Origin of the sequence: Cupriavidus consociatus (assembly GCF_017814975.1) — a bacterium.
GTDB lineage: Bacteria > Pseudomonadota > Gammaproteobacteria > Burkholderiales > Burkholderiaceae > Cupriavidus > Cupriavidus consociatus.
In genome coordinates this window covers 172,610-229,729 of sequence record NZ_JAGIQA010000001.1, presented here as the reverse complement: position 1 = coordinate 229,729, position 57,120 = coordinate 172,610, and the positions used below count along the sequence as shown (strand labels likewise).

The following is a 57,120-nucleotide window of genomic DNA, read 5'->3' as shown; positions in this document are numbered from 1 at the left end:
TCGAGCGCGCCCTGCGCCAGGCCGATCGCCCGTGCGGCGGTATGCGCGCGCGCGCCCTCGAGCCCTTTGGCCATCAGCAGGAAGGCCTTGCCTTCCGGACCCATCAGGTTGCGTTTCGGCACGCGCACGCCGTCGAGCGCCAGCTCGAAGGTCTTCCAGCCGAAATACCCGATCTTGGGGATCGGAGTGCCGGTCATGCCCGGCGGGAAGCCGCCCCGCTGCTTCTCGATCATGAAGCACGAAATGCCTTCCCAGCGCTTGTCGGGCGATGGCGGCGCCGAGGTGCGCGCGAACACGATCAGGTAGTCGGCGCCGTCGGCAAAGGTGCACCAGTACTTGTTGCCGGTCAGCACCCATTCATCGCCATCCAGCACCGCGCGACACGAGATCGACGCCAGGTCGGAGCCGGTATCCGGCTCGGACAGCGCGCTGGCATTGAGGAAGTCGCCGCGCACCACGCGCGGCAGGTATTCGCGCCGCATGTCCTCGGGCATCGATTTCATGATCCAGCCGCCCTGCGCACGGGCGACGATCGACGCCACCGACATCCAGCCGCGCGACAGCTGCTCGCAGATCAGGCAATACTCGAAGATGCCAAGACCCAGGCCGCCGTACTCCTCCGGGATGGTGATGCCGAAGTAGCCCATCTCGGCCATCTTGTCGCGCAGCGACATCGGGATCTCCGCATCCGGGCCATCCAGTGCGTTGGCAACCGGCAGCACCTCTTTCATCGTGAACTCGCGCGCCGCATCGCGGATCATGCAACGCGCTTCCGTCATGTAACCCAGACCGTCTCCTGACATGCTTATCCCCTCATCCTGACCAGATTGGTACGCTTGAACTCGATGACCGCATCGCCCTGCTGATTGGTGCCGTGCGTGTGCCACGTGACGATGCCGTAGCCAGGCCGGTTGCTGGCCGGCCTGCGCGACACCACCACGGAGCTGGCATAGAGCGTCTCGCCGGGGTAGACCGGGCGCAGATAGGCCAGCTCGTCGACCCCGAGAAAGGGACCTCCGCCCTCGGACAGGTCTTCCACCGACAGGCCGAACACGGTGTTGAACACCAGCAGCGGATTGAGCGGCACGCCCGGGTGGCCGTTGGCCTGTGCCACTGCCTCGTTGGTGTACTGCGGGTTGTAGTGCAGCGTCAGCACCGAGAACATGGTGTTGTCCGACGCGGTGATGGTGCGGCCCCAGTGGTGTTCGAAGCGGCGGCCCGGCTCGAAATCCTCGTAGCGGTTGCCGCGGTTGCGCAGCCGGGCCTCGGCTTTCAGGCGGGCGACGACCGGATCGGCGGGGATCTCGGGGACGCGCCCGACGGCGGGACTGGTGGATGTCATTGCATTGCCTCAAACAAAGGTTCGACGGAAGGAAGCTGGTCCAGCGTGTCGACCACCGACACCAGCTTTGCGAACTTGGCCGCGCCGACGCGCGGCACGACGATGGCCTGCGCCTTGTCGACCAGGCGCCGCCACTGCATGGCAAGGTCCGCCGCCGGCACCGCGACATTGGCCTGCGCGCGCAGCGTGCGGCCGTCGCGCGTCAGGATCTCGACCGTGGCGGCATTGCGGTCCGGTCCGGGCACGACCTGCAGGGCGATCCGCTGCCGCGCCCTGACATAGCGCGGCGCGAGCGCGGTCTCGGGCGAATACAGGGCGAGCGACGCGGTTGGCGCGCCGTCCATCGCCAGCGCCGCAAGATGCTGGATCGCGAACTTGATCTCCAGGCCGGTCTGCGGATTGGCGATATCGCACACGCCGCGATGCGGACCGGACACGAAGATGGTCATCGACTCGAGCGCGTCCAGGTCGATACGGTGCTCCCGGCAAGCCTGGCGCACGGCTTCGATGGTGGAATGCGTGAGGTAGCAGGACGCATGAAACTTGAACAGGGTGCGCTCGATCGCCATGCTTGGGCGGCGCTCGAAGGTGTCCGGGAACGCCGGCGCGCCGGGCGCCTGGGTGCGGCCAAAGCCCTGCTCGCATTCGATGGCGCCGGCGTTGGCCGTGAACCCGCGCGCCGCCAGACGGGCCGCCATCACGCCATTCATGGCGGCCTTGCCTGCGTGCAGCGGCTTGGCCATGGTGCCGAACATGCACTTGAGCCCGGCTGCCTGCGTCGCGGCGAGGCCGAGCGCGTGGGCCGTGCCGGCCGGGTCGAGTCCGCCCAGCCTCGCACAGGCAGCGGCGGCGCCCAACGTGCCGGTGGTGCCGGTCGGGTGCAGACCGAGGCGATACTGCTCGGCGCCAACCACTTCGCCGACCTGGCTCTCGACTTCATGCCCCAGTATCAGCGCGCGCAGCAGGTCCTTGCCGCTGGCGCCGGCGGCCTGGGCCACCGCCAGTGCGGCCGGCGCCACGGGCACGGTCGGATGGCCGTGCATCGCCGAGGCAACGTCGTCGAAGTCGAGGGCGTGGCCCGCAGCGCCATTGATCAGCGCGGCCTGCGCCGGATCGGCGCGCAGCGGGCTGCCCACCAGCGCGCACGGCAGATCGCGTGAGCCGGCGTATTCGGCGACGAGCATTTCGACCAGCGGCTCACGGGCGGCGGCGATGGTCACCGCGATCCAGTCGAGCATGGCATGCCGCGCCCAGGCGAAGGCCGGCGCGCCGAGTTCGGCATCGTCGACCGTGCTGATCCAGCCGGCCAGCGCCTGGGTGAAGCCGGTGCTGGCCGCCGTGTTGTCGATGGTGTGGTCAGTTTCCACTCGGAACATCGCCGCGTTGACCGGCGCCGTGTTGTTGTCGATGGACCGAGTATTGGCGAACGCCGACGGGCCCGGCATCACATATGTGATGAATGCCGGCCCGCGGCATCGATCACATATGTGATGGATGCGCGAGCGTGCGGGATCGAAACTCTTATCTGCGGCCATACGCGGCGCACGGTGCCGCGCCATGGCCGCCGCCCCTCAACGCTTCACGTCCACGTCGCCACCGGCGACGCTACCTCTCATGACCATGAACCTGACCGCGCCGCGCCGCTCCGTGCTGTATGTTCCCGCCACCAATACCCGTGCCATCGAGAAGGCCCGCAACCTGCCCTGCGACGTCATCGTGTTCGACCTGGAGGACGCCGTGGCGCCGGCCATGAAAGGCCAGGCCAGGGACAACCTGGCCAGCGCCTTTGCCGCGCAGCCGTTTGCAGCGCATGAGACTGTGATCCGGGTCAATGCCCTGAGAACCGCCGAATTCGATGCCGACCTGCGCGCTGCCGCCGCCTGCGGGGCCGATGCGATCCTGCTGCCAAAAGTCGACACCGGTGCGGACCTGGAAGGCTTTGCCGAGGCGATCGGCGCCATCGTCAATGGCCCCACACATGGCCCCGCACCCAGGCTGTGGGCCATGATCGAAACGGCTTCCGCGATCCACCACATTGACGGCATCCTGCATGCCGGCCAGCACCGGCAGGTGCAACTCGACTGCCTGGTCGTGGGCACCAACGATCTTGCCAGGGAGACCGGCGTGTATCCGGGCGAAAACCGTGCGTATCTGCTTCCCTGGCTGATGTCGGTGATACTGGCCGCCAGGCGCTATGGCATTGACGTGCTCGACGGCGTCTGGAATGACTTCGGCGACCGCGCCGGCTTCGACAACGAAGTGCTGCAGTCGTGCAGGATGGGCTTTGACGGCAAGACGCTGATCCACCCGTCGCAGGTCGATCCGGCCAACGCGGCGTTCACGCCATCGGCTGCCGCCACCGCCGAGGCACAGGCAATCGTCGCAGCCTTCGCGCGCCCCGAGCATGCCGACGCGGGCGTGATCAATATGGACGGGCGCATGGTGGAGCGCCTGCATCTGGCGCAGGCCACGCGCCTGCTGGCGCGGCTCGATGCCATCCGCGCGCGCAGGGAACGGCCCGGCTGCTGACTTCGCGCCGCTGCGGCAGCGCTCAGCACGCTCAGCAGTCCTGCGCTACCGCCAGCACGGCGGCCAGCAGCTTCTTGCGGCGTGCGTGCAAGCGCGCAACCGGGCCGCCGGTGCCGATACCGAGCCACTGGCCGCGTATGGGCGTCGCCACCAGCGTGGCGATCACACCTGCCCCCGGCGAAGCCAGGCTGGCCGACTCGTAGTAGCCTTGTCGGCGCGCCTGCTCCACCGCGCGCATGACCTCGTCAGTGCGTACCGGCGGCTCGCCCGGGGCCACCTCGGCGTTGTAGCGCCGCAGCAGCCGCCCGATCTGTTCGTCCTGCATCCGGCTCATCAGCATGATGCCGATCGCGGTGCGATGCATCGGCCGGATCGTGCCCGACGATACCGACAAGCGCAAGGCGTGGCTGGATTCGATCACGGACAGGTATTGCAGCATATTGCCGCTCTGGCGCCCCAGCAGCACCGTCTCGCCGGTCTCGCTCGAAAGCCGCCGCATGGCATCGTGCACCGACGCGCCGGCGCCCTGCTTTCGCGTGGTCCAGCCGCACAGGAAGGCGACCCGCACTGACGGGCAATAGGTTCGCATCTGCGCGTCGAATTCCATGTAGCCGCGCGCCACCATGGTCCGCAGCAGCATCGAGACGCTGGACTGCGGGATGCCCAGGCGCTCGGCGATCTCGCCGACACGCAGCGGCCGGCGCACCCGCTCGAACAATTCCAGCAGATCGAACACCCGATTCGCCGATTTGACCATTCCGCTGTCCATAGCAGTCCCTCCTCGCGCCGCGCCTCTCGTAGCGCTGTCTTTTCCATGCTTCGGCCTGGCCGGCCCCGCCCGAGTGGGCTGTCAGCCCAGCCTCGGCATCGTCATAGCGAAGTCCTGCAACCACTCGCCCGATCCAGATTATCCGCATGCCTTGAGGGGCGCGGGGGTTACATGTAAGCACATGGGGACGAAGGCTGCGGATTTTGCGCCAGCATTCCGAGCAAGCACGCAAAAAAGCCCACCATAGGGTGGGCTTCGGTGCCAAGACGCATCTTCCAAAACCGGAAGATCATCTTTCAAATTCGACTGCAAGTTAATAACTGATAACCTGCAAACCGTTGAAATACTTGGGGTGGCTGATGGGACTCGAACCCACGACGACAGGAATCACAATCCTGGACTCTACCAACTGAGCTACAGCCACCGTAGAGGTCATCAGCGAAGCGCTGATCGACGAAAACCAAGATTATACAAACACTTTTCCGAGATGGCTAGTATCCCGCACAAATTTTTTTCGGGACTTGCTTCACGCCTTGCGCGGCTGCCACTTGGCCTCCAGCAATACTGCCTGCTTGATGGCAGCAATGGTCTCCGCCTCGGTATCGAAGTGCCCCAGCAACCGGCGCGACTTGCCGTTGAGGACGGCTTCCTGCAGGGCCCTGCCCGCGGCCGCCGAGGTGCCATGGTGCCAGCAGTAGCGCGCCGTCCATTTGCCATCCTGCAGTTGTTCGGCGACCCAGACCAGCCTGAGGCCCTCAAACACTTCGCCGAATGACTCTTCGTTGTTTGCGTTCGCTTTGTCCACGCTTGCTGCCGTCGGTTCGCATGTGGCGATGCGAAGAATCGTAGCACGCAGTCAACGTTGCCAGACATATGCGCGGAACGGGGCCGCGGCGGCCTTTGTGGTAAGTCACCAATCTGCAGGCGATATGGCGTGCACAGGGCGTGCACAGTCCCCACCTCTGCAGGGTTCTTGCCCGACGTGCGCGCAGCGATACTCTGCCCCGAGGGACATTGACCCCCCTCGATCTTCCCGTCAGGCGGCCCGCTCCAACGGGCTGCCTGCCTCTTTTCCTTCCCCGCGGTTCAGCTTGGCAATGAAAGGATGCCGGAACCTGGCGCACTGGCAGTGGCCCAACCACTTTCAGGAAGCGTTGCGAGGAAAAAGATGAGAACGGTGCTTGGACGTCTGGCGGGAGTCTTGTTGCTGCTGGGAATGGTCCCGGCCCTGGCGGGCTGCGCCGGCGGCGGAGCCGATGGACGGGAGTCAGGAATCACTGCCTACGGAACCCTGGACGTGGGCATCAGCCATACTTCGCGATAGATCCAGCGCGGTTGGGCATGATCGATGGAACTCTTTTCGATCCGATCCGGTCGAATGGGCTCGACTGGCGCGATCGCAGAAGGCCGCAAGAGGCCAAAAAAAGAGTCCGCAGCGCGGACTCTTAACTTTAGCGATCTCAAATGCCCTGAAGGCCGTTGTAATGTAACTGTCATCCGGGAATTACACCATTCGGGTAAACGAAGAGCGCGGGACGCGCCGACGAAAAAAAGCCCGCCGAAGCGGGCTGAATAATCAGTTGAAGAAAGCCCTGTATTCGAGGGCAGGCACAGTGTAGAAAAGTGCCCTGCCTCGGCGAATTAGGGGAATCCCTTTGCAGGCGCCAGTTTCCGGGCGATGGGGCGTGGCAAGTGTCGCGCGCGCTACCCTCGGGATTCCATGCACAAATTTGCGATTCGGTGTTAGAGCAACGGTTCGATCGCCCCTGACGGGGGTAATGCTCGATCGTTCAGTGCGAATCGCGCTATGCCGCCAGCGGCTCTGATGCGATGGGACGCAGATGTGTACGCGCCTCTGCAAACAGTGCATCCACATCGGCGCGAGTGCGCGCGGCATGCATGCGTTTCGCATCGGACAGTACGCGGCGCCAGCCTCTTCCTCCCGCAACGCCGCGGTACAGCCCCAGCATATGCCGCGTGGCTGCACCCATATACCCGCCGCGTTCAACCATGTCGCCGATATAACCCTGCATCGATAGTTCTACATCCAGCCGCGATCGAACCAGTGCCTCGGCGTCGCCATAGAAGCGTACATCCATTTCCGCCAGCACATAGGGCTGATGATATGCCTCGCGGCCAATCATCACGCCGTCGACGTGCTCCAGATGCCGCGCCATCTCGTCATAGGTAACGATGCCGCCATTGATCAGGATCTCCAGCTGCGGAAATTCCTGTTTCAGCTGGTATGCCACTTCATAGCGCAGCGGCGGAATCTCGCGGTTTTCCTTGGGGCTCAGGCCTTTGAGGATGGCATTGCGCGCATGAACGATAAATGTGCCGCAGCCCGCCTCCGCGACCGTGCCGACAAAATCCCGCACGAAATCGTAGTGCTCGATGGTATCGATGCCGATACGATGCTTCACCGTCACCGGGATGCTGACCGCATCGCGCATCGCCTTCACGCAATCGGCAACCAGTTCGGGCTCCGCCATCAGGCAGGCTCCGAAAGCGCCGCGCTGCACGCGCTCGGACGGGCAGCCGCAATTCAGGTTGATCTCCTTGTAGCCCCATTGCTCGCCCAACCTCGCCGCCGCGGCCAGGTCTGCCGGCTCGCTGCCGCCCAGCTGCAGCGCGACCGGCTGCTCGGCCGCATCGAAATCCAGGTGCCGCGGCACGTCGCCATGCAGCAGCGCACCGGTGGTCACCATCTCGGTGTACAGCCACGTATGGCGGCTGAGCTGGCGATGGAAGGTGCGGCAATGGCGGTCAGTCCAGTCCATCATCGGCGCCACGGATACGCGGCGCGGGCTTGCCGCGGCAGGTTTACCTTGAAAATGGGTCATTTCGGAACGGATCGGCGCGGCCAATCCTCATGCTACTCGCAGATATCGACGGTGCCCGGTGGGGGCAGTTCCCATGCGCCTGAGGCGGCGCTCAATGCAGCCAAAGCAGTATCGCGGCTTTGCGGGAGGCGCATGAGTTTACCACCCCGGCGGATCTTTTGCCCGGGACGCTGCCTACGGCCAGACAGCAACGAAGGTCGTAGCTGTCCATGGCCAAAATCTCGATGATTGTGACCATGAACGATCAGTCATGCCCGGGCGGCGGGCGCGCCGCGCTTCATCGTGCGGCTGCAGTCTTGTCGATCCACGTGGCAAACGTGGCCAGGAACTTGTCGAGGAAGCCCCGCGTGGATTCGCTGGCAATGCCGCCCTGCTCGTCGAACAGTTTGTCGACGCCGCTGATATAGGCCTCGGGCTGCTGCAGCAGCGGAACATTGAGGAACACCATCGACTGCCGCAGGTGATGGTTGGCGCCGAACCCGCCGACCGCGCCCGGCGAGGCACTGATGATGGCGCCGGGCTTGCCGTCCCAGACGCTGCTGCCATAGGGGCGCGAGCCTACGTCGATGGCGTTCTTCAGCGGTGCGGGGACCGAGCGGTTGTATTCGGGCGTGACGAACAGCACCGCATCGGCGCGGCGCACGCGGTCCCGGAATGCGGCCCAGGGCTGGGGCGGCTTGTCGTCCAGGTCCTGGTTGTAGAGCTGCAGTTCGCCGATCTCGACGATCTCCAGCTTGAGTTGCGCCGGCGCCCGCGCGACCAGCGCCTTGGCCAGCTTGCGGTTATACGACTCCTTGCGCAGGCTTCCCACCAGTACAACGACATCACGAGGATCACTCATCACGGCTCCCTTGTCTGTGTGGACACTTGAAGCGGACGGTGCGGCGCCATGGCTCGCATGGCTGCCCGCGCCGGTCCAGCCAACACTCTACCCGAGTCGCGACTGGTGCGCCGTCAAGCGAGTTGCGCGCAAAGGCCGCCCCGCGGTGTGAACGAGCTGATCAGGCGGCCTTGCCCAGCGCCGCGAGCGGATGGTCTTCCGTACGCCAGGGGCTGTCGAAGAACGACTGGATCGTCTCGCGACCGACTTCATCCAGCCGGGCATGCTGCCAGCGCGGCTTGTGGTCCTTGTCGATCGCCAGGGCGCGGATGCCCTCGACGCCGTCGCCCTTGCGGAACACGTAGTACATCATGTCGAGCTCCATGCGCAGCTCATCGTCGAGCGACATGCCGCGCGCGCGGCGGATCTGCTCCAGCGACACGCACAGCATCAGCGGCGAGCGGCTGCGCAGCATGGCAGCGGTCTGCGCGGCCCAGTCGCCCGGCGCATCGCTGACGGCCGCCAGGATATCCTGCGCGGTATTGCCTGCGAACAGCGCGTCGATCTGTGCGGACAGGCCCGCGAGCGTGCTTTGCGCAGGCGCACAATCAGCACGGTGCGGCGCGGTGAAGCCTTCGATATGCGCAAGGACGGCATCGCCGCTGGCAAACTGCCGCGCGCGCAGCGAATCCACCAGCTCGGCCAGCCGGTTGCCCGGCAGGTACGCATCGGCCAGGCCTGCGTACAGCGCATCGGCCGCGCTGATCGCGGTGCCGGTCAGCCCCAGGTATTCGCCGATATGGTCCGGCGTGCGTGCCAGGAACCAGCCTCCGCCGACATCGGGGAACAGCCCGATATTGGTTTCGGGCATGGCCATTTTGGTGCGCTCGGTGACCAGGCGCAGCCGGGCCCCTTGCGAAATGCCCATGCCGCCGCCCATCACCACGCCGTCCATCAGCGCGATATAGGGCTTCGCGTAGCGGTGGATCAGGAAATTGAGTGCGTATTCCTCGACGAAGAACTGGTCGAGCAGCGGATCGCCTTCATGCGCCGCCTTGTGGAAGTAGCGGATATCGCCACCGGCGCAGAATGCCTTGCCTCCGGCACCGTAGACCACCACGGCCACCACTTCAGGCGCCGAAGCCCACGCCTGCAGCGCCTGGGTGATGGCGCGGATCATGTCAAGCGACAGCGCGTTGAGCGCCTGCGGACGATTCAGCGTCAGGTATCCGATGCCACCGTGGACTTCGGTCGTGACGAATTCAGTCATGTCTTACTCCTCCAATGCAACTGGCGATTTTACGCCAGTCGCACCGGCAGGCGTACCCAAGGGCAGCTTGCGGCGCATGCAAGGGGCATGCGCATGCGCCGCAAGCGGCCGCGTTCAGGTCAGCCTGAACGTCGCTACCAGCGCGGTCAGTCGCTGCGCCTGGTCTTCCAGCGATGCGGCCGCAGCAGCGGCCTGCTCGACCAGCGCCGCGTTTTGCTGGGTCATGCTGTCCATCTGCGACACCGCCACGTTGATTTGCTCGATGCCGTGCGACTGTTCGTCCGACGCCGCGCTGATATCGCCGATGATGCTGCTCACGCGCCGCACGGCGTCGACGATGTCCTGCATGGCGCGGCCTGCATCGTCGACCAGTCCCGTCCCTTCGCGCACGTTCGCCACCGAAGCGCCGATCAGCGTCCGGATTTCCTTCGATGCACCGGCGCAGCGCTGCGCCAGATCGCGGACGTCGCCCGCCACCACCGCGAAGCCGCGGCCATGCTCGCCGGCGCGCGCCGCTTCGACGGCGGCATTGAGCGCCAGGATATTGGTCTGGAAAGCGATCTTCTCGATCACGTCGATGATGTCCACGATCTTGCTCGAACTGCCATCGATCGAACGCATGGTATCGACCACGCGCGACACCGCCTCGCTGCCCCGCTCTGCCAGCGAGCTGGCGTCCGTGGCAAGCGTGCGCGCCTCGCGCGCGCTGTCGGCATTCTGGCGCACGGTGCTGGTCAGCTCTTCCATGCTGGATGCGGTTTCCTCCAGCGCTGCGGCCTGTTGCTCGGTGCGTTGCGACAGGTCGGCATTGCCGCTGGCGATCTGCTTGCTGGCCGAGGCAATGGCATCGGCACCACCGCGCACTTCGCCCACCATCGCCACCAGGCTGTGTTGCATGCGGCCCAGCATGCCCAGCATGCGCGCGGTTTCGTTGCGCGCCGACTCGTCGGCCTGCACGCCCCCGCTGGCCGCTGCCTGCACACTCAGGTCCCCGCCGGCGATCCTGTCGAAGCGCGTGATGGCAACATCGAGTGGCTGCACGATCGAACCGCGCAGGCGCCACGCCACCACGGTGCTGAACGCCAGGCCGAGTACCAGTGCAATGACCGACATCGTGAACAGGTTGCGATAGCGATGCTGCGACGCCTCGTAGACCGCCTTCGCGCTGACCAGCTGCAGCTGGTTGAGTTCGGCGTTGACTGCGGTGAAGGCGATGTCGAGCCGCGGGATTTCCTCGAGCACGTATTTCATCACCGCATCGCGATCGACCGCGTGCAACGCGGCGATCATGGGGGCCACGCCTTGCTTGAACAGCGCGTCGCGCCTGGCGGTGACATCAGCGACCACCCTCTCTTCTTCAGCGGAGCGCGGCAGCACAAGGTAGGCCTTCCATGCTTTCTCGGAATCGCGCGCAAAGCCTGCGGCGGTCGCGGCGCGGGCCTTGGCGTCGGTGGGGTCGGTGGCGAAGGTGGCCTGGTCGAGCAGCACCCGCACCAGCAGCTGGTTCGAGCGCGCTTCGGCAAGATGCACCGCTGCCGACAGTTGCTGCGAATAGATCTGGCGCGTGGCATCGTTGCTGCGCGACATGCCGAGCCAACCGACAGCACCGACAATCAGAACCAACACGTTGGTGACGATCGTCAGGAACCACAATCTGGCGCCGATGGTAGTGTTCTTGAACATTGAAGCTCCGGGGGTAGAAAGGCAAAAAAGCGGATCGAAGGAGGCTGCGAAATGAGGGAAACGCGGCATGCCGCCGCCCTGCTCATCTACGGCGCACACAATGCTTCCTTAACCCGGATTAGTTACCTTCCAATGCGCGACACAACTGCACGTGAGTGCAGGAATGCGGGGATGTGCGCCATGCGGCCCACCGACGTCATCGCCTATTTTGGAGGAACTCCTCGTAGCAATTCCGCATGGGATGTGCACACTTGCGGGATGACCACCGAATCGCTCGATCCCGAACTCGTGCTGCTGGCGTTTGCGCCGGTCTTCCTGCTGACCATTGCCGGCGAGGCCTGGTACTGGGCGCACCGCGACCGGTCGGTGTACAGCCTGCGCGATACCCTCTCCAATGCGGCGCTCGCGCTGATGCACCAGGCTTCGGACGCGTTCTTCCTCTGGCTGATGATCCGGACGGTTTACAGCTGGTGTTACCAGCATGGATTGCGTGCGGTCCCGGAGACGGGGTGGTCGTTCGCGCTGTTGCTGCTGTCGCAGGACTTCCTGTACTACTGGTTCCACCGCGCCAGCCATCGCGTGCGCTGGCTATGGGCGTCGCACGTGACGCATCACTCGTCGGAAGGCATGAATTTCTCGACGGCGTTCCGGCAGAGCCTGACGTATCCGCTGTCCGGGATGTGGCTGTTCTGGATTCCGCTGGCGTATATCGGCTTCACGCCGGACTGGGTGATCCTGGCCGTGGGGCTGAATCTGGCATTCCAGTTCTTCGTCCATACGCGGCTGGGACGGCGCTGGCCGTGGATCGAATCGGTGTTCAATACGCCTTCGGTCCATCGCGTGCACCACGCCAGGAACCCGCAATATATCGACCGCAACTACGCCGGCGTGCTGACAGTGTGGGACAGGCTCTTCGGCACCTTCGTCTGCGAGCGGGAGGCGCCGGTGTATGGCATTACGCGCCAGGTGCGCACGCACAACCCGCTGACGCTGACCTTCCACGAATGGCGCGACATGTTCGTGGATGCGTGGCGCGACCGGGATCTGCGCTACCTGTGGAAGCCGCCGGAATGGCGCAGCCCGCGTGCGTCTGCCACTGAGGGGCTTCCGCGAACGTAGGAACTTGCATATGAAGACGCGGCCGCAATAAAAAAACCGCGCTCGAAAGCGCGGTTTTTTTGACACCGTGAAGGCTTATGCGCCTTCGCGGGCCGCACGCTTGCGCTCGTGCTCCTTCAGGTGGCGCTTGCGCAGGCGGATGCTCTTCGGCGTGAGCTCGACCAGTTCGTCGTCGGCGATGAATTCCACCGCGTATTCGAGCGACATCTGGATCGGCGGCACCAGGCGCACCGCTTCGTCGGTACCCGAGGCGCGCACGTTGGTCAGCTGCTTGCCCTTGATCGGGTTGACCACCAGGTCGTTGTCGCGGCTGTGGATGCCGATGATCATGCCTTCGTACAGCGCATCGCCCGGCTTGACGAACATGCGGCCGCGGTCCTGCAGCTTCCACAGCGCGTAGGCCACCGCATCGCCGTCGTCCTGCGAGATCAGCACGCCGTTGTGGCGCTCGCCCAGGCCGCCTTCGCGCACCGGCGCGTAGTCGTCGAAGATATGGCTGATCAGGCCGGTGCCGCGCGTCAGCGTCAGGAACTCGCCCTGGAAGCCGATCAGGCCGCGGGCCGGGATGCGGTATTCCAGGCGGGTACGGCCCTTGCCGTCCGACGCCATGTCGAGCAGCTCGCCCTTGCGGCGGCCCAGCTCTTCCATCACGCCGCCCTGGTGGCTGTCTTCGACGTCCACGGTCAGCAGTTCGTACGGCTCGTGCTTGACGCCGTCGATTTCCTTGAACACCACGCGCGGACGCGACACGGCCAGCTCATAGCCTTCGCGGCGCATGTTTTCCAGCAGAATGGTCAGGTGCAGCTCACCGCGGCCCGACACTTCGAAGATAGTATCGTCGCCGGTATCGGCCACGCGCAGCGCCACGTTCGACTTCAGTTCGCGGTCCAGGCGCTCGCGCAGCTGGCGGCTGGTCACGAACTTGCCTTCACGGCCGGCCAGCGGCGAGGTGTTGACGCAGAAGTTCATGGTCAGCGTCGGCTCGTCCACCTTCAGCATCGGCAGCGCGTCCTGGGCATCCGGCGCGCACACGGTGCAGCCGATCCCCAGTTCTTCGATGCCGTTGATCAGCACGATGTCGCCGGCTTCGGCCTCTGGCACGATCTCGCGCTCCAGGCCCTGGAACTTCAGCACCTGGTTGATGCGGCCCTTGATCGGGTTGCCTTCCGGGCCGAACTTGACCACCACGTCCTGCAGCGGACGGGCGCGGCCACGCGAGATGCGGCCCACGCCGATCTTGCCGACGTAGCTGGAGTAGTCCAGCGAGATGATCTGCAGCTGCAGGGGACCGTCCCGATCGTCGTCACGCACCGGCACTTTGTCCAGCACGGTCTCGAACAGCGGCTTCATGTCGCCGTCGCGAACGTCTTCGGTCAGGCCGGCAAAGCCGTTCAGGCCCGAGGCGTAGATCACCGGGAAGTCGAGCTGCTCATCGGTGGCGCCCAGCTTGTCGAACAGGTCGAAGGTCTGGTTGATGACCCAGTCCGGACGCGCGCCCGGGCGGTCGATCTTGTTGACCACCACGATCGGCTTCAGGCCCAGCGCCAGCGCCTTGCGCGTGACGAAGCGGGTCTGGGGCATCGGGCCCTCGACCGCATCGACCAGCAGCAGCACGCCGTCGACCATCGACAGCACGCGCTCCACTTCACCGCCGAAGTCGGCGTGGCCCGGAGTGTCGACGATATTGATATGGGTGCCGTTGTATTCGACGGCACAGTTCTTCGCGAGAATCGTGATCCCGCGTTCCTTTTCCAGGTCGTTCGAGTCCATCACCCGCTCGGCGACTTGCTGGTTGTCGCGGAAGGTGCCTGCCTGGCGCAGGAGCTGGTCGACCAGGGTGGTCTTGCCATGATCGACGTGGGCGATGATGGCGATGTTTCGGATGGCGCGGGTCATTGCTGCGTCTCGCTAAGAGCGGCCCTCGCAAGGAGGGTCGGAGAATCTGAGGTAACCCAACATTCTAGCATGTTGCGGCGCAAGATGCGTTGACCTCAACCGTCACCTCCCTAGCAAATATTATTTCTAAAATCGAAATAACGAATTTCCGTTCTTGCGCATCCTTAAACACAGACATATATTTGCCTCAGCAAAGATTGCAAAGACAAAGATGTCAAAGGACCTGATCCCCGGGCTGTCGGAAACAGATGCCGCGCTGTTCGATCCCGCCAAGTACCAGATGTGCGACAGCGTCGGCTACCTGCTGCAACGGGCGAAAAACACGCTGGCACATAGCGTCGAACAAGAGGTCAGTAGCCTGGACATCACGCATGCGCAGGCCAGCTGCCTGATCATGATTGCCACCGGTCGTGCCGCCACCGTCACAGACCTGGGGCGCGAATTGAACACCGACATGGGCTCGGTCACGCGCCTGCTGAGCCGCATGGAAAAGCGCGGCCTAATCGAACGCCAGCGCCGCGACGATGACCGCCGCGTGGTCGACCTGTTGCTCACCGAACAGGGCCAGGCCCTGGCAGATTGCCTGCCGACCATTTTCTGCAAAGTACTTTCGCAGCACTTCATGGGATTTTCCGCGGACGAGCTCCAGTTGCTGAAGAGCATGCTGCGCCGGGTCATCGATAACTACAGCGGGTAGCGGCGCGCCGGCCGGAATCCGGCAAGGCAGATCGTCCGGCACGCCGGACACACCGTACCACCCGTCACAAAGCATGGCTCCGGACACGGAGCAAGACCATGAAACAAGCCCTCTATTCACAAGCCCCCCTGTCGGCGCGCCCGCGCAAGCTGGCACGCCGCGCGGGCACGCTGGCACTGACCGCCGTGGCCGCGGCAGTGCTGGCCGGCTGCGCCGCGCTCGGCAACTCGCACAGCACGCAGACCATGGCCGACCCGGCCGCGATGGCCACCTCGCAAACCCTGCCCGGCGAACAGGGGCAGTGGCCCACGCAGGACTGGGTAGACCAGTTCAGGGACCCACAGCTGAGCGCGCTGGTCGACGAGGCCGTCAAGGACAATCCCAGCCTGCAGGCGGCCTTTGCCCGCGTGGAAGCGTCGCGCGCCATGGCCGAGGCCACGCGCAGCGCGCTCTACCCGCACCTGGAGTTCGAAGGCAGCCTGATCCGCCAGCGCTTCTCCGAGAAGGACCTGTTCGAAGGCACGCCACTGGCCGGCTCGTGGCAGAACCAGTCGCGGCTGCAGGTTGGCCTGTCCTATGACTTCGACTTCTGGGGCAAGAACCGCGACGCGCTCGAAGCCGCGCTGTCGGATGACCGCGCCGCCGAAGCGGAAAGCCAGGCCTCACGCCTGATCCTGGCGACGTCGATCGCGCGCAACTACGCCCGCCTGGCCGCGCTGTATGCCCAGCGCGACGTCGCCGAGCGCGCCATCGCGCAGCGCCGCGACCTGACCGAACTGTCGCGCCAGCGGCTGGCCGCCGGCCTCGACACGCAGGTCGAGACCACGCAGGCACGCGGCACCGTGGCCGCATCGCAGACCGACCTGCAGCGCGTCGACGAAGAAATCGCGCTGGCCCGCAACCAGCTGGCCGCGCTGCTGGGCAAGGGCCCGGACCGCGGCCTGCAGATCCAGCCGCCGGTGCTGCTGGCGCAGCCCACGCCCACTCTTCCCGACGACCTGACCATCGGCCTGCTTGGCCGCCGCCCCGACCTGGTGGCGGCGCGCTGGCGCGTCGAAGCGGCATCCAAGGACATCAGCGTCGCCAAGAAGGAATTCCTGCCCGACGTCAGCCTGACAGCATTTGCCGGCCTGGCAGCGCTGGATCCGTCCAACCTGCTGATGGGCGTCAGCCGCACCTTCGGCATCGGCCCCACCGTGCGCCTGCCGATCTTCGAGGGCGGCAGGCTGCGCGCCAACCTGAAGGGCAAGTACGCCGGCTACGACATCGCCGTGGCCAACTACAACCAGGCGCTGGTCGACGCGCTGCGCGAAACCGCCGACACCATGACCAGCATCCGCAGCGTCGACAGGCAGATCGAGAGCCAGCGCGAAGCACTGGACCTGGCCGAGCACGCCTACGCGCTGGCGACCACTCGCTACAAGGCGGGCCTGGGCACGCAACTGACCGTGCTGAACGCGGAAAGCAACGTGCTGCAGCAGCGCCGGCTCGCTACCGACCTGCAGGCACGCCGGCTCGACTTGCAGATGGGCCTGATGAAGGCGCTCGGCGGCGGCTATCAGGAACCTGCCGAAGGCGAAGAGAGCCACGCCGGCCACAGCCAGGCCGGCGCAGCGCAGCACCAGGACAAGACCCAGGCGGGCGCCCGCGGCTGATCCGCGCACCCAGTGATTGCAGACAAGATTCACCAGAGAACATCATGAGCAACAACCAGCAAGCGGCCGGCACCAGCAATCCCCAGCAAGCCCCTGCCCCCAACGGCAACGGCCAGCGCAAGCGCATGCTGCTGTCGCTGACCGCGGCGATCGTCGTCGCCGGAATCGGCTACGGCGTGTACTGGGGCATGTACGCCCGCCATTTCGAAAGCACCGACGATGCCTACGTCGCCGGCAACGTGGTGCAGGTGACTCCGCTGGTGGCCGGCACCGTCGTGTCGATCGCCGCCGACGACACCCAGCTGGTCACGGCCGGCCAGCCGCTGATCCAGCTGGACCGTGCCGATACCCAGGTGTCGATGGAACAGGCCGAGGCGCAGCTGGCGCAGGCCGTGCGCGAGGTGCGCACGCTCTACGTCAACAACGGCTCGCTCGCCGCCAACGTGGCGCTGCGCGAAGCCGATGTCGCCAAGGCGCGCGAAGACCTGCGCCGCCGCCAGGCCATCGCCGGCTCGGGCGCGGTCTCCAATGAAGAAATCTCGCACGCGCAGGCGGCGGTCAAGGCCGCCGAATCGGCGCTGCTGGCAGCGCGCGAGCAGCTGGCCTCGAACAAGGTGCTGACCGACCAGACCACCGTGGAAAAGCACCCGAACGTGCAGCGCGCCGCCGCCAACCTACGCTCGGCCTACCTGTCGTTCGCGCGCTCGACCATGCCGGCGCCGGTGACCGGCTATGTGGCCAAGCGCTCGGTGCAGGTGGGCCAGCGCGTGGCCGCCGGCGCGCCGCTGATGGCAGTGGTGCCGCTGGACCAGGTCTGGGTCGACGCCAATTTCAAGGAAGTGCAGATCACCCATATGCGCATCGGCCAGCCGGTAACGCTGGAGGCTGACGTGTATGGCTCCAAGGTGGAGTACAAGGGCAAGGTCGCGGGCTTCTCGGCCGGCACCGGCTCGGCTTTCTCGCTGCTGCCGGCGCAGAACGCCACCGGCAACTGGATCAAGGTGGTGCAGCGCCTGCCGGTGCGTATCGCGCTGGATCCGCAGCAGCTCAAGGACCACCCGCTGCGCGTGGGCCTGTCGATGACCGTGAAGGTCGACGTGCGCCGCGAGGAAGGCGCCGCCATGGCCAACGCCGCGCCGGCCAGGCCGATGCAGACCGATGTCTATGACAAGGTGGCGCAGGACGCCGACCAGCTGATCGCGCAGATCATCACCGCCAACAATGGCGGCCGTGCCGCCGGCCTGCCTGCCGCCGCCGGGGCCGAAGGCGCCAAGGGGACCAACGGAGGCAACGGGGCTATCGGGCCCGACACCGCCAACGCGACCGGCGGTGCCAACATCAAGCCTGCCCGCACCTGACCATGGCCAACTCCATCACCGCCGCGCAGTCCGGCGCCGGCACGCCGGCGCGGCCTGCCGCGCCGCTGGCGCCGCAGCAGCCGCAGCCGCTGACCGGCGGCAAGCTGGTGATCGGCACCATCGCGCTGTCGCTGGCCACGTTCATGAACGTGCTCGACTCGTCGATCGCCAACGTGTCGATCCCCGCGATCTCGGGCGACCTCGGCGTGGCGCCGAACCAGGGCACCTGGGTCATTACCTCGTTCGCGGTGGCCAATGCGATCTCGGTGCCGCTGACCGGCTGGCTGACCACGCGCTTCGGCGCGGTGCGGCTGTTCATCACGTCGATCCTGCTGTTCGTGCTGGCGTCGTGGCTGTGCGGCGTCGCGCCCAACCTGGAAACGCTGCTGGCCGCGCGGGTCCTGCAAGGGGCGGTGGCGGGGCCGATGATCCCGCTGTCGCAGTCGCTGCTGCTGTCGAGCTATCCGCCCGCCAGGAGCACCATGGCGCTGGCGCTGTGGGGCATGACCACGCTGGTGGCGCCCATCATGGGCCCCCTGCTGGGCGGCTGGATCTCCGACAACATGACATGGCCATGGATCTTCTACATCAACGTGCCGGTGGGGTTCATCACCGCCTACGCCACCTGGGCCATCTACAAGGACCGCGAGACGCCGACCAAGGTGCTGCCGATCGACCGCATCGGCCTGGCGCTGCTGGTGATCTGGGTGGGGTCGATGCAGCTGATGCTCGACAAGGGCAAGGAGCTGGACTGGTTCCACTCCACCGAGATCGTGGTGCTGACGCTGGTCGCCATTGTCGGCTTCCTTTTCTTCCTGGCGTGGGAGAGCTATGAGAAGCATCCGATCGTCGACATCAGCCTGTTCAAGGGCCGCAACTTCAGTTCGGGGGTAGTCGCCATCTCGGTGGCATACGGACTGTTCTTCGGCAACCTGGTGATCCTGCCGCTATGGCTGCAGACCATCGTCGGCTATACCGCGACGGATGCCGGCATCGTGATGGCGCCGGTCGGGATCTTCGCGATCCTGCTGTCGCCAGTGATCGGGCGCAACCTGCCGAGGATGGATGCGCGCTGGGTGGCAACGGCCGCATTCATCACCTTCGGCATCGTCAGCCTGATGCGTTCGGGCTTCACTACGCAAGTCGATACCTGGACGCTGATGGTGCCGACGCTGATCCAGGGCGCGGCGATGGCGATGTTCTTTATCCCGCTGACCTCGATCATCCTGTCGGGACAGCCGGCCGAGAAAATTCCGGCGGCGTCGGGCTTGTCGAACTTCGTGCGCATCACCTTCGGCGGCATCGGCGCGTCGATCTCGACCACGGTGTGGGAGAACCGCTCTGCCCTGCACCATGCGCAGCTGGTCGAGCGGGTGAATCCATACAACCCGGCCTACCAGGACCAGCTCAGCCACCTGATGCAGATGGGCATGAGCCAGGCGCAGGCGGTGGGGGTGATCGAGCGCAACATCACCCAGCAGGCAGCCATGCTGGGCGCCAACGATATCTTCTGGATTTCGGGAATGCTGTTCTTCGTGCTGATCGCCTTTGTCTGGCTGACGCGGCCAGCCAGGGGCGGCGGCGGTTCGGCGGACGCCATGGCGGCGCACTGAGACATAGGCCTGCTGCTGGGGACAAAGGGACGCTTGCGAGCGTCCCTTTTTTTGCCTTCTCTCCGGGCCCCCTTGTATTCCGGTCCCGGCCGTCCTATGATTTCCGAACCGATTTACGGAACTATGGTTCCTAAAAACGGAACCAACCGAAGATCAAAGAGACGGAGCGACGTTGTGAGCATTCTCGAGGGCGTGGAAAGCGTGCTGGCTATGTTCGAACAAGGCCGGCACGAGGTCACGTTCAATGACGTCATTGATGAACTCGGCCTGGCCAAGAGCTCGGCTTCGCGGCTGCTGGCGCAGATGGTGCGGTACCGGCTGCTGGAACTGCAGCCATCGACGCGGCGCTACCGCCCCGGGACGCTTCTGATCCGCGCCGCCCAGGTGGCGACGCAGGCGCATCCGTTCGACGAGCAATGCCGGGCCATCCTGGCCTCGATGTCGGACTCCACCGGCTTCACCGCCTACCTGTCGATGCTCGACGGCACCGACACCGTGGTCCTGCAGCGCCTGAACGGCAGCAACCCGGTGCAAGTGCTGTCGCCGCCGGGCGCGCGGCGGCCGGCATTCACCACTGCGATGGGCCGCGTGCTGCTCTCGCGCCTGCCGCAAGCCGAATTCAACGCACGCTATGGCACCTCCGGCGCGCGCAAATTGCCCGAGGCGCCGGCTGGCTGCCCCGCTACCGTGGCCGAACTGGCCGAGCGCGTGGCAAGCGCCAGCCGCGAGCGCAGCGCGATCGCCGTGAATGAAGGCATGCCGGGCATCGGCGCGGTGGCCACCACACTGGCCGACCCGCTTTCCGGCGATGTGCGCGGCCTGTGCCTGTCGTTCACCGCGATGCAGGTCAGCCAGGCCCAGGCCCACGCGCTGCGGGAAACGCTGGTGCAGGCCGTGGCGCCGGTCGGACAGCGCATCGGCGATCCGCTCTGGCTCCATCCCAACGACAGCGCCGCCCTATAGCCATCCCCGCAGCTCAAACCATGGAACTCCTGTTACTCAGCAACTCCACCAGCGACGCGGGCTACCTCGTCCATGCCCACGACGCGCTCCGCGAACTGGCCGGCGGTCGCGCCCGCGCCTGCTTCCTCCCGTTCGCCGGCGTCACGCGCGACTGGGATACGTATGAAGCGCTGGTGCGCGACGCACTGACCCCGGCCGGCATCGAAGCGCACTCGCCGCACCGGCTCTCCGATGCCGACTGCGTGCGGGCGCTGGAAGCGGCCGAACTGATCGTCATCGGCGGCGGCAATACCTTCCGCCTGCTGCAATGCCTGCGCGAGCGCGGACTGCTGAACGTCATCGCGCGCCAGGTGGCTGCGGGTGCCGCGCGCTATATCGGCTGGAGCGCGGGCACCAACGTCGCCTGCCCGACCATCCGCACCACCAACGACATGCCGGTCGCCGACCCCGGCGGCCTCGATGCGCTCGCGCTGGTGTCCTTCCAGATCAACCCGCACTACTTCAACCTGGTGGTGCCGGGCTTCCGCGGCGAAACCCGTGACCAGCGCCTGGCCGAGTTCACGGTGCTGCAGCCGCGTATGCCGGTGCTGGGCCTGCCCGAAGGCAACTGGGTGCGCGTATCGGGCGATCGCATGGAAATGGGCGGCGCGCATGGCGCACGCTGGTTCCTTGGCCAGGAGATCGAGGACGTCGCCCCCGGCGCATTATCCGTGCCGGCCTGCGCCACTGCCATCTGACCCGTCGCAATCCAGGAAAGCAAGCAAGGAACCCAAGCAAGATGTCCATCAAGCAGGTGATTGAATCGATCGAGCTGCTGTCCGCAGCCCATGTCGACGGCGCAGCCGTTGCCACCTTGCTGCGCGCGCGCGGCATCAGCGACGTCACGGTGACGCGCGTGGAAGAAAACGGCCTCTACACCGACTTCCTCGCCTGCACCCTGCCCGGCCGCAACCCCGATGCGCCCGCGCTGGGCGTGGTCGGCCGCCTCGGCGGCGTGGGCGCGCGCCCCGCCGTGACCGGCCTGGTGTCCGATGCCGACGGCGCCATCGTCGCCGTTGCCACCGCGCTGAAGCTGGCCGACATGGCCGCCGGCGGCGACGTGCTGGCCGGCCCCGTCCGCATCCACACCCACATCTGCCCGCATGCCGCCACGCGGCCGCACCAGCCGGTGCCGATGATGAAGTCGCCCTTCGCCATGCGCACGATGATGTCGCACGAGGTCCATCCGCACATGGCGGCGATCCTGTCGGTCGACACCACGCGCGGCAACCGCTTCGTCAACCGGCGCGGCGTCGCGCTGACGCCGGTGGCCAAGGAAGGCTGGCTGCTGCGGCTGCCCGAACGCATGCTGGACCTGATCGGGTGGGTCAGCGGCGAGCTGCCGGTGGTGCTGCCGCTGACCACGCAGGACATCACGCCTTACGAGAACGGCCTGTGGCACGTCAATTCGATCATGCAGCCCGCCATCGTCACCGATGCGCCCGTGGTCGGCGTGGCGCTGACCGCGCAGACCACGGTGCCGGGCTGTGCGACCGGCGTGACCAACGCCCATGACCTGGATGTGGCCACGCGCTTCTGCATCGAGGTCGCGAAGCTGTTCGGCCAGGGCCAGTGCGCCTTCTACGACGTGGACGAGTGGGCCGAACTGCAGCGGCGCTACGGCTCGCTGGCGCACCTGCAAACCGTCGGGGTGGCGGCATGACTGCCACGGCCGAACGGCTGCCGCGCGTGGCGTTCGTCACCATCGGCCAGGCGCCGCGGACCGACGTGGTGCCGCAGATGCTGGCCGACCTGGGCCTGCCGGTGGCGGCGGAAGAATTCGGCATCCTCGATGGCCTCGACGCGAACGCAATCGCCGCGCTCGCCCCGGCCGGCGACGAATACCGCTTCGCCAGCCGCCTGCGGGACGGCTCGCAGGCGGTGATGGGCAAGCCGGTGGCCGAGGCCATGCTGGCGCGGCTGATGGCATCGCTGGACGATGGCCGCTTCGACGCACTGGTGCCGCTATGCACAGGCACCGCGCTGCCGGCGATGCGCACGCTGGTGATCGAGCCGCAGCAGGTGGTGGATCACCTGACCGTCGCGCTCGCACGGGGATGCAAGCGGCTCGGCATCGTGCTGCCCCTGGAAGGCCAGGTCGGCAGTTTTCATCTGATCGAGCCGGTGACGTGCGAACTGCGCGTTACGCATGCCTCGCCTTATACCGACACCAACACCGGCACCGGCCGCTTCGCGCAGGCCGGCGAGACGCTGCGCGGCTGCGACCTGGTGGTGATGCATTGCATGGGCTACACCGAGGCGATGCGCGCCGAAGTCGCGCGCCATGCCGGAGCGCCGGTGCTGCTCTCGAACCGGATGGTGGCCACGCTGCTCGGCCAGGTGCTGCATGGCCGCAACCGGCACGGCCTGTGATGCTGCTTACGGGTAAGGGCAAGCCCGCTGACAGATTGCCTGTGACACTGCTGGAGTGGAAGTAACGATGGAAAAGGTGGCGAAGTGGATGGGGCCGCTGCTGCGCGGCATGGTGTGCATGAGCCTGGGCGCGGTAGCGGCCACGGGCGCGCATGCGCAGGAGTGGAAGCCGTCGAAGCCGGTGCGGTTGCTGGTCGGCTTCGCGCCGGGTGGGTCCGCCGACCTGCTGGCGCGGCTGGTGCAGGGACCGCTGTCCGAAAGCCTCGGCGTGCCGGTGGTGGTGGAAAACGTGCCGGGCGCGGGCGGCAATATCGCCGCCGACAAGCTGGCCAAGGCGCCGGCCGACGGCTATACCATCGGCATGGGCGCGGCCGGTGCGATGGCGGTGACGCATGTGCTCAACCCGAAGGGCACGCCGTACAAGGCGGATGACTTTACGCCGATCGCCATGCTGGCGACGCAGCCCAACGTCGTCATCATCAACCCGGCTCTGCCAATCAAATCGATGGCAGATTTCTCCGCGTACGTGAAAAAGACGCCACAGGTCACCTATGGCACCGCGGGTGTCGGCACGTCCAACCACCTGATCGCCGAGACCATGCTGCATCGCTTAGGCGTCGATATGGTCCACGCGCCGTACAAGGGCGCCACGCCGGTGATTACCGACCTGATGGGCGGCCATATCGCCATGACCGTCGACAACATCACCACGGCGGCACAGCTGGCCAAGTCCGGCAAGGTCCGCGCCATCGCCGTCACCGGCAGCAAGCGCTCGCCGCTGTTGCCCGACGTGCCGACGCTGGCCGAGAGCGGCCTGAAGGATTTCAACATGCCGACCTGGCAAGGGATCTTCGGCCCGAAAGACCTGCCCAAGCCGATCGTCGCCCGCTACAACCAGGCACTGGTGAAGGCGCTGGCGAATCCGGAAGTGAAGAAGAAGATGGCGGAATTCGGCTCCGAGCCGGTCGGCGACACGCCGGAGCATTTCGCCGGATTCCTGGCACAGGACCGCAAGATGTGGGCCGATGTGACCAAGGCGGCGAAAATCACGCTCGACTGATCCGCGACCGGCAAGGAGCGGCGCCTACAGCTTGACCAGCCGCTCCGGCCGCAAAGCGCCCTCGCGCATGCGAGCGACGCCGAGCAGGCGCACCGGCGCGCCGGCATAGACGCGCGCCAGCACGCCTTCCGCGATATCGGTGCCATCGGGGAGGTCGCGGCGCGCAATGCGCTGTCCCTGCAGGAATCGCGAAGCGGCAGCTTCGTCCAGAGTCACGGGTGGGCTTTTCTGCAGCAAGGCGTCGACCGGGGCCAGCATGCCTGGCCGCGCGGCATCGTCCTGTTGCTCGATCTGCTCGAGCGTCACCGCACCGTCCAGCGTCAGGTCGCCCACGGCGATGCGGCGCAGCCCGGTCAGGTGGGCGCCGCAGCCCAGCACCTCGCCGATATCCTCGGCCAGCGTGCGGATGTAGGTTCCCTTGCTGCAGGTCACGCGCATGGTGAACGCAGCCGTGGTGAACGCCGGGGGCAGCGCGCAATCCAGCAGTTCGATCGCGTGGATGGTGACGCGGCGCGCGGCGCGCTCGACCGTCTGCCCAGCGCGCGCGTACTCGTACAGCGGGCGGCCATCCTTCTTCAGCGCCGAATGCATCGGCGGCACCTGTTCGATCTCGCCGGTAAAGCGCGCCAGCGCCTGCTCCAACGCGGCGCGATCGCAGGTCACCTCACGGATATCGAGCAATTCGCCCTCGGCATCGCCGGTACTGGAGCGCGCACCCAGCCGCACCACGGCGTCATAGGTCTTGTCCGCTTCCAGCAGGTCCTGCGAGAACTTGGTGGCCTCGCCGAAGCACAGCGGCAGCAAGCCGGTGGCGAGCGGGTCGAGCGTGCCGGTATGCCCGGCCTTGTTGGCGCGCAGCAGGCGCTTGGCGCGCACCAGCGCATCGTTGGACGACAGGCCCAGCGGCTTGTCGAGCAGCAGCACACCATGGACGTCGCGGCGCGGCTGGCGCGGCGGACGAGCGGCGTTGGATTCGGTCATCGGAGGAAACAGGAGCGACGCTGATGCGGCGCGGCGTGCGGCCCTGCGGGACGCGTTGCCCATGCCTGGCGGCACGGGCACCGGCTCAGTCGTCTTTCGAACGCGTGGCGTTCGCTTCGTTGATCAGCTTGGACATCTCGATCGCGTGTTCGACCGAGGTGTCGTGCAGGAAACGCAGCGTCGGCACGGTGTGGATGTGCAGGCGCTTGTACAGCAGCGAGTGCAGGAAGCCGGCCTTCTCGTTGAGGATGGCTTCGGCCGTCGCCGGCTCGGCACCCAGCACGGTGAAGTGCACCTTGGCGTGGGCATAGTCCGGCGTCAGCGTGACCGACTGCAGCGTGACCAGGCCCAGGCGCGGGTCGCGCAGCTCGCGCTGGATCATCTCGGCCAGGTCCTTCTGGATCTGGTCGGAGATGCGGAGGTTGCGGGAGGAGATATTGCCTTTCTTGGCCATTCAATACTGTTCTGCTGAGATGACAACGGCAGGCCGAAGCCTGCCGTTGCTTGCGACGCCTTACAGCGTACGCGCCACCTCGGTGATTTCGTACACCTCAAGCAGGTCGCCTTCCTGAACATCGTTGAAGTTCTTGATCGACAGACCGCACTCGAAGCCTTGCTTCACTTCCTTGACATCGTCCTTGAAGCGCTTCAGCGAATCGAGCTCGCCGCTGAAGATGACCACGTTGTTGCGCAGCACGCGCACCAGCGAGGAGCGCTTGACCACGCCATCGGTGACCATGCAACCCGCCACCGCGCCGACCTTCGGCACGCGGAATACCTGGCGCACCTCGACCGTGCCGGTCGTGGTCTCGCGCTTCTCCGGCGCCAGCATGCCGGACATCGCCGCCTTGATCTCGTCTACCGCATCGTAAATGATGTTGTAGTAGCGGATATCGATGCCGTTGTGCTCGGCCAGCTTGCGCGCACCAGCATCGGCACGCACGTTGAAGCCGATGATGACCGCCTTCGATGCCGTCGCCAGGTTGACGTCGGACTCGGAGATGCCACCCACGCCGCCGTGCACGATCTGCACGCGCACTTCCGCGGTCGACAGCTTCTGCAGCGACTGCACCAGCGCTTCCTGCGAACCCTGCACGTCGGCCTTGACGATCAGCGGCAGCGTCTGCACTTCGCCTTCCGTCATCTGCTCGAGCATGTTCTCCAGCTTGGCCGCCTGTTGCTTGGCCAGCTTCACGTCGCGGAACTTGCCCTGGCGGAACAGCGCGATTTCGCGCGCCTTGCGCTCGTCCGGCAGCACCAGCACTTCCTCACCGGCGGCCGGCACTTCCGACAGACCCTGGATTTCCACCGGGATCGACGGACCAGCTTCCTTGGTCGGCTTGCCGTTCTCGTCCAGCATGGCACGCACGCGGCCGTAGGCGCTGCCGGCCAGGACCACGTCGCCACGCTTGAGCGTGCCGCTGCTGACCAGGATGGTAGCGATCGGGCCCTTGCCCTTGTCGAGCTGGGCTTCCACCACCAAGCCCTTGGCCGGGGCGTCGACCGGCGCCTTCAGTTCCAGGATTTCGGCCTGCAGCGAGACCTGCTCCAGCAGTTCTTCGATACCCGTGCCGGCCTTGGCCGACACCGGCACGAACGGCGAATCGCCGCCGTACTCTTCCGGCACCACCTGCTCGGCCACCAGTTCCTGCTTGACGCGGTCCGGGTTGGCTTCGGGCTTGTCGATCTTGTTGATCGCCACCACGATGGGCACGCTGGCAGCCTTGGCGTGCGCAATCGCTTCCTTGGTCTGCGGCATCACGCCGTCGTCGGCCGCGACCACCAGGATCACGATGTCGGTCGCCTTGGCACCGCGGGCACGCATGGCCGTGAAGGCCTCGTGACCCGGGGTGTCCAGGAAGGTAATCACGCCGCGGTCGGTTTCCACGTGGTAGGCACCGATGTGCTGCGTAATGCCGCCGGCTTCGCCCGCGGCAACCTTGGTGCGGCGGATGTAGTCCAGCAGCGAGGTCTTGCCGTGGTCGACGTGACCCATCACGGTCACCACCGGCGGACGCGGCAGCTGTTCGGCGTCGGTGTGTTCTTCACCGTCCACCACCAGCAGCGCTTCCGGATCGTCCAGCTTGGCGGCGAACGCCTTGTGGCCCATTTCTTCCACCACGATCATGGCGGTTTCCTGGTCCAGCACCTGGTTGATGGTCACCATCTGGCCGAGCTTCATCATCTGCTTGATGACCTCGGACGCCTTCACCGCCATCTTGTGCGCGAGATCGGCCACGGAGACGGTTTCAGGCACATGCACGTCACGCACCACCGGCTCGGTCGGCGCCTGGAAGCTGCTGCGGCTGTCGTCGTGCTGCTGCTGCCTGCCGCCACGGCCACGCGGGCCACCGCGCCAGCCGCCCACGCCGCCCGACGAATCGCCGCGCGTCTTCAGGCCGCTGCCCTTCTTGCGGCTGCTGTCGTCCTGCCAGCCTGCCTTCACGACCTTGCCCTTCTTGTCGGCGGTTGCCGTGGTCGTGGTCGTGGTGGCCGGCTTCTTGTCGTCCTTCTTCGCTTCCGTGGTCGCACCGGCCGGCTTCACCGGTTTGTGCAGCGTACCGGTCTGCTCGGCCTTCTTTTCTTCAGCCTTGCGCTCGGACGGCGCCTTCAGCACGCGCGGAGGTGCGTTCAGCATCTGCTGGATCGCACGAGCCTCGGCTTCGGCAGCCTCGCGGCGCTTGCGCGCAGCGACTTCCTGCTCGGCGCGGGCCTTGTCGGCAGCGGCCTTGGCCTCGTCCGCAGCCTTCTGCGCCTCGGCGCGTTCAGCGGCAACGCGGGCCTTCTCGTCCTCGGCCTTCTTGCGCGAGGAGTCCTCGGCGGCCTCGGTCACGGCGCGCGACGCGGCAGCCTCTTCCTCCGCCTTCTTGGCGGCGAGTTCGGCCTGGCGGCGCTGCTCCGCTTCCAGGGCTTCCTGCTGGGCGCGGCGCTCGGCTTCCTCGCGCTCGGCGGCCTCGCGGGCGGCCTTGGCTTCGGCTTCCTGGCGCGCCAGCTGCTCGGCCTGGCGGCGTTCTTCCTCGTCGCGGCGTGCCTGTTCGGCAGCCTCGGCCGCGGCCGCTGCATGCCCTTCGGCGGCGTCCGCGTGGACATCAGGCTGGGCCTCGTCGCGCTTGATCAGCACGCGCTTCTTGCGCACTTCAACCTGGACGGTGCGAGTCTTGCCGGTGCCATCCGACTGGCGGATCTCCGAGGTCTCGCGCTTGGTCAGCGTAATCTTCTTGCGGGCGCTGTCGTCGGCCTGGCCGTGCGAGCGCTTCAGATAGTCCAGCAGCCTGGTCTTATCCGATTCCGTGATGATGTCTTCTGGCGCAGCTTTGCCCACCCCAGCCGCCTGCAATTGTTCCAGCAGGGCAGCTGCGCTGCGACTCAGTTCTGCGGCCAGTTGGGCAACTGTTGTGCTTGCCATTCAAACCCTTTCAATGCTTGGTGTCTTCGTCGGGACAAATCGTATGCGGAAAGCGCGCCCGGGCTGGTGTCGGCAGCCCGGCCGTGTCCCTCAGTTGAACCAATGTTCCCGTGCTTTCATGATCAGCGCCTTGGCTTCTTCCTCGGTGACGCCCGTCATGTCGACCAGTTCGTCGACGGCCAGTTCGGCCAGGTCGTCACGCGTGTGGATATCACCTTCGGCCAGCTTGCCGATCAGTTCCGGGTTCAGGCCGTCGAGCGATCGCAGATCCTGCGACACCTCTTCCACCTTTTCTTCCCGGGCCAGTTCCATCGTCAGGAGCGCATCACGCGCGCGGTTGCGCAGCTCGTTGACGGTGTCTTCGTCAAAGGCCTCGATCTCCATCATTTCACTGATGGGGACATAGGCCACTTCTTCCAGCGTGGAGAAGCCTTCCTCGATCAGGATGTCTGCCACTTCCTCATCCACGTCCAGCTTGGACATGAACAACTTGCGCACGACATCGCTCTCTTCGGCCTGCTTCTGCGCCGATTCTTCCTGCGTCATGATGTTGATCTGCCAGCCGGTCAGTTCGGACGCCAGGCGTACGTTCTGGCCACTGCGGCCGATGGCGACGGCGAGATTTTCCTCGTCGACCACCACGTCCATGCTGTGCTTCTCTTCATCGACCACGATCGACTGCACCTGCGCAGGTGCCAGTGCGCCGATCACAAACTGCGCCGGGTCTTCCGACCACAGCACGATATCCACGGCCTCGCCGCCGATCTCGTTGCGCACCGCGGTCACGCGCGTACCGCGCACGCCAACGCAGGTGCCGATCGGGTCGATGCGCTTGTCATGCGCCACCACCGCGATCTTGGCACGCACGCCCGGATCACGCGCGGCGGCCTTGATTTCCAGCAGGCCCTGCTCCATTTCCGGCACTTCGTTTTCGAAGAGCTTGATCAGGAACTCGGGGGCGGTGCGCGACAGCTCGATCTGCGGGCCGCGCGCGGCGCGATCCACGTTCAGGATATAGGCGCGCACACGGTCGCCGGTGCGCAGGTTTTCCTTCGGGATGATCTGGTCGCGGGCCAGCAGCGCTTCCACGCGGCCGGATTCCACGATCAGGCCCTTCTTGTCGGCGCGCTTGACCGTGCCAGTCATGATCTTTTCGCCGCGATCGAGATAGTCGTTCAGGATCTGCTCGCGCTCGGCGTCGCGGATGCGCTGCAGGATCACCTGCTTGGCGGCCTGCGCGCCGATACGGCCGAACTCGACCGACTCGATCTGCTGCTCGATGTAGTCGCCAAGCTCCAGGCTGGGGTTCTCATCGCGGGCTTCGAACAGAAGGATTTGCTTGTCCGGCTCCTGCAGGCCCTGCTCGTCGGGAACCACCAGCCAGCGCCGGAAGGTTTCATGCTCGCCCGACTCGCGATCGATCGCGACCCGGATATCCACGTCTTCTTCGAAACGCTTCTTGGTGGCCGAGGCGAGCGCCGCCTCCAGGGCACCGAATACCACATCCTTGTCGACGTTCTTCTCACGCGCAAGCGCATCGACGAGCAACAGAACTTCGCGGCTCATTGCTTGTTCCCTTTTCTTTGATTTCCTTTGAAGTCGAATACCGGCACCAGGCGTGCCTTGTCGACATCGGATACGGCAAATTCCAGCAGTGCCGGGCCATCCTTGCCCTCGAACTCCAGGCCGACCTTCTCCGCGCCCGCCTCGCCGGCCGGTTCGCGCAGGATGCCCGTGAAGTTCTTTTGCCCGTTCACCGGCAGGCGCAGCGTCACGCGCGCCTCGGCGCCGGCAAAGCGGACGTAGTCGGCCAGCTTCTTCAGCGGCCGGTCCAGTCCGGGCGACGAGACCTCGAGGCGTTCGTAGTCGACGTTCTCGACCGTGAACACGTGGGTGAGCTGGCGGCTCACCTTTTCACAATCCTCGATGGCGATGCCGGTTTCAGGCTGATCGATATAGACACGCAACAATCCGGCCGGGGCACGCTCGAGCTCAACCAGCTCGTATCCCATGCCGTTAAGGGTGGTTTCGATCAAATCTGCCAGATGCACTGTTATCCCGAGTAATGGCCATCAACACCGTGGCAGGCAAACCCGCCGCTGCCGTCCGGGACGACCCTGCTGCAGTGCTGCCTGTCCGCCATCCCGCACGCGCCGGGGCGCGGGACCGAATTCGGGCGAACCAAAAAAAAATGGGCGCAATGCCCATCATTCGCCCACCCTCGGCGAGGATGGCTTTTTGAATAGACTTGAATTATACGCGGATTATGTCGAAAAGGCAAAAGCCAGACATACTCGCAGATTACGCGCCGCGCCGGCGGGTCTTCACCCCGCCGTGCGCGGCATCCGGCACTCAGCGATTGCCGCCGCGGTTGCCCCCGCGGCCACCTCCGCGATTGCCGCCGCCTCCACCACCGCCGCCGCGCTGCTGGGTGCGGTTTCCGCCTGCCTTCGCCGCCTTCGGCATGACGTTTCCGTTCGGCTCACCGCCGCCGCGACGCTGCGCCTTGCCTTGCCCGCCCAGCCCGGCGCCACCGCCACCGCGCGCCTGGCGCGCGCCGGTGCCGCGACCGCCGCCAAGGTTGGCCGCGTGCGAGGTCAATAGCGTGGGGCCATGACTGATGTAGCCCATCGACGTCTTCATCGGGTCCGGCTGGCCGCCGCGGCTGCCGCCCCGTGCACCGCCCTGTTCATAGCGCGGCAGGCCGTCCATGCCGGTATGCATCGGCATGCCGGCAATCGCGGCTTCGGTACGCTGCTTGCGCCCGCCGACCTTGGTCGCGCCCTTGCCAGGCTGCTCGCCCTTGCCCGGCACCTTCAGGCCGACCGCGGTCATCAGCGCCTTGACGTCATTGGGCTCGACCTCCTGCCAGCGGCCGCGCTTGAGGCCACGCGGCAGCAGGAACTGGCCGTAGCGCGTACGGATCAGGCGCGAGACGGTCAGGCCGACCGCCTCGAACATGCGCCGCACTTCGCGGTTGCGGCCTTCGGTCAGCGCCACGTGGTACCACTGGTTGACGCCCTCCCCACCGCCGTCCGCAATGCGCAGGAAGTTGGCCTCGCCGTCGTCCAGCTTGATGCCGTGCAGCAGGCGCTGGCGGTCGGCTTCAGCCAGTTCACCCAGCGTGCGCACCGCGTATTCACGCTCGACGCCGTAGCGCGGGTGCATGAAGCGGTTGGCGATATCGCCCGAGGTGGTGAAGATCAGCAGGCCTTCCGTATTGAAGTCCAGCCGGCCAACGGCGACCCACTTGCCGGTCTTGATACGCGGCAGGCTGTCGAACACGGTCGGACGGCCTTCAGGATCCGACTGGCTGACGATTTCGCCGGCCGGCTTGTGGTAGAGCAGCACGCGCGGCGGCTTGGTCGACACCTTGCGGTGGATCAGCTTGCCGTTGACGCGCACCTGGTCGGCCGGCAGGATGCGCTGGCCGATATGCGCCGGCAGCCCGTTGACCGAGACCCGGCCCTGCAGGATCAGCTCTTCCATTTCGCGGCGCGAGCCCAGGCCGCCTTCGGCCAGCACCTTGTGCAGTTTCGGGGCGTCGTCCTCGGCCGACAGCTCGCGCACCGGCTTCGCCTTGGTGCGCGGGATGACCGTGTCTTCCTTGTCGTACTGCTCGGAAATCACAAAGCGGAACAGGTCCTCGCTGCTGGCCGCGGCCTTGTCGGCGCCGCCCTGGCCCTTGCGCTGGCCCTGCGGCTTGGCACCCTCCCTGCGGCGGCCCTGCGGCTGACGGCCGGCAGCGCCCTGCCCCTCGGCCGGCGCGGCTGACTTGCCGCCACGCGGGTTCGGCTTGCGCTTGCGGGCCGCCTGCTCACCCTTGTCTGCCTTCTCGGCTCTTTCGGCCTTCTCGCCCCGTTCAGCCCTTTCAGCCCTGGGCGCCTTGTCGGCCGGGGCCTGCGGCGCCTGGCCGCCCTCGCCCTGCGCCGGCTTGCGCTTGCCGCGGCCACGCTGGGCACCGCGCCCGCCGGCCGCCGCAGGTGCCGCGGCCGCTTCTGCGGCGTCGCCGGGCTCGGCGCCTTCGGCGCGGCCGGCATCGCGATCTTGCGTCGCCTGGCGGCGCGACGCCACCAGGTTCCTGAGCCCTCGGCGCAGCCCCTTGCGGCGGGGCGCGGCTTCGCTGCCCGATCCGGGTTCTGCGGCGCCGGAGTCGGCGGGTGCGCCCGCGTGGCGGGTGTCTTGCTCAACGGAATCAGACAAGGTATTCACTATCGGATGTTGCATGTTGTTCAGTTCGGCACGCGTTCGTCGTGCTCGCTCGGGTGCGGCGAGGCGCCGTCTTCCGGCAGTTCACCCCGTGCCCCGTCCGGATCGGAATCGGCAGGATTGGCCAGTTCGGCTGCTTCGCCTTCAGCACCCGGTTCCTCCGCCCCATGCTGGTGCGACTGCAGGTCGAATCCGTTGGCGACTTCACCTTCCGCGGATGCCTGGCCGGCGTCCGCGCCTTCGGACTCGCCTGCGGCGGATGTCTCAGCCGGGGCCGGCTCGGAAAACGCCTCTTCATCGGCATTACCAGGCTTGCTTGCCGCCAGCGTCTCGAAATCGATGGCCTGCTGGTCCAGCAGCGTTGCCTGAGCCTGCGCCTGGGCATCCTCGAGCGGCGGTAACTCGTCCAGCGTGCGCAGCCCGAGGTCGTCCAGGAAGGCCTTGGTGGTGGCATACAGGGCCGGCCGCCCTGGCACGTCGCGGTGGCCGATCACCTCGATCCAGCTGCGGTCTTCCAGCTTCTTGATAACTTCCGTGCTGACCGTCACGCCGCGGATTTCCTCGATATCGCCGCGCGTCACGGGCTGGCGATAAGCGATGATCGCCAGCGTCTCCATCACGGCGCGCGAGTATTTCGGCGGCTTCTCCGGATTCAGGCGGTCGAGGTATTCGCGCATCTCGGGACGGCTCTGGAAGCGCCAGCCGCTGGCCAGCCCCACAAGTTCCACGCCGCGCGGGCGCCAGTCCTGGCGCAGTTCCTCCAGCAGCACGCGGACGGTGTCCGCGCCGACGTCGTCGGCGAACAGCCGTCGCAGATCATTGACGCGCAAAGGCTCCTGCGCGCAGATCAGCGCCGTCTCGAGGACGATCTTCGCCTCTTGGGTATTCATGTTGATGGTGTGCAGCCTGTCTTTGCACCTGCTCCCGGACGGATCCGGGGCACCGGAGATTTTGGATACAGCGATGCCAATGCCATCGCCATCTCATTGCGCAGCTCACCCGGATGCTTGCTGCATCCAAGCCGTGCACTTCCCTTTCTTTGCATCGAGTTGCCGGGTCACTCCGGCAGGAGATCGTTCGCATGCCGCCATGGGCCGGTCAGCGAACCTCTTGCGTGGCGCGTCCGCACAACGGACGCCGCTGTCGGCGAACTGAACGCCTCGGACGCAAGAAAAACGAGTATCGGGAGCAAGGCCGGCATCTCCAACACCGCAGTGCCAGCCGGGCTTTTGAACCAGATCTTTTGAACCGGATGGACCGCGGGACGGGCCGGGCATCGAACTACCAACGCTACCCGCCGCCGTGGGCGCACCTTCTGGTAGGAAGGCCGCTGGCGCTGCTCGCCGCTGCTTACAAAACACCGCGCGATACCGCAATGCTGGCGATTGTATGGCATTCCCGCCCTCGCCCGCAACCATCATCCGCAGTGCCGCGCGCGCCATACGTCTCAAAAGACCACGCAAAAACCCTGCTCGGCCAGCGAATGTGGCAGCAGCACCGCTCGCGCCAGGCCGAGGGCGCCGAACGTCATGACCGCCATGCCGGCTCCCACGCGCACCGCGCGCCGCCGCGACAGGCCGCGCAGGTAGCCGGACAGCCCTGACAGCACCAGCAGGTTGGGCAGCGTGCCGGCGCCGAATACGCCCATCACCAGCGCACCGGAACCGGCATTGCCGGCGAGCAGCGCCAGCGTCAGCGCCCCATAGACCATGCCGCACGGTACCAGCCCCCACGCCAGGCCGATACCGTAGCGCCTGGCAAGTCCACCCTGCGCCCGCAGGGACGCGGGCATGCCGCCGCCCGGCCGGCCGAACTGCCGCGCCACGACGCTGCCCGCCCGCGCCGCCAGCCGCTCAAGCCACGCAACGGTAAAGGCATTGCCGCGCAGCAGGCGCCAGCCCGACCACAGCAGCATGGCGCTGCCGGCACCAAACAGCCAGCGCTGCACCGGCAGGTAATCCTGCTTCCACGCACCGGCGCCGATGGCGCCTAGCAGCGCGCCAAGCAGCATATAGGTCGAAATCCTGCCCAGGTGCATTGCCAGCAACTCGCCAGCCCAGGCCGCGCGGCTGCGCACGAAGGTCATGGCCGCGACGCCGCCGCGTGGCTGTTCGACCGCCAGCGCGATCCCGCCACACATTGCTGCGCAGTGCACACCGCCCAGCAATGCCAGCATGAAAACGCTAATTAGTACGCCAAATGTCAAATCTGGCTCCCTGCCTCATCACATCGCACGGTAAAATGTGGGGATCGCGCCCTCGCATCCACTCTTGCAGGTTCCAATTGCTTACCTCCATTCCAATCACCGAGATGTCGCCCCGCTGCTCCACTTGCGCGATGGGGCAACTGTGCCTTCCGGTTGGCATGTCCCAGCAAGACCTCACCAAGATGGACACGCTGGTGCAGGAACGCATCCGGGTTCACAAGGGTGAGACCTTGTATCGCATGGGCGATCCCCTCACCGCGGTTTACGCCATTCGCTTCGGCACGCTGAAAACGCATGTCACGACCGAAGACGGCCGTTCACAGATTACCGGTTTCCACCTGCCTGGCGAAATCGTCGGCCTCGACGGCCTCGGCGAAATGCAGCATGCCTCTGACGCGACCGCACTGGAAGATACCGAAGTCTGCGTCGTCCGCCTTGGCGACCTGCAAACGCTGTCAGCAGACCTGCCTTCGCTGCAACATCAGTTCCTGAGGCTGATGGGCAAGGAAATCACGCACGACCAGCTGATGCTGGTGACACTCGGTTCGATGCGCGCCGAAGAACGCCTGGCCGCCTTCCTGATCAACCTGTCTGAGCGCCTGTCGGCGCGTGGCTACTCGTCGACCGAATTCGTAATGCGCATGAGCCGCGAGGAAATCGGCAGCTACCTCGGCCTGAAACTGGAAACCGTCAGCCGCCTGTTCTCGCGATTCGCTGAAGCCGGCCTGATCCAGATTCGCCAGCGCCACGTCAAGCTGGTGGATCTCGCCAGCATCAAGCAGCTCTACAGCCGCAGCTGCTGATCCTTCCCATCTCCCCGCCGCTTTGCGCCTGCGCCGCGCGGGGCGGCGCAGGCATCGGCATTCATTCCAACTCGTCGGTATCGCTGAGCCGCGTCGGCATCGTGTACAGCGTCAACCCGCTCGACAGCGCGCAGAAGATCCACGCCAGCAGGAAGCTCATCGTGTAGATCGATTCGCGCGAGGCGTCGATCGGATGCCCGAAGAACTTCAGATCACCGGGATCCACGACCGAGAACACTGTCGCGGTGGCGAAGCCCGCCACCAGGAACCCCGGCCACAAGACCCACATCAGCCAGCGCAACCTCATGGCTGCCTCGCTGCGCTCGGCTGAGGCCGCGCGGCCTCAGCCTTCTCCACCACCAGTCCATGACGCGCTGCGCCCTGCACCGGCACGTCAGGATTCGACGACGCAAGCCAGATAGTGACGCCGCAGGCCACCATCGCGACCAGCGGGCCGCTCATCAACAGCCACGGCCACGGCTCTTTCCACCACGGATTGCCTTGCTGATTCATCATGCCCCCTTGAGTTCTGCACCGAGCGCCTGGCGTCACAGGTCGCGCGGCACGATAAAGCTGGTGCTCTGCCGGATCTCGGCGTCGCCCCGCTCCGCTCCTTCGCTGGTGACGGTCACGCTGATCTTGTGCGTGCCCTGCGCCGCGTCTTCGATCGGCACGCGTATGCGGATCGGCAACAGCCGGTTCGACGTCGGCGCCAGCGATTCGGCCTGCTTGTCATATTCGACCGTCAGGTTCTTCAGCTCGTCGCTGTCGGCGCGCACGCTGATGTGCATCGGCCCCTCGGTCGTGTTGATCAGCTGCAGGCGATAGACGTTCTCGATCCAGCGGCCTTCGACCTCCCGGCCCAGCGCGCCACGGTCGCGGATGATGTCGACCTTCAGCGGCGTGCGCAGCGCGATTGAAGCCACGAAGCCAGCAAGCAGCGCGACCCAGATCACGGAATAGATGATGACACGCGGACGCAGCAGGCGCTTGCGCGATGCTGCCGCGGACAGCGCCTTGCGCATGGCATTCTCCGAGGTGTACCGGATCAGCCCGCGCGGATAGGACATCTTGTCCATGACCTGGTTGCAGGCGTCGATGCACGCGCCGCAGCCGATGCATTCATACTGCAGGCCATCGCGAATATCGATGCCGGTTGGGCACACCTGCACGCAGATGCTGCAGTTGACGCAATCGCCCAGGCCCGCCTGGCGATGGTCGGTCTTGCGCGAACGGCTGCCGCGCGGCTCGCCCCGGCCGATGTCGTAGGTCACGACGTAGGTGTCGCGATCGACCATCACGCTCTGGAAACGCGCGTACGGGCACATGTATTTGCACACCTGCTCGCGCATGAAGCCCGCGTTGCCCCAGGTTGCGAACCCATAGAACAGCATCCAGAACGTCTGCCACGGACCCAGCGACAGGCTCGCCAGTTCGCCACCCAGCTCACGGATCGGCGCGAAGTAGCCGATGAAAGTGAAGCCAGTCCACAGCGCAATCAGTACCCACAAAAAGTGCTTGGTGGCCTTGATACGCAGTTTGCGCAGGCTCCAGGGGTCGCCGTCGAGACGAATCCGGGCGATCCGGTCGCCTTCGATCCTCCGTTCGATCCACATGAAGATCTCGGTATAGACCGTCTGCGGACAGGCATAGCCGCAGAACAGCCGCCCGGCGATCGCCGTGAACAGGAACAGCGCCAGCGCTGAAATGACCAGCAGTACGGCGAGGTAGATGACATCCTGAGGCCACAGCACCAGCCCGAAGATGTAGAACTTGCGTTCGCCAAGGTCGAACAGCACGGCCTGGCGTCCGTTCCACTGGAGCCAGGGCGTGCCGTAGTAGATCAGCTGGGTGAAGAGGACCAGCCAGACGCGCCAGCTGGAGAAAGCGCCCGTGACCGAGCGCGGATAGATCTTGCGGCGGACCTCGTACAGCGTTTCATCCGAGGTCTCGGCAGGCGCAGCGGCCGACCGCTGGCGGTCGGCCGCCCGGGCCACTTCTTCGGTCCCGGGTGCGTTCATGGATGGTTTCTCCTGCGGGCGGCCCGCGCCCGCTCAGATGCGTCGCCTGTCATTGGCCGGCACCCCCGCCGGTATTGGACAGACCCCAGACATAGGCAGTCAGCATGCGGATCCGCTCTGGTGTCAGGATCTCTTCATGTGCCGGCATATGGTTGTTATGCCCCTTCAGGATGGCGTCGACAATGCTGCCTTCCGAACTGCCATACAGCCACACGTTGTCGGAGAGGTTCGGCGCGCCCAATGCCTGGTTGCCCTTGCCGCCGGCACCGTGGCAAGCCGCGCAGGTCGACTTGAAGGTGCTCTCGCCACGCGAGGCGCGGATAGGATCCGAAGACAGCCCCGACAGCGAGCGAACATACTGCGCCACGTCGCCCGCCAGCTTGCCGTCGATGGTGGATGCAAACGGCGGCATCACGCCATTTCGGCCCTTGGCAATGGTCTGCTGGATGGTTTCGGGTTCGCCGCCATACAGCCAGTCGCCGTCTGTCAGGTTGGGAAAGCCGCGGCTGCCGCGTGCGTCCGAACCATGGCATTGCGCGCAGTAGTTGAGGAACAGCCGCTGGCCAATTTCGCGCGCCTGCGGATCTCCCGCCACCTGCTTGACATCCATTTTCAGGTACTTGGCATAGATCTCGTTCTGCATCTGCTCCTGCGCGGCACGATGCGCCGCCAGTTCACCCTGCGTCGAGAACTTCAGCACGCCTGCGTACTTGCCCAGACCCGGATACAGCACCAGGTAGACCAGGCCGAAGATGCAGGCCAGCAGGAACATCCACATCCACCAGCGCGGCAGCGGATTGTTCAGCTCGCGCAGGTCGTCGTCCCAGACGTGGCCAGTGTCGTCGCCCCCGCCGGCGGTCTTGGTGATCTTGCGTTGCGAGAACAGCAGCCATACGCACCAGACGATGCCGACGAGCGCGATCGCGGCAATGTAGTAACTCCAGAAATCGGAAAAGAAATCGCTCATGGCTAGGTGTTCCGGCTCGATGTTGTCGTGGTTTCGTCAGGCAGCGCGAACGGCAGCATGGCGGATTCCCGGTTGGCGGCCTGCCGGCCGGCCGACCAGGCCCACCAGCAGATGCCAAGGAAGACGACCATCGACACGACGGTCGCAATGGCGGTGATCATGGCCATGGCTTACTCCTTCGCAGGCGCAGCCGCTGCAGCGGTGTCCACGCGGACATTGCGGCGGTTGGTGCCCAGGCCTTGCAGGTAAGCCACCAGCGCGTCTTCCTCGGTCTTGCCCTGGAGCGCGTCCGGCGCCTTGGCGATGTCGGCCTCGGTGTACGGCACGCCCAGCTTCACCAGCGCCCGCATGCGGGCCTGGATATCGTTGGTCGGCAGCGCAGCCTTCTCCAGCCAGGGGTAGGAAGGCATGACCGACTCGGGCACCACGTCGCGCGGATTGCGCAGGTGAATGCGCTGCCAGTCGTCCGAGTAGCGGCCGCCGACGCGCGCCAGGTCGGGACCGGTACGCTTCGAGCCCCACAGGAACGGGTGGTCGTAGACGGATTCGCCCGCGGTCGAGAAGTGGCCGTAACGCTCGGTTTCGGCTTGCAGCGTACGCACTTGCTGCGAGTGGCAGCCGACACAGCCTTCGCGGATATAGACATCCCGGCCCATCAGCCGCATCGGCGAATACGGCGTGATGCCCGGATCCGGCTTGGTCGTGGAGTGCTGGAAGAACAGCGGCACGATCTGCACCAGACCCGCAATGCTGACCACGAGGATCGTGCAGATGATCAGCCAGCCGATGTTCTTCTCCAGCGTTTCGTGGGAAAAGAATCTTTGTTTTTCCGACATCTTTCTATCCTGGAATGATCAGTGTGCGGAGGCGGGGATGCTGGCCGGGATCGGCGCATCCACGGCACGCTTGCCGACGATGGTCTTGGCGATGTTGTAGGCCATCAGCAGCATGCCCGAGAGGAAGCAGATGCCACCCAGCAGACGGATCAGGTAGAACGGGTACTTGGCCTTGACCGCTTCGACGAAGGCATAGGTCAGCGTGCCGTCAGGCTGCGTGGCGCGCCACATCAGGCCTTCCATCACGCCGGCGATCCACATCGAGGCGATATACAGCACCACGCCGATGGTGGCGATCCAGAAGTGCCATTCGATCAGGCGCACGCTGTACATCCGTTTCTCGCCGAACAGGCGCGGGATCAGGTAGTACAGCGAACCGATCGAAATCATTGCGACCCAGCCCAGCGCGCCGGAGTGCACGTGGCCGATGGTCCAGTCCGTGTAGTGCGACAGCGCGTTGACGGTCTTGATCGACATCATCGAGCCTTCGAACGTGGACATGCCGTAGAACGACAGCGCCACCACCAGGAACTTCAGGATCGGATCGGTGCGCAGCTTGTGCCAGGCGCCCGACAGGGTCATGATGCCGTTGATCATGCCGCCCCACGAAGGCGCCAGCAGGATCAGCGAGAACACCATGCCGAGCGACTGCGCCCAGTCCGGCAGCGCGGTGTATTGCAGGTGGTGCGGGCCGGCCCACATGTAGGTGAAGTTCAGCGCCCAGAAGTGGACAATGGACAGGCGGTAGGAAAAGATCGGGCGCTCGGCCTGCTTGGGAATGAAGTAGTACATCATCCCGAGGAAGCTGGTGGTCAGGAAGAAGCCCACCGCGTTATGGCCATACCACCACTGGATCATCGCGTCCTGTACGCCGGCATAGGCCGAGTAGGACTTCCACAGCGACACCGGCATCTCGATGTTGTTGACGATGTGCAACAGCGCGATGGTGAGGATGTAGGCGCCGAAGAACCAGTTGGCGACATAGATATGCCGTGTCTTGCGCTTGACGATGGTGCCGAAGAACACGATCGCATAGGCCACCCAGACCGCGGTGATCAGCAGGTCGATCGGCCATTCCAGTTCGGCGTATTCCTTCGAGGAGGTGATGCCCAGCGGCAGCGTGATGGCCGCGGCTACGATGACCAGTTGCCAGCCCCAGAACGTGAACGCCGCGAGCGGGCCGCAGAAAAGGCGGGCCTGGCAGGTGCGCTGGACCACGTAGTACGAAGTCGCGAACAGCGCGCTGCCGCCGAAGGCAAAGATCACCGCATTGGTATGCAACGGCCGCAGGCGGCCGAACGACAGCCAGGGCGTGTTGAAGTTGAGTTCCGGCCAGATCAGCTGTGCTGCCAGCAGCACGCCGACGGCCATGCCGACGATCCCCCAGACTACCGTCATGACAGCGAACTGTCTTACGACGCCGTAATTGAAGGTGTCGACGCGTGAAGACGCGGCAGTGACATCCATTCAGACCCCCAAAGCTTAGAGAAGAGAAAAAACCTACTGACGTTGCGACTTTAGAAAAACCCCGCCACTGGTGTGTTGATCTTTATCAAGTCGCTCAGGACCGGCAATGAACCTCGCGGCGCGGCCCCGGTCCGAGGCCGATGGCATGTCGGGACATGCGCGCATCAAGGCTTGTCGTTGTCCAGCAGAATCGATTCCGCGGGCCGGTCGAGGTCGTCGTATTGGCCCGCATGCAATGCCCACCACAGTGCGGCAGCGATCAAGACGACGAGCACCAGGCTCATCGGCACGAGCAGGTAAAGCGTTTCCATGAGGCTCCTAGACCGGCTTGCGGCCGGCGCGCAGCAGACGCCAGGCGTTGGCCACCACCAGCAGCGATGACAGCGACATGCCGATACCGGCCATCCATGCCGTCACCAGCCCGGTCGCCGCCAGCGGGATCGCCACCACGTTGTAGAAGAAGGACCAGCCCAGGTTCTGCCGCACCACGCGCCGCGCCTTGCGCGACACCGCCAGCGCGGTTGCGATCTCGTCGATGCCGCCGTGTGTCAGCACGGCGTCGGCGCCGGCCTGCGCCAGCGGCGCGCCGCTGCCGATCGCAATCGAGACCTGCGCCTGCGCCAGCACCGGGGCGTCATTGATGCCGTCGCCCACGGCCAGCACCACCGCCCCGCCCTGTTGCAGCCGCGCGACGTAGTCGCGCTTACCCTCGGGCGTCACTTCGCCGGCGGCATTGCTGATGCCGAAGTGCTTTGCCCACCAGTGCACGGCCTCGGCGTTGTCGCCGGAGACGAGGTGGCAGTTCACGCCCAGCGCGCCGAGCCGCAGCAGCAGCACGGACGTCCGTGCGCGCTCCACATCGGCCAGCATGAAGCTGGCGAGCACGCCGTCCTGCGCCGCGAGCCACACGACCGTGGCGCCGGGATGGGTCGGGTCCGCAACCGCGGGCACTTGCACGGAAAAGCCGCCGGTAACGATGCCACGCGCAAAATCCAGCCGACCGAGCCGCAGACGGCGACCGTCAACCGTGGCCTCCAGGCCCTGTCCGGGCACGTTGTCGATGCCCGTGACCATCCTCGCCTGGCCCCCGCCATCAGGTGCTGCCGCGAGCAGCGCGCGTGCGATGGGGTGCTCGCCGCCGCGTTCCATCGCTGCGGCCAATGCAAGGCATTGCGACTCGCCAAGATCGGCCAGCGGCTGCACCGCGGCCACGGCAAAGCGTCCTTCGGTCAGCGTGCCGGTCTTGTCCAGCACCACGTCGGTCACGCGCGCCAGCGACTCCAGCGCATGGCCGCGCGTCAGCAGCACCCCGCGCCGCGACAATGCGGCGCCCGCGGCGGCCAGCGCGGCCGGCGTGGCCAGCGACAGCGCGCAGGGGCAGCTGACCACCAGCACCGCGATCGTCACCAGCAGAGCGCGTGATGGATCGATCCACAGCCCCCACACCAGCCCGGTCAGCGCCGCAAGCACCAGCAGCGTCGCCACGAACAAGGCGGCGACACGGTCGGCCAGCGTGGCCAGGCGGGGCTTTTCCGCCAGCGCGCGGTCGAGCACCGCCACGATCTCGGCCAGGCGCGTGCCGGCGCCTACGCGCGACACACGCAGCTCCAGCGGGCTGGCGGTGTTGAAGCAGCCGGCCAGCACGGTTTCACCGGCACTGCGGCGCACCGGCCGGCTTTCGCCGGTCAGCATGGACTCGTCCAGTTCGCTGGCGCCGGCGACGACGGTGCCGTCGGCGGGTACGATCTCGCCCGCCTTCACGCGGATCAGGTCGCCCTGGCGCAAACGTGCCACCGGGATGCGTTCACCCGTGGCCCCTATTCCGGCAAGCCGCTCGCAAGTGGCGGGCAGCTGGCGGGCCAGCATCTCGGCGCCGCTGCGCGATGCCTGGCGCACGCGCAGTTCGAGGTAGCGCGCCAGCAGCAGGAAGGCGACGAACATCGTTACCGAATCGAAATAGACCTCGCCGATACCGCGCACGGTGGCCAGCGCGCTGGCGATAAAGCCCGCGCCGACGCCGATGGCAACCGGCACGTCCATGCCCAGATGGCGCTGACGCAGGCTGCGCCAGGCGCCGTCAAAGATCGGCGATGCGGAATAGAAGACCACCGGCAACGTCAGCGCAAAGCTGGCCCAGCGCATCAGCTGCAGCTGGCCTGGGTCGATGGTGGCCTCGTGGGTGTAGATCGGCCATGCGTACATCATCACCTGCATCATGCCGAGCATGGCCACGGCCATGCGCATCAGCAGGCTGCGGCGCGCGCGGCGGTCCTGCTGGTCGGTGCGCGAGACCTCGAACGGCCATGCCATGTAGCCGATGCCGGCGAGCGCGGCCAGTAATCCGGCCACGGACTGCGTGCCTTCGCGCCAGCGCACCACCACGCGGCGGGTGGCGACGTTGGCCACTGCGGACTCCACGCCGGACTGGCGCGTCAGGTGCTGCTCGATCAGCCAGGCGCAGGCGGCACAGCGGATGTTTTCGGGCGCCAGCGTGATCTCGGCCCGGCCGTTGTCGAGCGGACGCACAAACTGGGTGCGCAATTCGGGAGTGTCATAGGCCGCCCAGATCGGTTCGGCTTCGCGCCGCGCCGCGTCGTCGATCGGGCGGGCAAAGCGGGCCTCATCACCATAAAGATGGGCAAATCCGGCCGCGTGGAGGGTCTGCGCGAGTGCCTGGCAGCCACCACAGCAGAAGACCCGGCGGGCGCCGTCCAGTTCGGCTGCCAGCGGCTTGGCCTGCGTGACCGGCAGGCCGCAATGGAAGCATGCGAGTTGCGCCCCGGCAGGGGCCGCGCCGGCGTTGGCGGCAGGCACCGCGGACGCTGCATGCATGGCCAGCACGCTGGCGGAAGGGATGGTGGCTGGGGACGACATGGGGGACCTTTTTCTACCCCCTGCAGGGTATAGGGCGGTCCCGGCATCGACCTTGATCTAAGTCAATGCGGCCCGGCTATCGTCGCGCCGGGCCGAAATACAACGCTTGGCAACCCTCAGGTGAGCGACGTATCCATGGTGCGGCGCTCGGATTCCAGGTACTCGCGCGACTGCATCTCGATGATGCGCGACACGGTCCGGTGGAATTCGTTGGCCATCTGCCCCTCGGTGTAGAGTTCATCCGCAGGCACTTCCGCCGACATCAGCAGCTTGACCTTGTGGTCGTAGAAGACGTCGATCAGCCAGGTAAAACGCCGTGCTTCCGACGACATGCGCGGTGTCATGCGTGGCACGTCGGACAGGATCACGGTATGGAACTGCGAAGCCAGCTCCAGGTAATCGTTCTGCGAGCGCGGCCCGCCGCACAGCGTGGCGAAGTCGAACCACACCACGCCATTGGCCTTCCGCAGCGCGCGCAGTTCGCGGTGCTCGATATGCAGCAGCGGCGATTCGTCGGCCACGCCGGCAATCGACGTGAAGGCATCGCGCAGCGCCGAATTCGCGCCGGCGTCGAGCGGCGTGTGGTAAGCCTGCACCTGTTCGAGCGCGCGCTTGCGGTAGTCGATGCCGGCATCCACGTTGAGCACGTCCATCTTCTGCTGGATCAGCGCGATGGCAGGCAGCACACGGTCTCGATGCAGGCCGTCCGTATAGAGCAGGTCCGGCCGGTAATTGGAAGTCATCACGAACTGCACGCCGTTGTCGAACAACTGCTGCAGCAGGCGGTGCAGGATCATCGCGTCGGCGACGTCGCTGACATGGAATTCGTCGAAACAGATCAGGCGGAAGCGGCGGGCAATGCGCCTGGCAAGCTCGTCCAGCGGATCGGGGCGACCGCGCAGCTCTTCCAGCTGGCGATGGACCTCGCGCATGAATTCGTGGAAGTGCAGCCGCGTCTTGCGCACCACCGGCACGCAGGTATAGAAGCTGTCCATCAGGAAGGACTTGCCGCGCCCCACCCCGCCCCACATGTAGACGCCCTTGGGCACATCGGGCCGGACCAGCAGCTTCTTCAGTGCGTTGTTGCGGCGGCTCTTGTAGGCCACCCATTCGTCGTAGCACTGCTGCAGCCGCGCCACGGCACGCAACTGCGCCTCATCGGACGTGTAGCCGCGCTCCTTCAGTTCCTTCTCGTAGTACTCAGTGACGTTCATGCTGGGGGCTCACGCGGCACGCGCCGCAAGTGAAAACGGCGCGCCGCTGATGCGGCGCGCCGGTACTCAAACAATGCGAGGCATGCGCCTTACATATTGAGCTGACGCTTGTCGACAGCCAGCGCGGCTTCGCGCATGACTTCCGACATCGACGGGTGCGGATGGCAGACGCGGCCGATATCTTCGCTGGCGGCCTTGAACTCCATCGCCACCACGGCTTCCGCGATCAGGTCCGACGCGTTCGCGGCAACGATATGCACGCCCAGGATTTCGTCGGTCTTGGCATCGGCCAGCATCTTGACGAAGCCTTCCGGATGGCCCATGCCCAGCGCACGGCCGTTGGCCATGAACGGGAACTGGCCAGCCTTGAACTCGCGGCCTTCGGCCTTGAGCTGGGCTTCGGTCTTGCCGACCCATGCGATTTCCGGGAAGGTGTAGATCACCCACGGCACGCAGTTGTAGTCGATGTGCGGCTTCTGGCCGGCGATGCGCTCGGCCACGGCCACGCCTTCGTCCTCGGCCTTGTGCGCCAGCATCGGGCCGCGCACCACGTCGCCGATGGCCCACAGGCCCGGCACCTTGGTGGCGCAGTGGTCATCCACCTCGATGAAACCACGCTGGTCGACGGCCAGGCCGACAGTATCCAGGCCCAGGTTGTCGGTGTTGGGCACGCGGCCGACCGACACGATCAGGCGATCGACTTCCAGGGTCTGGGCGGCGCCGTCCTTGTCCGTGTACTTGACGGTAACGCCGTTCTTGCCGGTCGTCACTTCGCTCACGTTCACGCCGAGGCTGAACTTCAGCCCCTGCTTGGTCAACTGCTTCTGGGCTTCCTTGGCCACGCCTTCGTCGGCAGCGCCCAGGAAAGCAGGCAGCGCTTCCAGCACGGTCACGTCGGCACCCAGGCGGCGCCACACCGAGCCCAGCTCCAGGCCGATCACGCCGGCGCCGATCACGCCCAGCTTCTTCGGCACTGCGGGGAACTTGAGCGCGCCCTCGTTATCGCTGACCAGGTCGTTGTCGACGGCGACGCCCGGCAGGTGGCGAGCCTTCGAACCGGTGGCGATGATGACCTGCTTGGCGGTCACGACTTCACCGGCGATCTCGACCTGGAAGCCCTCTGCGGTCTTGCCGACGAACTTGCCGTAGCCCTTGAGCAGCGTCACCTTGTTCTTGCGGAACAGGAACTCGATGCCCTTGGTCATCTTGCCGACGATATCGTCCTTGCGCTTAAGCATTTTGGATACGTCGACCTTGACGTCGCCCACGGTGATGCCGTGGTCGGCCAGGTGGTGCTGGGCGTTCTCGAACTCTTCCGAGGAAGCCAGCAGTGCCTTGGACGGGATGCAGCCCACGTTCAGGCAGGTGCCGCCCAGGCGCGGTTCGTTCTTGGGATCGTCGTAGGCGTTGCCTTCGCAGCAGGCCACGTTCAGGCCGAGCTGGCCGGCGCGGATCGCGGCGATATAGCCGCCCGGGCCGGCGCCGATCACCAGCACGTCGAATTGTTTGCTCATGGGAATTCCTTTGTGGCACCGGCAGCGTGTGCCGGCGCGCGATCAAATCTGGAGATGCGCGCCGCGCGCGTCGGCACCAACCAACGCGCGCGGGGGACCGTCGATTACAGGTCCAGCAGCAGGCGGGCCGGATCTTCCAGCGCGTCCTTCATGGCGACCAGGCCCAGCACGGCTTCGCGGCCGTCGATGATGCGGTGGTCGTAGGACATGGCAAGGTAGTTCATCGGGCGGATCACGATCTGGCCATCTTCCACCACCGGGCGATCCTTGGTGGCGTGCACGCCCAGGATGGCCGATTGCGGCGGGTTGATGATCGGGGTCGACAGCATCGAGCCGAACACGCCACCGTTGGAGATCGAGAAGGTACCGCCGCTCAGCTCTTCCAGCGACAGCTTGCCGTCACGGGCCTTGACGCCGAACTCGGCGATCTTCTTCTCGATGTCGGCCAGGCTCATCTGGTCGGCGTTGCGCAGGATCGGCACCACCAGGCCACGCGGCGAGCCCACCGCGATACCGATGTCGAAGTAGCCGTGGTAGACGATGTCGTTGCCGTCGATCGAAGCATTGATCAGCGGGAACTTCTTCAGCGCATGCACCGCAGCCTTGACGAAGAACGACATGAAGCCCAGCTTCACGCCGTGCTCCTTCTCGAAGCGGTCCTTGTACTTGTTGCGCAGGTCCATCACCGGCTTCATGTTGACTTCATTGAAGGTGGTGAGGATGGCGTTGGTCGCTTGCGACTGCAGCAGGCGCTCGGCGATACGGGCGCGCAGGCGGCTCATCGGCACGCGCTCTTCCGGACGGTCGCCCAGCGCGGCGAAGTCGACCGGAGTGGAAACCTGCTGCAGCGCCGGCTTGGCCGCGGCCGGGGCCGGGGCGGCCTTGGCGGCCGGAGCAGCGGCAGCGGCAATCGCGTCGCCCTTGGTGATGCGGCCGTCCTTGCCGGTGCCGGCAACCTGGCCAGCCGACAGGCCAGCTTCGGCCATCAGCTTGGCAGCCGACGGCATGGCCACGGCGCCGGCGGCGGCCGGAGCGGCGGCAGCGGCCGGTGCCGGGGCGGCAGCAGCCGGAGCCGGCGCAGCGGCTGCGGGGGCAGCGGCGCCAGCGGTGGCTTCGGTATCGATCTTGGCGATGATTTCATCGGCCACGACGGTGTCGCCGTCGTTCTTGACGATAATCGACAGGACGCCAGCCGACGGGGCCGGTACTTCCAGCACGACCTTGTCGGTTTCGATTTCGATCAGGATTTCGTCCTGAGCAACGGCTTCGCCCGGCTTCTTCTTCCAGTTGAGCATGGTCGCTTCGGCGACCGATTCGGACAGCTGCGGAACCTTGACGTCAACAATAGCCATGGTTGTGAATTCCTCGTGTTATGCGTGTTGTCTTGATATGGCAAGCCACGGCGCACCTGCGCGCGTCGCCGTGGCTGCCACGGATTACTTGGTCAGAACAAAGCCCTTGAGCTTGGCGAAGGCAGCCTCCAGCAGCGCCTTCTGTTGCTCGTTGTGCTTTGCGTAGTAGCCCACCGCCGGCGAAGCCGAGGCAGGACGACCGGCATAACCGAGCTTCTGGCCATCCGTCATGTTTTCCATGATGTAGTGCTGCACGAAGAACCAGGCGCCCTGGTTCTGCGGCTCGTCCTGGCACCACACGATTTCGGTGGCGGTCGGATACTTCTTCAGCTCCGCGGCGATGGCCTTGTGCGGGAACGGGTACAGCTGTTCCAGGCGGATGATCGCGGTGTCGTTGGCCTCGCGTTCCTTGCGTGTGTTGACCAGGTCATAGTAGACCTTGCCGGAGCACATGATGACGCGCTTGACCTTGCTGGCGTTCAGTTCTTCCTGGTCGGCGATGACCGTCTCGAAATGGCCCTTGGCCAGGTCGGACAGCGGCGACACGGCGTCCTTGTTACGCAGCAGCGACTTCGGCGTCATGATCACCAGCGGCTTGCGGAACAGGCGGATCATCTGGCGGCGCAGCAGGTGGAAGATCTGGGCCGGCGTGGTCGGCTGGCAGACCTGCATGTTGTGGTCCGCGCAGAGCTGCAGGAAACGCTCGATACGAGCCGAGCTGTGTTCGGGACCCTGGCCTTCGTAGCCGTGCGGCAGCATCAGGGTCAGGCCCGAGGCGCGGCCCCACTTCACTTCACCCGACGAGATGAACTGGTCGATCACCACCTGGGCGCCGTTGACGAAGTCGCCGAACTGGGCTTCCCAGATCACCAGCGCGTTCGGCTCGGCTGCGGAGTAGCCGTATTCGAAGCCGAGCACGGCTTCTTCCGACAGCACCGAGTCGATCACCGTGAACGGTGCCTGGTTTTCCGACACGTTCTGCAGCGGCACATACGAGCCGGCATCCCAGCGCTCGCGCGCCTGGTCGTGCAGCACGGCGTGGCGGTGGGTGAAGGTGCCGCGGCCGGCGTCCTGGCCGGTGATGCGCACCGGGTAGCCCGACGACACCAGCGAGGCGAAGGCCAGGTGCTCGCCCATGCCCCAGTCCAGCGGCTGGTCGCCACGACCCATGTTGGCGCGATCCTTGACGACCTTCTCCACCAGCGGGTGCAGCTTCAGCGTTTCGGGCGTGGTGGTGATGCGTTCGGCCAGGCGCTTCAGTTCGGTCACCGGCACGGCGGTGTCGGCCGCGTCGGTCCACTTGCGGTTCAGGAACGGCATCCAGTCCACGGCGAACTTGTTCTTGAAGTTCGACAGGACAGGGTCGGCGGTATGCTTGCCGGCGTCCATCGCGGCACGGTATTCCTTGACCTTCTCGTCGCCGAAGCTGGCAGCAACCAGGTTCTGCGCGGCCAGCTTGTCGGCGTACAGCTTGCGCGTGCCGGGATGCTGGCTGATCTTCTTGTACATCAGCGGCTGCGTGACCGCGGGGGTGTCCTGCTCGTTGTGGCCCAGCTTGCGGAAGCAGATGATGTCGACCACGACGTCCTTGTTGAATTCCATGCGGAAATCAACGGCCAGCTGCATGGCATACACGACGGCTTCGGGATCGTCGCCGTTCACGTGCAGCACCGGGGCCTCGATCATCTTGACCACGTCCGTGCAGTACAGCGTCGAGCGGGCGTCGCGCGGGTCGGAGGTGGTGAAGCCGATCTGGTTGTTGATGACGATGTGCATCGTGCCGCCCGTGCCGTAGCCGCGGGTCTGCGCGAGGTTCAGCGTCTCCATGACCACGCCCTGGCCGGCAAAGGCGGCGTCGCCATGCACCTGCACCGGCAGCACTTCCTTGTGGCCGACTTCGCCGCGGCGTTCCTGGCGGGCCTTGGCCGAGCCTTCGACCACCGGGTTGACGATTTCCAGGTGCGACGGGTTGAACGCCAGCGACAGGTGGACCGGGCCGCCCTCGGTCGAGACATCGCTCGAGAAGCCCTTGTGGTACTTGACGTCACCGGCCGGCAGGTCGTCGACGTGCTTGCCTTCGAATTCGGCGAACAGGTCCGCGGGCATCTTGCCCAGGGTGTTGACCAGCACGTTCAGGCGGCCGCGGTGGGCCATGCCGATCACGATTTCCTGCACACCCTTGGTGCCGGCGTGCTGGATCAGTTCGTCCATCGCGGCGATGAAGCTCTCGCCGCCTTCCAGCGAGAAGCGCTTCTGGCCGACGTACTTGGTGTGGAGGAAGCGCTCCAGGCCTTCGGCCGCGGTCAGGCGGTCGAGGATGTGCTTCTTCTTCTCCAGCGTGAAGACCGGCTTGGAACGCGTGGTTTCCAGGCGCTCCTGCCACCAGCGCTTTTGCGCCTGGTCGCTCACGTACATGAATTCGGCGCCGATGGTGCCGCAGTAGGTTTCGCGCAGGTTGTTCAGCAGCTCGCGCAGGCTCATCGACTCCTTGCCAAAGTACGTATTGCTGGCATTGAAGACGATGTCGAGGTCAGCTTCGGAAAAACCGTAGAACGCGGGGTCCAGATCCGGCAGGGGCGGACGCTCCTGGCGCTTGAGCGGGTCCAGGTCGGCCCAGTGCGAACCGATGTTGCGGTAGGCGGCGATCAGCTGGGTGGCAGCGACGCGCTTGCGGCCCATGTCGGAATCGGCCGAGGCAACGATGGTCTTGATGGGGCCTTGCTTGGCGCGCTCGGCGAACGAGGCAACGATGGGAGCGTGGGCGACATCCCGGCCGTTCGAGCCGTCAACGGCGGGAACGTTCTGCATGGCGTCGAAGTACGAACGCCAGTTGTCGGGAACCGAGGCGGGATTCTGGAGGTAGGCTTCGTACAGTTCTTCGACATACGGGGCGTTACCGCCGAAGAGGTACGAATTGCTCTGGTACTGCTGCATCATGGGACGCTCACTTTTCTCCGGGTATGCCGGAGTTCAGCGGGTTATTCAACCTTCCGCGACACGGCTTGACCGGTTAGCGGATTGCAAACAACTCTTGGGAACCCAACTGAGGGCCCTACGCAAACGGCACCGCTGGGGTGCCGGATGTGCTGGCTTCCTCACAAGGCCCGAAAGGGCAAGTTGTGCGGGGAAGGACCTTAAGTCTTCACGGCGGTAAGCATAGCACGTTTGCTTTTAAGCAATGTGGACTTTTCGCGATGCGAAACTTCATCGCACGACAATTCGCCTCGCCCTCGGCGTTTTAGCAACAGCCGCGCAACAATCAGAGGCGCGGCTCTATTTGGTCGACGGCATCGGTGATCAGCCCGTCCAGTCCCCAGCCCAGCAGTTGCACGGCCTTTGCGGGATCGTTCACGGTATAGCTGAGGACGCGGCGGCCGGCCGCGTGCGCGGCTGCAATGACACCCTCGTCCAGCTCGCGGTAATTCGCATCGAGTGCCACGCAGCCGAGCCGGCGCAGCCGCTCGAGCCAGTCGCCCGGCAGCTTGTCGAGCAGCAGCGCCCGCGGCAGGTCGGGCGCCACGCGCGCTGCCGCAGTCAGAGCCTCTTCCGAGAACGACGACAGCAGCGGCGGCACCGCGGCGCCGGCCCACAGCGCCGCGGCATCGAGCGCGACCGCCGCGCCGGTGCGCGCTTCGGTGCCCGGCACCGGCTTGATCTCGATATTGACCAGGAAGCCGTTGGCCTGCGTATAGCGGGCGATGGCGGCCAGCGTCGGCACCGGCTCGCCGGCCCAGCCAGGGCTGTGCCAGCTGCCGGCATCGAGCAGCGCCAGCTCGCCCAGTGTCAGCGCATCGACCCTGCCTTTGCCGCTGGTGGTGCGGTCGAGCGTCGCGTCGTGCATCAGCACCGGCTTGCCGTCGGCGGACAGCTTGACGTCGAATTCGAACATCCGATACCCGAAGCCGGCGCCGTGGCGGAATGCGCCGAGCGTATTCTCGGGTGCCAGCTTGCCTGCGCCACGGTGCGCGATATGGCGCGGGTACGGCCAGGACTGGGTGTCTGCGGTGGCTGGCATGTCAGGCCTCGATACGCTTGCCGGTATCCGGTGCGAAGAAATGGAGGTGGTCGGGCGACGAGGTCACAGGCAGGCGATCGCCCGCGCTCACCCGGGCATGGCTCTCCAGCCGCACCACCACCGGCTGGCCGCCGAGCGAGCCGTACGCGAACGAGTCGGCACCGAGCGCCTCCACCACGCGTACATCGACTTCGGCGATGGCCTCGTGCGAGGCGCACGGCTCGATATGTTCCGGCCTCAGCCCAAGCAACGCCTGTTCGGGCAAGTGCAGCCCCATCGGCAGGTGGCCGAGCGTTGCGGTGGGGCTGTCGCCGCCCTCCTTCGCCACCACCCGCATCTGCGCGCCACCATTGCCGGCGCCGTTGCGCACCACCGGGATCAGGTTCATCGGCGGCGAACCGATAAAGCCAGCCACGAAGGTGCTTGCCGGTTTTGAATAGACTTGCAGCGGCGTGCCGATCTGCTCCACGCGGCCCGCGTTGAGCACCATCATGCGATCCGCCAGCGTCATCGCCTCGACCTGGTCGTGCGTCACGTACAGGCTGGTGGTGCCGAGGCGGCGATGCAGCTCCTTCAGTTCCAGCCGCATCTGCACGCGCAGCTTGGCGTCGAGGTTGGACAGTGGCTCGTCAAACAGGAACACCGCCGGCTCGCGCACGATCGCCCGGCCCATGGCCACGCGCTGGCGCTGCCCGCCCGACAGCTGGCGCGGCTTGCGGTCCAGCAGCGGCGACAGCTCCAGGATGCCGGCGGCATGCTCCACGCGCTGCTGGATCTCGGCCTTGGCCATGCCGCGGATCTTCAGGCCGTAGGCCATGTTGTCGTACACGCTCATGTGCGGGTAGAGCGCGTAGTTCTGGAACACCATGGCGATGTCGCGCTCGGCCGGCTCCAGGTTGTTGACGACCTTGTCGCCGATATGGATCTCGCCGCCGGTGACGGTTTCCAGCCCCGCCACCATGCGCAGCAGCGTTGACTTGCCGCAGCCCGACGGGCCGACGATGACGATGAACTCGCCGTCGGCGATTTCCATGTCGATGCCGTGCACTACCTGGGTACCGCCGGCGTAGGTTTTCTGAACGTTGCGAAGCGACAGTTTTGCCATTGCTGTTGTCCTGCGCGCGCGCGGGTAGCGCGCCACGCCTTGTTGTTCCGCTTATTTTTCGGTTTCGACCAGGCCCTTGACGAACCACTTCTGCATCAGCACCACCACCACCGCCGGCGGGATCATCGCCAGCATCACGGTGGCCATCACCAGGTTCCAGTCGGTGGCGGCATCGCCCGAGCGCGAGATCATCTGCGTGACGCCCACCACCACCGGCGTCATCGACTTCTGCGTGGTGATCAGTAGCGGCCACAGATACTGGTTCCAGCCATAGATGAACTGGATCACGAACAGCGCGGCGATGCTGGTGCGCGACAGCGGCAGCACCACGTCCCAGAAAAAGCGCAGCGGCCCGGCGCCATCGATGCGCGCGGCTTCCGCCAGCTCATCGGGAATGGTCAGGAAAAACTGGCGGAACAGGAAGGTCGCCGTCGCTGACGCGATGATCGGAATGGTCAGGCCGAAGTAGCTGTCGAGCAGCCCAAGGTCCGACACGACCTTGTAGGTCGGCAGGATCCGCACCTCCACCGGCAGCATCAGCGTGATGAAGATCAGCCAGAAGAAGGTCTTGCGCAGCGGGAACTTGAAATAGACGATGGCAAAGGCCGAGATGATCGAGATCGCGATCTTGCCCAGCGCGATGCCGAGCGCCATGATCAGGCTGTTCTTCATCATGGTCGAGACCGGCGAAGCCGCCTCGCCCACGCCCTGGAACAGCACAGTGCGATAGTTCTCGATCAGGTGGCTGCCGGGCATCAGCGTCATCGGTGCGTCCAGCACTTCTTCCGCGGTCAGCGTCGACGCGACGAAGGTCAGGTACACCGGGAACACCACCACCACGATGCCGAGGATCAGCACCGCGTGGGTCAGGAAATCAAGGAAAGGACGTCGTTCTACCATGGCTGCCTCCGTCAGTACTGGACCTTGCGTTCCACGTAGCGGAACTGCACCACGGTCAGCGCGATCACGATCACCATCAGCACCACCGACTGCGCGGCCGAGCCACCGATATCCATGCCGCGGAAGCCGTCATGGAAGACCTTGTACACCAGCGTATTGGTCGAGTTGAACGGCCCGCCGTGCGTGACTGCGTCGATGATCGCGAAGGTATCGAAGAACGCATAGACCACGTTGATCACCATCAGGAAGAAGGTGGTCGGGGACAGCAGCGGGAAGATGATCGACCAGAAGCGGCGCCACGGCCCCGCGCCGTCGATGGCCGCGGCTTCGATCAGCGAGCGGGGGATGCTCTGCAACCCGGCCAGGAAGAACAGGAAGTTGTAGCTGATCTGCTTCCATGCCGCGGCGAGCACCACCAGCAGCAGCGCCTGGTTGCCGTTGAGCAGGAAGTTCCATTCCACGCCCATCTTGCGCAGTGCGTACGAGACCACGCCCAGCGTCGGGTTGAACATGAACATCCACAGTACGCCCGCCACCGCCGGCGCGACCGCGTACGGCCAGATCAGCAAGGTCTTGTAGCCGACCGCGGCGCGGATCACGCGGTCGGCAAAATAGGCCAGCGCGAGCGCGGTGGTCAGGCCCACCACGGTGACGCCGATGGCGAAGATCGCGGTGGTCTGGAACGACTCCACATACAGCGGGTCGTTCCACAGCATGCGGAAGTTGTCGAGGCCGACGAACTCCAGGTTGATGCCGAAGGCATCCTGCTGCAGCATCGACTGGTACAGCGCCTGCCCCGCGGGCAGGAAAAAGAAGATCAGCGTGATCGCAATCTGCGGCAAGACCAGCAGATACGGGAGCCACGGCGAGCGGAAAACGACGCGTTTTTCCATGAACGGATTCCGGCGGATGCCGCGGGTTGCGGCATCGTTCTAGGTACGGCGCTGCGGCTGGCCCGGTGTGGCCGGCCACAATGCAAGCGGGCGGAGGTTTCGCCGCCGCCCGCCCTTTCTTGTCAGCTTGCTTTCAGGCCGCGCTTATTCGCGCGCGGTCTTCTGGAAGCGCTCCAGCAGATCATTGCCACGGGCCACGGCCGAGTCCAGCGCTGCCTTGGGCTCCTTCTTGCCAGCCCAGACGGCTTCCAGTTCCTCGTCCACCACGGTGCGGATCTGCACCATGTTGCCCAGGCGCACGCCGCGCGACTTGTCGGTGGTCTTGACCACCATCTGCTGCACCGACACATCGGCACCCGGGTTCTTGTCGTAGTAGCCGGACTTCCTGGTCATCTCGTAGGCGGCCATGGTCACCGGCAGGTAGCCGGTGGCCTGGTGCCAGTCTGACTGGATCTCCGGACGCGACAGGAAGTTGAAGAACTTGGCCACGCCCTTGTACTCGTCCGGCTTCTTGCCGCCCATCACCCACAGCGAGGCGCCGCCGATGATGGTGTTCTGCGGGGCGCCCTGCACCTCCGGGTAGTACGGCAACTGGGCCACCGCGAACGCGAACTTGGCGTTCTTGCGGATATTGGCCAGCGAGGCCGACGAGCCGGTGAACATCGCGCACTCGCCGTTATAGAATTTGGCCTGCGATTCCGCCTTGCGGCCGCCATAGCTGAAGTAGCCCTTCTTCACCATGTCCTGCAGGTTGGTGATGTGCTTGACGTGCAGCGGGCTGTTGAAGACCAGCCGCGTGTCGGTGCCGCCAAAGCCGTTGTTCTTGGTGGCATACAGCGTGTTGTGCCAGGCCGAGAAGCTTTCCAGGTGGACCCAGCCCTGCCAGTCGGTGGTGTACGCGCAGTTGGTGCCCGATGCCTTCAGCTTGGCCGAGTACTGCATCACCTCGGGCCAGGTCTTGGGCGCCTTCTCCGGGTCCAGGCCGGCCTTCTTGAAGGCATCCTTGTTGTAGTAGAAGACCGTGGTCGAGCTGTTGAACGGGAACGACAGCATCTCGCCCTTGGACGAGGTGTAGTAGCCCGCCACCGCCGGGATGTAGGCCTTCTGGTCGAACTTTTCGCCGGCATCCTTCATTACCGTCGACACCGGCTTGATCGCGCCCTTGGCACTCATCATGGTGGCGGTGCCGACTTCGAAGACCTGCAGGATGGCCGGCGCGCCGCCGGCGCGGAAGGCGGCGATGCCGGCCGCCATGGTTTCGTCGTAGTTGCCCTTGTTGACCGGCACCACCTTGTACTCGGACTGGCTGGCGTTGAACTTGTTGGCGATCTCGTTCACCTTGTCGTTCAGGGCGCCTTGCATGGCGTGCCACCACTGGATTTCAACGGCGGCCTGAGCGCTGCCGGCCCCGGTCAGGGCGGCCAGCACGGCAAGTTTAAGCACGGTACGGGATACGGACATGGGTGGCTCTCCTTGGTCTCACTTGTTTCTGGTCGGGCGGAAACCCGACAGCATGTGATTTTTTTGTGACAGCGGCATGTTACGCCGGTCGCACCCGGGCAAGCAAATCAGCAACTTCACGGATCCCCGCCGTTTTTGCAACGCAATAAGCGATATCACCGACGAAGGCGGCAGGATGCCGATTACAATGGCCCGCCATGCAATCCCTGAACAAGCTCTCTAATTCCGCGCTGCAGCGCGTGCGCGGCGTGCTGACCGATATCGACGGCACGCTGACTACCGATGGGCGGCTGCCCGCCTCCACCTATCTGGCGCTCGACGGGCTGCGCCAGGCAGGACTGCACGTTATCCCTGTGACTGGGCGCTGCATTGCGTGGGCCGAGATCCTGACCCGCCTGTGGCCGGTGGACGCGATCATCGGCGAGAACGGTGCCTTCTATTCGCACTTGCTTGATGGCCGGCTGCATACCCGCTTCCTGGACGACGCGCCCACCCGCGCGCGCAACCTCGAGCGCATCCATGCGCTTGGCCAGCGCATCCTGCTCGAGGTGCCGGGCAGCGCACTAGCGTCGGACCAGGCCTGGCACGCCGCCGACCTTGCGATCGACCATGCCGAAGACGTGCCGCCATTACCGCAGGAAGCGGTGGCCCGTATCGCCGCCTTGATGCGCGAGGCAGGCATGACCGCCACGGTCAGTTCCATCCATGTCAACGGCTGGTTCGGACAGCATGACAAGCTGTCGATGAGCAAGCTGTGCGTAGAGGAGTTGCTGGGGGAAGACCTGGATGCACGCCGGGATGAATGGCTGTTTATCGGTGATTCGGCCAACGATGCCAGCATGTTCGCGCATTTTCCGCTGTCGGTGG

Annotated in this window: 49 protein-coding genes and 1 tRNA gene (2 of these 50 only partly in view); 13 read left to right on the top strand and 37 right to left on the bottom strand. The window is 65.6% G+C overall.

The window, feature by feature from the left end:
• The 3 genes in view from J8I82_RS01025 to J8I82_RS01015 are tightly spaced (at most 26 nt apart) and all read right to left on the bottom strand, a layout consistent with a single transcriptional unit that may run on beyond the window.
• Window positions 1-779, bottom strand: the 5' portion of a protein-coding gene (locus J8I82_RS01025) for an acyl-CoA dehydrogenase family protein (protein ID WP_245179276.1). The gene continues 436 nt to the left of window position 1, outside the view; 779 of the gene's 1,215 nt are visible here — the first part of the coding sequence; the start codon lies at window positions 777-779; its stop codon lies off the left edge, out of view.
• 26 nt (window positions 780-805) lie between these two features.
• Window positions 806-1,342: a MaoC family dehydratase gene (locus J8I82_RS01020; protein WP_209753863.1), complete on the bottom strand. Its 537-nt coding sequence runs from the start codon at window positions 1,340-1,342 to the stop codon at window positions 806-808.
• Complete coding sequence (locus J8I82_RS01015; protein ID WP_245179335.1) at window positions 1,339-2,718, bottom strand: MmgE/PrpD family protein; 1,380 nt, start codon at window positions 2,716-2,718, stop codon at window positions 1,339-1,341. The genes J8I82_RS01020 and J8I82_RS01015 overlap by 4 nt, the downstream gene beginning before the upstream one ends.
• 238 nt (window positions 2,719-2,956) lie before the next feature.
• On the opposite strand from J8I82_RS01015, the gene J8I82_RS01010 reads away from it, so the two are divergent.
• A complete protein-coding gene (locus tag J8I82_RS01010) occupies window positions 2,957-3,871 on the top strand; it encodes an HpcH/HpaI aldolase/citrate lyase family protein (RefSeq protein ID WP_245179274.1) in 915 nt (304 codons plus the stop codon).
• 31 nt (window positions 3,872-3,902) lie between these two features.
• On the opposite strand, the gene J8I82_RS01005 is transcribed toward J8I82_RS01010, so the two are convergent.
• From J8I82_RS01005 to J8I82_RS00975, 7 genes are all read right to left on the bottom strand, one after another.
• Window positions 3,903-4,628, bottom strand: coding sequence for an IclR family transcriptional regulator (locus tag J8I82_RS01005; RefSeq protein WP_209753861.1), 726 nt, complete (start codon window positions 4,626-4,628; stop codon window positions 3,903-3,905).
• A 360-nt stretch (window positions 4,629-4,988) separates the two neighbouring features.
• A tRNA-His gene (locus tag J8I82_RS01000) sits at window positions 4,989-5,064 on the bottom strand.
• Between the two features lie 102 nt (window positions 5,065-5,166).
• A complete protein-coding gene (locus J8I82_RS00995; RefSeq protein WP_209753860.1) occupies window positions 5,167-5,445 on the bottom strand; it encodes a hypothetical protein in 279 nt (92 codons plus the stop codon).
• Between the two features lie 1,000 nt (window positions 5,446-6,445).
• Entirely contained in the window at window positions 6,446-7,483 is a 1,038-nt protein-coding gene (gene dusA / locus J8I82_RS00990) for a tRNA dihydrouridine(20/20a) synthase DusA (RefSeq protein ID WP_209753859.1), read from the bottom strand.
• A 277-nt stretch (window positions 7,484-7,760) separates the two neighbouring features.
• Window positions 7,761-8,324, bottom strand: coding sequence for an NADPH-dependent FMN reductase (locus J8I82_RS00985; protein ID WP_209753858.1), 564 nt, complete (start codon window positions 8,322-8,324; stop codon window positions 7,761-7,763).
• Window positions 8,325-8,484: 160 nt separating this feature from the next.
• Window positions 8,485-9,573: an enoyl-CoA hydratase/isomerase family protein gene (locus J8I82_RS00980; protein ID WP_209753857.1), complete on the bottom strand. Its 1,089-nt coding sequence runs from the start codon at window positions 9,571-9,573 to the stop codon at window positions 8,485-8,487.
• A gap of 114 nt (window positions 9,574-9,687) precedes the next feature.
• Window positions 9,688-11,256: a methyl-accepting chemotaxis protein gene (locus J8I82_RS00975; protein ID WP_209753856.1), complete on the bottom strand. Its 1,569-nt coding sequence runs from the start codon at window positions 11,254-11,256 to the stop codon at window positions 9,688-9,690.
• Window positions 11,257-11,514: 258 nt separating this feature from the next.
• On the opposite strand from J8I82_RS00975, the gene J8I82_RS00970 reads away from it, so the two are divergent.
• Window positions 11,515-12,375 (top strand): sterol desaturase family protein, encoded by an 861-nt coding sequence (locus tag J8I82_RS00970; protein WP_209753855.1) that lies wholly within the window; start codon window positions 11,515-11,517, stop codon window positions 12,373-12,375.
• A gap of 75 nt (window positions 12,376-12,450) precedes the next feature.
• On the opposite strand, the gene typA is transcribed toward J8I82_RS00970, so the two are convergent.
• Window positions 12,451-14,271 (bottom strand): translational GTPase TypA, encoded by a 1,821-nt coding sequence (gene typA, locus J8I82_RS00965; RefSeq protein ID WP_209753854.1) that lies wholly within the window; start codon window positions 14,269-14,271, stop codon window positions 12,451-12,453.
• Between the two features lie 211 nt (window positions 14,272-14,482).
• Here typA and J8I82_RS00960 point away from each other — a divergent pair, with 211 nt between their 5' ends.
• The 9 genes from J8I82_RS00960 (at window position 14,483) to J8I82_RS00920 (ending at window position 24,029) form a co-directional block, all read left to right on the top strand.
• Window positions 14,483-14,968, top strand: a complete 486-nt coding sequence (locus J8I82_RS00960) for a MarR family winged helix-turn-helix transcriptional regulator (protein ID WP_209754394.1) — start codon at window positions 14,483-14,485, stop codon at window positions 14,966-14,968.
• Window positions 14,969-15,066: 98 nt separating this feature from the next.
• On the top strand, window positions 15,067-16,623 hold the full coding sequence (locus J8I82_RS00955; RefSeq protein WP_209753853.1) for an efflux transporter outer membrane subunit: 1,557 nt from the start codon (window positions 15,067-15,069) through the stop codon (window positions 16,621-16,623).
• Between the two features lie 44 nt (window positions 16,624-16,667).
• Window positions 16,668-17,981, top strand: coding sequence for an HlyD/EmrA/EmrK family protein (locus tag J8I82_RS00950; RefSeq protein WP_245179273.1), 1,314 nt, complete (start codon window positions 16,668-16,670; stop codon window positions 17,979-17,981).
• Between the two features lie 2 nt (window positions 17,982-17,983).
• A complete protein-coding gene (locus tag J8I82_RS00945) occupies window positions 17,984-19,594 on the top strand; it encodes a DHA2 family efflux MFS transporter permease subunit (RefSeq protein WP_245179272.1) in 1,611 nt (536 codons plus the stop codon).
• Between the two features lie 174 nt (window positions 19,595-19,768).
• Window positions 19,769-20,557, top strand: coding sequence for an IclR family transcriptional regulator (locus tag J8I82_RS00940; RefSeq protein ID WP_209753852.1), 789 nt, complete (start codon window positions 19,769-19,771; stop codon window positions 20,555-20,557).
• Between the two features lie 20 nt (window positions 20,558-20,577).
• Window positions 20,578-21,294, top strand: coding sequence for a dipeptidase PepE (gene pepE / locus J8I82_RS00935; protein ID WP_209753851.1), 717 nt, complete (start codon window positions 20,578-20,580; stop codon window positions 21,292-21,294).
• 41 nt (window positions 21,295-21,335) lie between these two features.
• Window positions 21,336-22,259, top strand: coding sequence for a DUF1177 domain-containing protein (locus J8I82_RS00930; RefSeq protein ID WP_209753850.1), 924 nt, complete (start codon window positions 21,336-21,338; stop codon window positions 22,257-22,259).
• Window positions 22,256-22,969, top strand: a complete 714-nt coding sequence (locus J8I82_RS00925; RefSeq protein WP_209753849.1) for an AroM family protein — start codon at window positions 22,256-22,258, stop codon at window positions 22,967-22,969. Before J8I82_RS00930 ends, J8I82_RS00925 begins: the two co-directional genes overlap by 4 nt.
• A gap of 67 nt (window positions 22,970-23,036) precedes the next feature.
• Entirely contained in the window at window positions 23,037-24,029 is a 993-nt protein-coding gene (locus J8I82_RS00920) for a Bug family tripartite tricarboxylate transporter substrate binding protein (protein ID WP_209753848.1), read from the top strand.
• A 24-nt stretch (window positions 24,030-24,053) separates the two neighbouring features.
• Here the strand turns inward: J8I82_RS00920 and truB are convergent, their stop codons facing one another.
• The 8 genes from truB to J8I82_RS00880 form a co-directional block, all read right to left on the bottom strand.
• Entirely contained in the window at window positions 24,054-25,010 is a 957-nt protein-coding gene (gene truB / locus J8I82_RS00915) for a tRNA pseudouridine(55) synthase TruB (protein ID WP_209753847.1), read from the bottom strand.
• Window positions 25,011-25,095: 85 nt separating this feature from the next.
• Window positions 25,096-25,464, bottom strand: a complete 369-nt coding sequence (gene rbfA / locus J8I82_RS00910) for a 30S ribosome-binding factor RbfA (RefSeq protein ID WP_029046201.1) — start codon at window positions 25,462-25,464, stop codon at window positions 25,096-25,098.
• A gap of 60 nt (window positions 25,465-25,524) precedes the next feature.
• Window positions 25,525-28,416 (bottom strand): translation initiation factor IF-2, encoded by a 2,892-nt coding sequence (infB, locus tag J8I82_RS00905; RefSeq protein ID WP_209753846.1) that lies wholly within the window; start codon window positions 28,414-28,416, stop codon window positions 25,525-25,527.
• Between the two features lie 90 nt (window positions 28,417-28,506).
• Window positions 28,507-29,982 carry a transcription termination factor NusA gene (gene nusA, locus J8I82_RS00900; RefSeq protein WP_209753845.1) on the bottom strand — a complete coding sequence of 492 codons (1,476 nt, stop codon included), beginning with the start codon at window positions 29,980-29,982 and terminating at the stop codon, window positions 28,507-28,509.
• Complete coding sequence (gene rimP, locus J8I82_RS00895; protein ID WP_029046198.1) at window positions 29,979-30,467, bottom strand: ribosome maturation factor RimP; 489 nt, start codon at window positions 30,465-30,467, stop codon at window positions 29,979-29,981. The genes nusA and rimP overlap by 4 nt, the downstream gene beginning before the upstream one ends.
• A 301-nt stretch (window positions 30,468-30,768) precedes the next feature.
• The gene (gene rluB / locus J8I82_RS00890) at window positions 30,769-32,643 is read right to left on the bottom strand and encodes a 23S rRNA pseudouridine(2605) synthase RluB (RefSeq protein WP_209753844.1); all 1,875 of its coding nucleotides are present in this window, start codon (window positions 32,641-32,643) and stop codon (window positions 30,769-30,771) included.
• Window positions 32,644-32,648: 5 nt separating this feature from the next.
• Window positions 32,649-33,515 (bottom strand): SMC-Scp complex subunit ScpB, encoded by an 867-nt coding sequence (gene scpB / locus J8I82_RS00885; RefSeq protein ID WP_209753843.1) that lies wholly within the window; start codon window positions 33,513-33,515, stop codon window positions 32,649-32,651.
• 557 nt (window positions 33,516-34,072) lie between these two features.
• On the bottom strand, window positions 34,073-34,831 hold the full coding sequence (locus tag J8I82_RS00880; protein WP_209753842.1) for a sulfite exporter TauE/SafE family protein: 759 nt from the start codon (window positions 34,829-34,831) through the stop codon (window positions 34,073-34,075).
• Between the two features lie 77 nt (window positions 34,832-34,908).
• Here J8I82_RS00880 and fnr point away from each other — a divergent pair, with 77 nt between their 5' ends.
• Window positions 34,909-35,634 (top strand): fumarate/nitrate reduction transcriptional regulator Fnr, encoded by a 726-nt coding sequence (gene fnr / locus J8I82_RS00875; RefSeq protein ID WP_209754392.1) that lies wholly within the window; start codon window positions 34,909-34,911, stop codon window positions 35,632-35,634.
• A gap of 61 nt (window positions 35,635-35,695) precedes the next feature.
• Here fnr and J8I82_RS00870 read toward each other — a convergent pair whose 3' ends face one another.
• From J8I82_RS00870 to ugpB, 18 genes are all read right to left on the bottom strand, one after another.
• Window positions 35,696-35,941, bottom strand: coding sequence for a hypothetical protein (locus J8I82_RS00870; RefSeq protein ID WP_209753841.1), 246 nt, complete (start codon window positions 35,939-35,941; stop codon window positions 35,696-35,698).
• Window positions 35,938-36,147: a FixH family protein gene (locus tag J8I82_RS00865; protein ID WP_209754391.1), complete on the bottom strand. Its 210-nt coding sequence runs from the start codon at window positions 36,145-36,147 to the stop codon at window positions 35,938-35,940. The genes J8I82_RS00870 and J8I82_RS00865 overlap by 4 nt, the downstream gene beginning before the upstream one ends.
• A 35-nt stretch (window positions 36,148-36,182) precedes the next feature.
• Window positions 36,183-37,655 (bottom strand): cytochrome c oxidase accessory protein CcoG, encoded by a 1,473-nt coding sequence (ccoG, locus tag J8I82_RS00860; RefSeq protein WP_209753840.1) that lies wholly within the window; start codon window positions 37,653-37,655, stop codon window positions 36,183-36,185.
• A gap of 49 nt (window positions 37,656-37,704) precedes the next feature.
• A complete protein-coding gene (gene ccoP, locus J8I82_RS00855) occupies window positions 37,705-38,622 on the bottom strand; it encodes a cytochrome-c oxidase, cbb3-type subunit III (protein ID WP_209753839.1) in 918 nt (305 codons plus the stop codon).
• Between the two features lie 2 nt (window positions 38,623-38,624).
• Complete coding sequence (locus J8I82_RS00850) at window positions 38,625-38,789, bottom strand: cbb3-type cytochrome oxidase subunit 3 (protein WP_010809472.1); 165 nt, start codon at window positions 38,787-38,789, stop codon at window positions 38,625-38,627.
• A 3-nt stretch (window positions 38,790-38,792) separates the two neighbouring features.
• Entirely contained in the window at window positions 38,793-39,458 is a 666-nt protein-coding gene (gene ccoO, locus J8I82_RS00845; protein ID WP_209753838.1) for a cytochrome-c oxidase, cbb3-type subunit II, read from the bottom strand.
• A gap of 18 nt (window positions 39,459-39,476) precedes the next feature.
• Window positions 39,477-40,925 carry a cytochrome-c oxidase, cbb3-type subunit I gene (gene ccoN / locus J8I82_RS00840; RefSeq protein WP_209753837.1) on the bottom strand — a complete coding sequence of 483 codons (1,449 nt, stop codon included), beginning with the start codon at window positions 40,923-40,925 and terminating at the stop codon, window positions 39,477-39,479.
• 164 nt (window positions 40,926-41,089) lie between these two features.
• Entirely contained in the window at window positions 41,090-41,236 is a 147-nt protein-coding gene (gene ccoS, locus J8I82_RS00835) for a cbb3-type cytochrome oxidase assembly protein CcoS (protein WP_209753836.1), read from the bottom strand.
• Between the two features lie 7 nt (window positions 41,237-41,243).
• Window positions 41,244-43,799 (bottom strand): heavy metal translocating P-type ATPase, encoded by a 2,556-nt coding sequence (locus J8I82_RS00830; RefSeq protein ID WP_209753835.1) that lies wholly within the window; start codon window positions 43,797-43,799, stop codon window positions 41,244-41,246.
• 116 nt (window positions 43,800-43,915) lie between these two features.
• Entirely contained in the window at window positions 43,916-45,013 is a 1,098-nt protein-coding gene (zapE, locus tag J8I82_RS00825) for a cell division protein ZapE (RefSeq protein ID WP_209753834.1), read from the bottom strand.
• Between the two features lie 89 nt (window positions 45,014-45,102).
• Window positions 45,103-46,527, bottom strand: coding sequence for a dihydrolipoyl dehydrogenase (lpdA, locus tag J8I82_RS00820; RefSeq protein ID WP_209753833.1), 1,425 nt, complete (start codon window positions 46,525-46,527; stop codon window positions 45,103-45,105).
• A gap of 104 nt (window positions 46,528-46,631) precedes the next feature.
• Window positions 46,632-47,879 carry a 2-oxoglutarate dehydrogenase complex dihydrolipoyllysine-residue succinyltransferase gene (gene odhB, locus J8I82_RS00815; RefSeq protein ID WP_209753832.1) on the bottom strand — a complete coding sequence of 416 codons (1,248 nt, stop codon included), beginning with the start codon at window positions 47,877-47,879 and terminating at the stop codon, window positions 46,632-46,634.
• 84 nt (window positions 47,880-47,963) lie between these two features.
• A complete protein-coding gene (locus J8I82_RS00810) occupies window positions 47,964-50,816 on the bottom strand; it encodes a 2-oxoglutarate dehydrogenase E1 component (protein ID WP_209753831.1) in 2,853 nt (950 codons plus the stop codon).
• Between the two features lie 322 nt (window positions 50,817-51,138).
• Window positions 51,139-51,894, bottom strand: a complete 756-nt coding sequence (gene ugpQ, locus J8I82_RS00805; RefSeq protein WP_209753830.1) for a glycerophosphodiester phosphodiesterase — start codon at window positions 51,892-51,894, stop codon at window positions 51,139-51,141.
• Between the two features lies 1 nt (window position 51,895).
• Window positions 51,896-52,999, bottom strand: coding sequence for a sn-glycerol-3-phosphate import ATP-binding protein UgpC (locus J8I82_RS00800; protein ID WP_209753829.1), 1,104 nt, complete (start codon window positions 52,997-52,999; stop codon window positions 51,896-51,898).
• Window positions 53,000-53,050: 51 nt separating this feature from the next.
• A complete protein-coding gene (gene ugpE / locus J8I82_RS00795; protein ID WP_209753828.1) occupies window positions 53,051-53,899 on the bottom strand; it encodes a sn-glycerol-3-phosphate ABC transporter permease UgpE in 849 nt (282 codons plus the stop codon).
• 11 nt (window positions 53,900-53,910) lie between these two features.
• Entirely contained in the window at window positions 53,911-54,792 is an 882-nt protein-coding gene (gene ugpA / locus J8I82_RS00790) for a sn-glycerol-3-phosphate ABC transporter permease UgpA (RefSeq protein WP_029046178.1), read from the bottom strand.
• A 144-nt stretch (window positions 54,793-54,936) separates the two neighbouring features.
• Complete coding sequence (gene ugpB, locus J8I82_RS00785; RefSeq protein WP_209753827.1) at window positions 54,937-56,253, bottom strand: sn-glycerol-3-phosphate ABC transporter substrate-binding protein UgpB; 1,317 nt, start codon at window positions 56,251-56,253, stop codon at window positions 54,937-54,939.
• Between the two features lie 197 nt (window positions 56,254-56,450).
• Here ugpB and J8I82_RS00780 point away from each other — a divergent pair, with 197 nt between their 5' ends.
• A protein-coding gene (locus tag J8I82_RS00780) for an HAD-IIB family hydrolase (RefSeq protein WP_209753826.1) crosses the window boundary here: on the top strand, window positions 56,451-57,120 show its 5' portion. 122 nt of this gene lie beyond the right edge of the window; 670 of the gene's 792 nt are visible here — the first part of the coding sequence; the start codon lies at window positions 56,451-56,453; its stop codon lies off the right edge, out of view.

What these genes read in the sequence shown, in the direction of transcription:
- J8I82_RS01020 (WP_209753863.1), bottom strand. Translation starts at nt 1,342, where the DNA reads ATGACATCCACCAGTCCCGCCGTCGGGCGCGTCCCCGAGATCCCCGCC.
- J8I82_RS01015 (WP_245179335.1), bottom strand. Translation starts at nt 2,718, where the DNA reads ATGTTCCGAGTGGAAACTGACCACACCATCGACAACACGGCGGCCAGC.
- J8I82_RS01010 (WP_245179274.1), top strand. Translation starts at nt 2,957, where the DNA reads ATGACCATGAACCTGACCGCGCCGCGCCGCTCCGTGCTGTATGTTCCC.
- J8I82_RS01005 (WP_209753861.1), bottom strand. Translation starts at nt 4,628, where the DNA reads ATGGTCAAATCGGCGAATCGGGTGTTCGATCTGCTGGAATTGTTCGAG.
- dusA (WP_209753859.1), bottom strand. Translation starts at nt 7,483, where the DNA reads ATGACCCATTTTCAAGGTAAACCTGCCGCGGCAAGCCCGCGCCGCGTA.
- J8I82_RS00985 (WP_209753858.1), bottom strand. Translation starts at nt 8,324, where the DNA reads ATGAGTGATCCTCGTGATGTCGTTGTACTGGTGGGAAGCCTGCGCAAG.
- J8I82_RS00980 (WP_209753857.1), bottom strand. Translation starts at nt 9,573, where the DNA reads ATGACTGAATTCGTCACGACCGAAGTCCACGGTGGCATCGGATACCTG.
- J8I82_RS00975 (WP_209753856.1), bottom strand. Translation starts at nt 11,256, where the DNA reads ATGTTCAAGAACACTACCATCGGCGCCAGATTGTGGTTCCTGACGATC.
- J8I82_RS00970 (WP_209753855.1), top strand. Translation starts at nt 11,515, where the DNA reads ATGACCACCGAATCGCTCGATCCCGAACTCGTGCTGCTGGCGTTTGCG.
- typA (WP_209753854.1), bottom strand. Translation starts at nt 14,271, where the DNA reads ATGACCCGCGCCATCCGAAACATCGCCATCATCGCCCACGTCGATCAT.
- J8I82_RS00960 (WP_209754394.1), top strand. Translation starts at nt 14,483, where the DNA reads ATGTCAAAGGACCTGATCCCCGGGCTGTCGGAAACAGATGCCGCGCTG.
- J8I82_RS00955 (WP_209753853.1), top strand. Translation starts at nt 15,067, where the DNA reads ATGAAACAAGCCCTCTATTCACAAGCCCCCCTGTCGGCGCGCCCGCGC.
- J8I82_RS00950 (WP_245179273.1), top strand. Translation starts at nt 16,668, where the DNA reads ATGAGCAACAACCAGCAAGCGGCCGGCACCAGCAATCCCCAGCAAGCC.
- J8I82_RS00945 (WP_245179272.1), top strand. Translation starts at nt 17,984, where the DNA reads ATGGCCAACTCCATCACCGCCGCGCAGTCCGGCGCCGGCACGCCGGCG.
- pepE (WP_209753851.1), top strand. Translation starts at nt 20,578, where the DNA reads ATGGAACTCCTGTTACTCAGCAACTCCACCAGCGACGCGGGCTACCTC.
- J8I82_RS00930 (WP_209753850.1), top strand. Translation starts at nt 21,336, where the DNA reads ATGTCCATCAAGCAGGTGATTGAATCGATCGAGCTGCTGTCCGCAGCC.
- J8I82_RS00925 (WP_209753849.1), top strand. Translation starts at nt 22,256, where the DNA reads ATGACTGCCACGGCCGAACGGCTGCCGCGCGTGGCGTTCGTCACCATC.
- J8I82_RS00920 (WP_209753848.1), top strand. Translation starts at nt 23,037, where the DNA reads ATGGAAAAGGTGGCGAAGTGGATGGGGCCGCTGCTGCGCGGCATGGTG.
- truB (WP_209753847.1), bottom strand. Translation starts at nt 25,010, where the DNA reads ATGACCGAATCCAACGCCGCTCGTCCGCCGCGCCAGCCGCGCCGCGAC.
- rbfA (WP_029046201.1), bottom strand. Translation starts at nt 25,464, where the DNA reads ATGGCCAAGAAAGGCAATATCTCCTCCCGCAACCTCCGCATCTCCGAC.
- infB (WP_209753846.1), bottom strand. Translation starts at nt 28,416, where the DNA reads ATGGCAAGCACAACAGTTGCCCAACTGGCCGCAGAACTGAGTCGCAGC.
- nusA (WP_209753845.1), bottom strand. Translation starts at nt 29,982, where the DNA reads ATGAGCCGCGAAGTTCTGTTGCTCGTCGATGCGCTTGCGCGTGAGAAG.
- rluB (WP_209753844.1), bottom strand. Translation starts at nt 32,643, where the DNA reads ATGCAACATCCGATAGTGAATACCTTGTCTGATTCCGTTGAGCAAGAC.
- scpB (WP_209753843.1), bottom strand. Translation starts at nt 33,515, where the DNA reads ATGAATACCCAAGAGGCGAAGATCGTCCTCGAGACGGCGCTGATCTGC.
- J8I82_RS00870 (WP_209753841.1), bottom strand. Translation starts at nt 35,941, where the DNA reads ATGAGGTTGCGCTGGCTGATGTGGGTCTTGTGGCCGGGGTTCCTGGTG.
- J8I82_RS00865 (WP_209754391.1), bottom strand. Translation starts at nt 36,147, where the DNA reads ATGAATCAGCAAGGCAATCCGTGGTGGAAAGAGCCGTGGCCGTGGCTG.
- ccoG (WP_209753840.1), bottom strand. Translation starts at nt 37,655, where the DNA reads ATGAACGCACCCGGGACCGAAGAAGTGGCCCGGGCGGCCGACCGCCAG.
- ccoP (WP_209753839.1), bottom strand. Translation starts at nt 38,622, where the DNA reads ATGAGCGATTTCTTTTCCGATTTCTGGAGTTACTACATTGCCGCGATC.
- J8I82_RS00850 (WP_010809472.1), bottom strand. Translation starts at nt 38,789, where the DNA reads ATGGCCATGATCACCGCCATTGCGACCGTCGTGTCGATGGTCGTCTTC.
- ccoO (WP_209753838.1), bottom strand. Translation starts at nt 39,458, where the DNA reads ATGTCGGAAAAACAAAGATTCTTTTCCCACGAAACGCTGGAGAAGAAC.
- ccoN (WP_209753837.1), bottom strand. Translation starts at nt 40,925, where the DNA reads ATGGATGTCACTGCCGCGTCTTCACGCGTCGACACCTTCAATTACGGC.
- ccoS (WP_209753836.1), bottom strand. Translation starts at nt 41,236, where the DNA reads ATGGAAACGCTTTACCTGCTCGTGCCGATGAGCCTGGTGCTCGTCGTC.
- J8I82_RS00830 (WP_209753835.1), bottom strand. Translation starts at nt 43,799, where the DNA reads ATGTCGTCCCCAGCCACCATCCCTTCCGCCAGCGTGCTGGCCATGCAT.
- zapE (WP_209753834.1), bottom strand. Translation starts at nt 45,013, where the DNA reads ATGAACGTCACTGAGTACTACGAGAAGGAACTGAAGGAGCGCGGCTAC.
- lpdA (WP_209753833.1), bottom strand. Translation starts at nt 46,527, where the DNA reads ATGAGCAAACAATTCGACGTGCTGGTGATCGGCGCCGGCCCGGGCGGC.
- odhB (WP_209753832.1), bottom strand. Translation starts at nt 47,879, where the DNA reads ATGGCTATTGTTGACGTCAAGGTTCCGCAGCTGTCCGAATCGGTCGCC.
- J8I82_RS00810 (WP_209753831.1), bottom strand. Translation starts at nt 50,816, where the DNA reads ATGATGCAGCAGTACCAGAGCAATTCGTACCTCTTCGGCGGTAACGCC.
- ugpQ (WP_209753830.1), bottom strand. Translation starts at nt 51,894, where the DNA reads ATGCCAGCCACCGCAGACACCCAGTCCTGGCCGTACCCGCGCCATATC.
- J8I82_RS00800 (WP_209753829.1), bottom strand. Translation starts at nt 52,999, where the DNA reads ATGGCAAAACTGTCGCTTCGCAACGTTCAGAAAACCTACGCCGGCGGT.
- ugpE (WP_209753828.1), bottom strand. Translation starts at nt 53,899, where the DNA reads ATGGTAGAACGACGTCCTTTCCTTGATTTCCTGACCCACGCGGTGCTG.
- ugpA (WP_029046178.1), bottom strand. Translation starts at nt 54,792, where the DNA reads ATGGAAAAACGCGTCGTTTTCCGCTCGCCGTGGCTCCCGTATCTGCTG.
- ugpB (WP_209753827.1), bottom strand. Translation starts at nt 56,253, where the DNA reads ATGTCCGTATCCCGTACCGTGCTTAAACTTGCCGTGCTGGCCGCCCTG.